This is a genomic window from Streptomyces sp. NPDC003042, from assembly GCF_053591315.1.
This window is the reverse complement of the sequence record NZ_JBSFTP010000066.1, coordinates 1-41888: the sequence shown is the minus strand read 5'-3', so window position 1 is coordinate 41888 and position 41888 is coordinate 1. Positions and strand designations below refer to the sequence as shown.

Sequence of the window (41888 nt, the reverse complement as noted above, 5' to 3'; positions counted from 1 at the left end):
CCCCGGACCCCCGCGCCTCAAGCGCCGGCGGGGCTGAAGGGTTCGCCTCAAGCGCCGGCGGGGCTGGAGGGTGCGCCTCAAACCCCCCCGGTCTCCGTCCGGGGGTACCCCCAGGCGGGGCTGGAAGGTGTGCCGTGGACGCCCGGGCGGTATTTGGGGAGGCGGGCCGTGATCTTCATGCCCGCGCCGATGCCCGTCTCGATGACGAGGCCGTAGTCGTCCCCGTACACCTGGCGCAGCCGCTCGTCGACGTTGGGCAGTCCGATGCCCGAGGAGGCGGATCCCGCCCGGTCCCCGGCCAGGATCCGCCGCAGCAGGGCCGGATCCATCCCGATGCCGTTGTCCTCGATGGTGAGCACCGCCTCCGAGCCCGCGTCCCGGGCCGCGATGGTGATCCGGCACTCCTCGGTGGAGTCCTCCAGCCCGTGTTTGACGGCGTTCTCCACCAGCGGCTGAAGACACAGGAACGGCAGCGCCACCGGCAGCACCTCCGGCGCCACCTGCAAGGTCACCTTCAGCCGGTCCCCGAACCGGGCCCCGGCCAGCGCCAAGTACTGCTCGATCGAGCGCAACTCCTCGGCCAGCGTGGTGAATTCACCGTGCCGCCGGAAGGAGTAGCGGGTGAAGTCCGCGAACTCCAGCAGCAGCTCCCGCGCCCGCTCCGGATCGGTGCGCACGAACGACGCGATCGCCGCCAGGGAGTTGAAGATGAAGTGCGGGGATATCTGCGCCCGCAGTGCCTTGATCTCCGCCTCCATCAGCCGGGTCCGCGCCCGGTCCAGCTCCGACAGTTCCAGCTGTACGGAGACCCAGCGCGCCACCTCCGTCGCGGCCCGCACCAGCACCGCCGACTCCCGCGAGCCGTACGCCACCAACGCTCCCAGCACCCCGTCCTCACCCGTGAGCGGCGCGAACACCGCCCACTTCAGCGGGCATTCGGGCCGCTCGCACTCCGTACGCACGCTCAGGCTGCGCCCCGACTCCAGCATCACCGCCACCCGGGCCATCGCCCGCCGCTCGTGGTGGTCGGCGCCCGGCCCGTCCCAGGCCAGCACCGCCTCCCGGTCGGTCAGGCACAGCGCCTCCGTGCCGAGCAGCGAGCGCAGCCGCCGGGCGGCCTTGCGGGCGGCGTCCTCGGTGAGCCCGGCGCGCAGCGGGGGCGCGGCCAGCGAAGCGGTGTGCAGGGTGTGGAAGGTGGCCCGCTCGACGGGCGTGCCCAGGTCCAGTCCGGCGGCCCGTTCCCCGCGCCGGGCGTGCCACCTGCCCAGGGCCCAGCCGAGCCCGAGCAGCAGGGCCGCGCCCGTCACCGCCAGCGCCGTGAGCGCCGCGCCGGTCACCGCGCGGCCCCCGCCGCGCGGTCCCCGGCGACGTCCTCGGGCAGGTGCAGCCGGGCCAGCGCCGCCGCCGTCCCGGCCGGGATCCGCGACGGGGTGGCGAGGGACACCAGCACCATCGTCAGGAAGCCCAGCGGCACCGACCACACCGCCGGCCAGGCCAGCAGCGCGTGCGTCCAGCCGGCCGGGGCCAGCCCGCCCCGCGTCGCCAGGACCGCGCCCAGCGCCGCTCCGCCGCCGGTGAGCAGTCCGGCCACCGCCCCGGGCGGGGTCAGGCCGCGCCACCAGATGCCCAGCACCAGCAGCGGGCAGAAGGAGGACGCCGACACCGCGAACGCCAGCCCCACCGCGTCGGCCACCGGCACATGGGTGGCCGCCACCCCGCCCGCCAGCGGCACCGCCATCGCCACGACCACCGCGAGGCGGAAACTCCCCACGCCGCGCCGGGGCAGCACGTCCTGGTGCAGCACCCCGGCCACCGCCATCGTCAGCCCCGAGGCCGTCGACAGGAACGCGGCGAAGGCGCCCCCGGCCAGGAGCGCCCCCAGCAGGTCGCCGAGCAGCCCGCCCAGCATCCGCTCGGGCAGCACCAGCACCGCCGCGTCCGCGTCGCCGGTCAGGGCCAGCTCGGGCGCGTAGATCCGGCCCAGTGCCCCGTACACCTGCGGCAGCAGGTAGAAGACCCCGAGCAGGCCGAGGACGACCAGGGTGGTGCGCCGGGCGGCCCGCCCGTTGGGACTGGTGTAGAAGCGCACCGCGACGTGCGGCAGGCCCATCGTGCCCAGGAAGGTGGCCAGGATCAGCCCGTACGTGGCGTACAGCCGGTGCTCGCGGCGCTCCCCGGACAGCGGCTGCGCCCAGCCGGGCACGTTCCGGTCGGTCCCCGCGCTGGCGGCCGGGACCACGCTCTTGGCGGCGAACTCCAGCCGCGTACGAGCCTGTACGGAGTGCTGCCCCTCGGACAGGGTCAGCGGGACGGCCTGGTACGCCTGCCCGTCCACCCGCCCCGTCACCGTCACGGTGAGCGGCGCGTCCAGCGACAGCCGGATGTCCTCGGCGAGGGTGACGGCGGTGTGCTCGCGGAAGACGGCCGGGGCGTCGAAGGAGGCGCGCGGCGCGCCGTCCCCGGCCCAGGCGGCGATCAGGAAGAAGGCGGGCACCAGCAGGGCGGTGAGCTTCAGCCAGTACTGGAAGGCCTGCACGAAGGTGATGCTGCGCATCCCGCCCGCCGCCACGGCCGCCGTGACCACGAAGGCGACGACCACCCCGCCGACCCAGTGCGGGGCCCCGGTCAGCACCTCCAGGGTCAGCCCCGCCCCCTGCAACTGCGGGAGCAGGTACAGCCAGCCGACCCCGAGGACGAACAGCACCGCGATCCGCCGCACGGCCCGCGACTGGAGCCGGCCCTCGGCGAAGTCGGGCAGCGTGTACGCCCCCGAGCGCCGCAGCGGCGCCGCGACCAGCGTCAGCAGCACCAGGTACCCGGCGGTGTAGCCGACGGGATACCAGAGCATCTCCGGCCCCTGGAGCAACACCAGCCCCGCGACACCGAGGAAGGAGGCGGCGGAGAGGTATTCGCCGCTGATGGCCGCCGCGTTCAGGCGCGGGCCGACGGTGCGCGAGGCGACGTAGAAGTCGGAGGTCGTCCGCGAGATGCGCAGGCCCAGCGCTCCCACCAGCACCGTGACCAGGACGACTACGGTGACCGCGGTCAGCGCGTACGTCTGGTTCACCGGGGGTCCTTCGGCAGGGGCAGGGGTGTCCGGAGTCTATGCACCGCCCGCCGCGCGGCAACAGGCGCGATCCGGCACGATCCCCGGCCCCCGGGTACGCCGAGCCCCACGGCTCCCCGGCGCGGGCGCGAGGCGCGGTCAGCGCGCGGGGTCGCGGTGCTCCGCGCAGTCGCGCAGGGCGATCTCCAGCTCCACGTACGACTCCTCCGCACGCCGGAAGGCCAGAGTCAGGGCCGCCTCCGCGCGCGGCGGCAGGTGGCAGCGGGTGCCCTGCTGGGCGTCGTACAGCACATCGGCCCAGCGGGCGGCGGCGCTGCGCAGCCGCGCGAGGAGCGCCTCGGCCTCGGCGGGTCCGGCGGTCCGGGTCCGCGGCAGTCCGGTCAGCGCGTCCAGCAACGCCTGGATCTCGGACATCTGGCTCCTCCCGGCCCGGAAGATCCACGATACGCGGGGGCCGACCGGGCGGGCGGTCCGACGGGCGGCCCCTGCGGCCGACGGGCCCGGCGGGGCGCCGTACGCCCGTCCCGGCGCGACGAACGGCGCCCTGGTACGCCGGACGGTCGTACCGGCAGGCGTACGGCTGTCCGCCGGGCCCGTCAGCCGGTCGCCTGCCGCATCAGCAGGTCACGCAGCTCGCGGGCGTGCCGACGGCTGACCTGGAGCTCCGCCGACCCGACCCGGACGGTCGTGGTGCCCGCGTCCAGGCGCAGTTCGTCGATCCGTCCCAGCGCCACCAGATGGCGCCGGTGGATGCGCACGAACCCCCGGGCCGCCCAGCGCTCCTCCAGCGTGGACAGCGGTATCCGCACGAGGTGGCTGCCGTCGTCGGTGTGCAGCCGGGCGTAGTCGCCCTGGGCCTCGACGTACGCGATGTCCGCTATCGCCACGAACCGGGTGACGCCGCCCAGTTCGACCGCGATCTGCTCGGGGGAGCGGTCGGCGACGCTCACCCCGGGAGCCGCCCGGCGGGCCTCCGGGCCAGCCGGTCCGGCCCGCGGGGGTACCGGCTCGGGGGGCGCCGCGGGCCGGCCGAGCTGCGCGCGGACCCGCCGGACGGCCTCGGCCAGCCGCTCCGGGCGCACGGGCTTGAGCACGTAGTCCACGGCCTTGAGGTCGAAGGCCTGTACGGCGAACCCCTCGTGCGCGGTGACGAACACGACGAGCGGCGGCCGGGCGAATCCGGCGAGCAGCCGGGCGATGTCCAGCCCGGTCAGCCCGGCCATCTGGATGTCCAGGAAGACCACGTCGATCCCGTCGGACCCGTCCGGGCCGCTCTCCAGGGCCCGCGTGATCCGGCGCAGCGCCTCGGTGGCGTCGGAGGCACCCTCGGCGCTGCTCACCCTGGGGTCGGAGCGCAGCAGGTAGAGGAGCTCCTCCAGGAGGGGCTTCTCGTCGTCGACGGCCAGTACGCGCAGCATGGGGCTGATTTTAAGACGTGATCCGCAATTCACCAGAGGGTGAGCTGTGGACCGCACGCGGTGCGGGGACCGGGCGTTCCGGCGTGGTCGCGCACGGGGCGCGTCTCATCCGGGTCGCTCGGTTCCGTTGTCCGGCGGTTCGGGGACCGGTCACGCCGGTATGCCTGCTTCGGCACCCCATCCGACCGTGCGTCGCGTGCCCGCCGGGCACCGTCACCGCCTTGGGCTCCTGTCCCTTGGCGGCGCGACGCTCGGCGCGCTTGGCCTGCTTCTTCGACAGCCCGTACTGCGCGGCGTTCGTCGCCCTCCGGGAGCGCTCCAGCGCCCTGGCACGGCCCCGCCGCTTCTTCGCTTCCTCCTCCAGCCGGGCGCGCTCGGCGCCGGTAGCCGCCCGGCGCGTCGGCCTTGCGGCGGCGGAGGGTGCGCGGCCCCCGCCCAGGGGGACGAAGGCGGGGACCGCGCGTTCGGGGTGGGGGTGTGGTGGGCTACTTCACGGTGATCAGCTTGCCGTCGGGGGAGACGGCGTACCAGGTGCCGCCGACGCCTTGGCCGTTGGTGTCGCCCGGCTTCTTGTCGCCCGTGAAGGTGTAGACCGGCCAGCAGTCGACCGTCTGCTGCTTCATGCCGTCCGGGCGGTCCAGGACCAGGTAGTTGCGGTCGGTGATCTCCTCGGCCTTGTCCGCCGGGGCGACGACCGGCCACTTGGCCAGGCAGTCGCCGGTGCACTTGGAGACCATGGGCCAGGCGGTGTCCGGCTTGAACCGGTAGACGGTCATGCCCTTGCCGTCGACGATGTGGTCACCGAGCTCGGGGTCCTTCGCGACGGTGAGGCCGCCCTGGGCCGTGCCGGGGGCGGGCGCGGCGGGCGCGGCCGCCTTCGCGGCCTTCTTGCCGTCCGGGGCGAGGGCGAACCAGGTGCCGCCGACGCCCTGCCCGTTCAGATCGCCCGCCTTGGTGTCCTTGGCGAAGCGGTACGCGGGCCAGCCCGCCACCGTCAGCTGTTTGCCGCCGTCCTTGCGGACCACCTCGCCCAGCACGGCCGGGTCCATGCCGGCCGCCGCCGTCACGTCGCCGGCCGCGACCACCGGCCAGGCCTTCGCGCAGTCCCCGTCGCAGGTGGAGGTGGGGGGCTTGGCGGTGTCCTTGTCGAAGCGGTAGAGCGTGAAACCGGCGCTGTCGGTGAGGACCGGGCCGAGCTGCCCGGTGTCGGCGATCGTCAGCTGCCCGGCGGGCCCGGCGCCGGTGGAGCCCGCGGCGCTCGCGTAGGGGTCCGCGGCGGGGTCCGCGGCGGGAGGCTGGACCGAGGCGGCACCGGCCGGCTTCGTGGTGTCGCCCGAGCCCGCCGTGGCGCCGCCGCCGCAGGCCGTTGCCGCGAGAGCGACGACGACCGCGACCGCGGCCAGGGAAGTTCCGCGCCTGATACCCATGTTGATCTCCCACGTGTGGTGTCTGCCGTGTCCGTCGCCGGAACCGCGGCAACGTGTGCAGAACACGGCGCCGTGGGAGCACCCTGTTCAGCTTCGCCGGTATGGCCTGTCTCACTCACCCGCCGTCGAACCCGGCCCGGCGCAGAGCCGTGGCCACAGCGAGGCCGAGAATCCGGTGTCCGGCGTCGTCTGGGTGCAGCCCGTCCGCGAGGTGCTCGGGTCCCAGCAGGTCCCGGCCGGGCAGCAGGGCGAGGTGGCCGTCCCCGGCCGCGATCCGGTCGCGGGTGGCGCGTTCCATCGCGTCGCGCAGGGCGCCCAGGGTGGCGCCGAGGCGGTTCGGGGTGCGTTCGGCGTCGGGGCGCAGCACGGGGGAGAGGAGCAGCAGGGGGGTGCGCGGATGGTCCTGCCGGATCAGGTCGAGGAACGCGCGGGTGGTCTCGTAGAGCAGCGGGACCGAATGGGGCACCCGCGTCCAGCAGTTCGTGCCGAAGGCGAGGGTGATGACGTCGGCGGGGAGCGCGGCGAGCTGTTCGGCGGTGGCGAGCTCGCCGCGCGCCGCTCCCGCGTAGCCGAGGTTGACCGTGTCCCAGCCCAGGGACCGGCCGGTGACCGCCGGCCAGCCGTGGGCGGGGCGGGTGGACCACCAGCCCTCGGTGATGGAGTCGCCGTGCACGACCCAGCGCGGGGCCGTCGGGGCGGGCGTGAGGGCGCCGCCGATGCCGCGCAGGGCCAGGATCAGCGGGGACTGCGCCTCGGGCGGGTACACGAGGAACGGGCCGCGCCGCCGGGGCAGCTCGAGGCGTACGACGGACTCCGCGGCCGGTTCGGTGAAGACCTCGGTGAGCGGCCCGTGCCGGTTCCACACGGCGAAGCCGTGCGCGAGGTCGCGCAGCGCGTCGGTGGGGCCGGGCACGGTCGCCCGGTAGCGGATCTCCACGGCGTGCGCCGACGCGGTGGTGAACTCCAACCGCACGCCGATGGGGAGCGTGGCCCGCTCGCCGGTGTCCCAGGGCAGCCGCACGGTGTCCGCCGGGTCGGCGCGCACGGGGCGGCCCCGGTCCAGCCAGGCGACGCCGCGCAGGAACGGTCCGGGATCCAGCCACCGCCCGTCGGAGCCGAGGTCCCCGGCTGTGGCGCGGGTCATGCCGGGCCACCCGGGTCGCGTGCTCTCACTCTTCGTCTCCGATCGTCGGGTACGGGCTCCCTCACGTAAGAGGACAGCGGCGGGGCCCGGAAGTACAGAGCGCCGGGCGGTCGCCCGGTACGCCGCCACCCGGCGGGCCGGATCCGGTCGGCCAGGACGGCGTGCCGCGGCGGACCTGACGGAGGATCAAAAAGGGTCCTCAACGTCGGTTGCGCAGCGATCGATCATCCGCGCGCAACAAAGGACCATCCAGGACAGATCCGCGCAACGATCGTTCGCCAATGTGCAAGGATGGTGCATTACGGGCGGTATCACTCAGCTCGTAGGCTCACTCGCTGTACGTGGAGTGGCGAGGACCGCCTGCTCGGCGGTCTTCCCCCATGCCAGGCTCTGCCTGCGCCTGCTCCGGACCGCTGCGGTCGACGCCTCAGTCCCCATCCGCAGCGAACAAGGAGTCCCCCCGTGCTCGACCAAGGCCAGGCGCCGCCCGTCGCCACCGAGGCCCGCAGGCCTGCCCACCCCCTGCTCCGCCGCAAGCCGGTCGAGCAGCTGGTCGCCGAGGGCGGCCAGGGTGAGGGCGGCTCGCTGCGCCGCTCGCTCACCATGTGGCAGCTGACCATGATCAGCATCGGCGCCACGCTGGGCACCGGCATCTTCGTCGTCCTCGGCACGGCGGCGCCCAAGGCCGGCCCGGCCGTGACGATCTCCTTCGTCATCGCGGGCCTGACCGCGCTCTTCTCCGCCCTGTCCTACGCGGAACTGGCCGGGTCCGTCCCGGTCTCCGGGTCCTCGTACTCGTACTCGTACGCCACCATGGGCGAGTTCGTCGCCTGGATCTGCGGCTGGTGCCTGGTCCTGGAGTATGGCGTGTCCGTCGCGGCGGTCGCCGTCGGCTGGGGCGAGTACCTCAACGAACTCCTCGACGGCACCCTGGGGATCACCATCCCCGACGCCGTCTCGGCACCCCCGGGCGACGGCAGCTTCATCAACCTGCCGGCGCTGGTCGTCGTCCTGCTCGCCATGGTCTTCCTGATGCGCGGTGCCAAGGAGAGCGCCCGGATCAACTCGATCATGGTCGGCGTGAAGATCGTCACGCTGCTGCTCTTCATCGGCATCGGCTTCCTGGGCATCAAGGCCGGCAACTACGCCCCGCTCGCCCCGCTCGGCATCGCCGGCATCAGCGCCGGCGCGGCCACCCTCTTCTTCTCGTACATCGGCTTCGACGCCGCCTCCACCGCCGGTGAAGAGGCCAAGAACCCCAAGCGGGACCTGCCGCGCGCGATCATGCTCTCGCTGGGAATCGTCACCGTCCTGTACGTCCTCGTCGCCTTCGTCGCCGTCGGCGCCATGCCGTGGCAGGACTTCGAGGGCACCGAGGCCGCGCTCGCGCAGATCATGACCGACGTCACCGGCCACACCTTCTGGGGCGTCGTCCTCGCCGCGGGCGCCGTGGTCGCCATCGCCTCGGTCGTCTTCGCCGTCCTCTACGGCCAGACCCGCATCCTCTTCGCGATGTCCCGCGACGGCCTCGTCCCGAAGGTCTTCGCCAAGGTCGACGCGAAGACCGGCGCCCCCCGCGCCAACGTCGTGATCGTCTCCCTCTTCTGCGGCGTGCTCGCCTCCTTCATCCCGCTCGGCAAGCTGGCGGACGCCACCAGCATCGGCACCCTCTTCGCCTTCGGCCTCGTCAACGTCGCCGTCGTGATCCTGCGCCGCACCCGCCCGGACATGCCGCGCACCTTCAAGGTGGCCCTCTTCCCCGTCACGCCGATCCTCGGCCTCCTCGCGTGCGGCTACATGATGTTCAGCCTGGACATGGACACGTGGAAGGTCTTCGGTGGCTGGATGGTCGCGGGCATCGTGTTCTACTTCCTGTACGGCATCCGCCGCTCCCGACTGGCCACAGCAGAGAAGTGATCCACCCGCAGTGCGACTGAACGATCTCGACGAACGCATCGTGCACGCCCTCGCCGAGGACGCCCGCCGCTCCTACGCGGACATCGGCTCCGAAGTCGGACTCTCCGCCCCCGCCGTCAAGCGGCGCGTGGACCGGCTCCGCGCGGAAGGCGCCATCACGGGCTTCACCGTCCGCGTCGACCCCGCCGCGATGGGCTGGGAGACCGAGGGCTTCATCGAGATGTACTGCCGCCACAACACCTCGCCGGACGACATCCGGCGAGGTCTGGCGCGCTACCCCGAGGTGGTGTCCGCGTCGACCGTCACCGGCGACGCGGACGCCCTCGTCCAGATCTTCGCCTCCGACATGCGGCACTTCGAGCGGGTGCTGGAGCGGATCGCGGGCGAGCCCTTCGTGGAGCGCACCAAGTCGGTCCTGGTCCTCTCCCCCCTGCTCCGCCGCTTCACCTCGGGCGCGCCGGCCTGAGCCGTGGCGTGGGCGGGGCGAGCAGGGCCCGGCGTTCCTCTTCCGTCAGGCCGCCCCACACGCCGAAGGGCTCCCGGGTCCGCAGCGCGTGCTCCAGGCAGGCCGCACGCACCGGGCAGGCCGCACAGATCCGCTTCGCGGCCTCGTCGCGGTGGTCCCGCTCGTCCCCCCGCTCACCGGCGGGGTGGAAGAAGCGGCCCGACCCGAGATCCCGGCAGGCCGCGCGGGACTGCCACTGCCAGTGGTGGTGCGCGGCGCCGGGCAGGTGGGTGACGTCGGTCATGGCAGTTCCTTTCCGTGGGTTTCCCCGCGTGTGACCGCTCGCCGCCCCCTGAAACCTGCCGCCGGGTCCCCTCCCCGCCGATGCCCGCCCGACATCCCTGGCCCGTACGGACGCCGGGTGCCACGGCCCGTACCCGCCGGCCCGCTGCGGGGCGTCGACGAGCTCCCCCGCCAAGCCTTCTCCGCCGCGGCCCCGACCGGTGCGCGCAGCCCGATGAAGACCGGCTCGCGGCGCAGCGTGTTGCGCGGCCCGGACGGGGTTGTCGAGTGCGGAGGCGTCGTGCTCGGTGGACATGGGGCGCCAGGATCCTTCCATCGGGTACGGGTACGGGACGGGTCTTCCATCGGGAGAACGGCCTTGATCATCCGCGTTCGCCACGGGCAGGTTGTGCCGAGGGCTCCCGGACCCCGCTCGACCCCTGGGAGGGCCCCGGCGCGGGCCGCGGAGGCTCCGCGCAACGAATCGCCGCCTCTCTCCCGGAACGCGCAACGAATCGATGCTCTCAGCGCAACGGTGACGGCTTGTCGCGGTCGAACGCGCGAACGTACCGTCTTAGGACCCCCTCCCCACCTGTCACAGAGGTACGCCCATGCCCCCGCTGCGCACCGCCCTCCTCCAGAGCTCCGGACGGCTCGGCGACACCGCCGAGAACCTCAAGGCACTCGACGAGGCCGCGGCGCGCGCCGCACAGGGCGGGGCCGGGCTCCTCGTGACCTCGGAGATGTTCCTGACCGGCTACGCGCTGGAGGTCGAGGAGATCGCCGACCGCGCCGAGCCGGCCGACGGCGCCTCCGCCCATGCCATCGGCATGATCGCCCGCCGCCACGGGATCGCCGTCCTGTACGGCTACCCGGAGCGGTCGGGCGACGCGGTCTTCAACTCCGCGCAGCTCATCGGCCCCGACGGGGCGGCGCTCGCGAACTACCGCAAGACGCACCTCTTCGGCTGCTTCGAGCAGGACGCCTTCACCCCCGGCGACACCCCCGTCGTCCAGGCGGACCTGGGCGGCCTCCGCATCGGCATCATGATCTGCTACGACGTGGAGTTCCCCGAGAACGTACGGGCCCACGGGCTCGCCGGGACGGACCTCCTCCTGGTCCCGACCGCGCAGATGCACCCGTTCCAGTTCGTCGCCGAGCAGCTCGTCCCGGTACGGGCCTTCGAGAACCAGATGTACATCGCGTACGTCAACCGCACCGGTCCCGAGGGCGCGTTCGAGTTCGTCGGCCTCAGCTGCCTCGCGAGCCCGGACGGCGTCACCCGCACCCGGGCCGGCCGCGGCGAGGAGCTGGTGTTCGGCGAGGCCGACCCCGAGCTGCTGGCCGCCTCGCGCGAGAACAACCCCTACCTGCGCGACCGCCGCCCCGGGCTCTACGCCTCCCTCGTCTAAGCCCTCTTCCTTCCCCCCTGCTCTGCCGCAAGGAGACGTACCCCCATGACGTCCACGGTGCCCACCACCGCCGTCCCGCACAGCGACGGACAGCCCCCGATCACCATGTTCGGCCCGGACTTCCCGTACGCGTACGACGACTTCCTCGCCCACCCGGCGGGCCTGGGCCAGATACCGGCGACCGAGCACGGCACCGAGGTCGCCGTCATCGGTGGCGGACTCTCCGGGATCATCTCCGCGTACGAGCTGATGAAGATGGGCCTCAAGCCCGTCGTCTACGAGGCCGACCAGATCGGCGGCCGGCTGCGCACCGTCGGCTTCGAGGGCGCCGGCACCGAAGGCCTGACCGCGGAGATGGGCGCCATGCGCTTCCCGCCGTCCTCCACCGCGCTCCAGCACTACATCGACCTCGTCGGCCTGGTCACGGAGCCCTTCCCGAACCCGCTGGCCGAGGCCACCCCCTCGACGGTCGTGGACCTCAAGGGCGAGACGCACTACGCCGAGACCATCGCCGACCTCCCGCAGGTCTACCGCGACGTCGCCGCCGCGTGGAACGCCTGCCTCGACGAGGGCGCCGACTTCTCCGACATGAACACCGCGATGCGCGAGCGGGACGTCCCGCGCATCCGCGAGATCTGGGCCAAGCTCGTCGAGAAGCTCGACGACGAGACCTTCTACGGGTTCCTCTGCAAGTCCGAGGCCTTCCAGTCCTTCCGCAAGCGCGAGATCTTCGGCCAGGTCGGCTTCGGCACCGGCGGCTGGGACACCGACTTCCCGAACTCCATCCTGGAGATCCTGCGCGTCGTCTACACCGAGGCGGACGACCACCACCGCGGCATCGTCGGCGGCTCGCAGCAGCTGCCGCTGCGCCTGTGGGAGCGCGAGCCCGAGAAGATCCTGCACTGGGCCCAGGGCACCTCGCTGTCCACCCTCCACGGCGGCACCCCGCGCCCGGCGGTGACCCGCCTGCACCGCACCGCGGGCAACCGCATCACGGTCACCGACGCGTCCGGCGACATCCGTACGTACCGCGCCGCGATCTTCACCGCCCAGTCCTGGATGCTGCTGTCGAAGATCGCGTGCGACGACACGCTCTTCCCGATCGACCACTGGACGGCGATCGAGCGCACCCACTACATGGAGTCCAGCAAGCTCTTCATCCCCGTCGACCGGCCGTTCTGGCTCGACAAGGACGAGGAGACGGGCCGCGACGTCATGTCGATGACGCTGACCGACCGGATGACCCGCGGCACCTACCTGCTGGACAACGGCCCGGACAAGCCGGCCGTCATCTGCCTCTCGTACACCTGGTGCGACGACAGCCTGAAGTGGCTGCCGCTGTCCGCGAACGAGCGGATGGAGGTCATGCTGAAGTCCCTCGGCGAGATCTACCCCAAGGTCGACATCCGCCGTCACATCATCGGCAACCCCGTGACCGTCTCGTGGGAGAACGAGCCCTACTTCATGGGCGCGTTCAAGGCCAACCTGCCGGGCCACTACCGCTACCAGCGCCGCCTGTTCACGCACTTCATGCAGGACCGCCTCCCCGAGGACAAGCGCGGCATCTTCCTCGCGGGCGACGACATCTCCTGGACGGCCGGCTGGGCCGAGGGCGCGGTCCAGACCGCCCTGAACGCGGTCTGGGGCGTCATGCACCACCTCGGCGGCTCCACGGACGCCACCAACCCGGGCCCGGGCGACGTCTACGACGAGATCGCCCCGGTCGAACTCCCCGAGGACTAGTCCTCCGGGATCCCCCGAACACGGGCCGCCCCCGCGCACGAACGCGGTGGCGGCCCGTATCCATGTCCGGCGGCGCCGTGGTCCGCCGGGTCCGGCACGCGTACCCGGCACGACACTAGTGAACGGCGGCCCAGCCGGTTTCCGAGCGCACCCGGACCGGCGTGAGCAGGCAGCGGCCGACCAGGCCGACGCCCGCGTCCAGGGATTCGCGGAACTCCTCGGCCAGTTCGGGCGAGCGGCGCAGCGTCCACAGGAGGCGGGCCGCCGCCCAGGCGCCCGCGCGGGCGCGCTCCAAGCTCCAGGAGCCGATCAGGTGGGTCAGCGGGTCGGCGATCTCCAGCAGGTCGGGGCCCGGCATCAGCTCCTCGCGGATGTGCTCCTCCAGCGAGACCAGGGTGTCGCCGACCCGGTCGAAGTCGGCTTCCAGGGCCGCCGGCGGGCAGTCCAGGGCGCGGCACGTCGAGACCACCGCCAGCGCGAGGTCATGGCCGATGTGGGCGTTGATCCCGGCCAGCGCGTGCTGGAGCGGGCGGATCCCCGGGTGCCGGCGGTACTGGAACAGCGGCCGCCAGCAGGCTGGGGCCTCCCGGTGCCCGTCGGCGCCCGCCTCCACCGCCGTCAGGTACCGCTCGGCGAAGCGGACGCTGAGGGTCCGTGCCGCCCCCGGCGCCGGGAACCCCCCGACCTCGATGCGCCGGTGCAGGGTCTCCGTGACCGTCAGGTAGACCCGGTTGAAGACGGCGACACCGTCCTGCGGCGGGAGCCGCTCGTCCAGGGCGCGCATCCGCGCCAGCACCGCTTCCATGGCTGCAGAGTCGCAGGCGCCGACGCGGATCCGGGGAACTTGGCCGTACGCTTCCCCGGTTCGGGCGAAACCCCGTCAACGCGGCGTGTCCGGGCCGTCCTGATCGCCGTAGGCGGAGGTGCCCGCGTCGAGCAGGGGCTCCTGCTCCTTCAGGTGCGGCGGGGCGAAGTACCGCAGCGCGTGGTAGCCGGTGATGACCACGATCGTGCCCAGCGCGATGCCCCCGAGTTCGAAGCTGTCGGTGATCCGGAGCTTCACCCCGCCGACGCCGATGATGATGCCCGCCGCGGCCGGCACCAGATTCAGCGGATTGCGCAGGTCCACCCGGCCGTTGATCCAGATCTGCGCGCCGAGCAGGCCGATCATGCCGTACAGGATCACCGTGATTCCGCCGAGGACCCCGCCCGGGATGGCGGCGACGATCGCCCCGAACTTGGGGCACAGCCCGAAGAGCAGCGCGAAGCCGGCCGCGGCCCAGTACGCGGCCGTGGAGTAGACCCGGGTGGCGGCCATGACGCCGATGTTCTCGGAGTACGTGGTGTTCGGCGGGCCGCCGACCGCCGTGGACAGCATGGACGCGGCGCCGTCGGCGGCGATGGCGGTGCCGAGCTTGTCGTCGAGCGGGTCGCCGGTCATCTCGCCCACGGCCTTGATGTGGCCGGCGTTCTCGGCGATGAGCGCGATCACCACGGGCAGGGCGATCAGGATGGCCGACCACTCGAAGGCCGGAGCGTGGAAGCTCGGCAGGCCGATCCAGTCGGCCTTGGCGACACCGGAGAGGTCGAGCCGCCAGTGGTCCACCGCCTCGGGCCCGCCCGCCGTGGAGTGGATCTTGCCGAAGAGCAGGTCGAACAGCCAGGAGATGCCGTAGCCGAAGAGCAGGCCCAGGAAGATCGCGATCCGCGACCAGAAGCCGCGCAGGCAGACCACCGCCAGCCCCGTGAACAGCATGACCAGCAGCGCCGTCCACTGGTCCTGCGGCCAGTACACGGAGGCCGTCACCGGCGCCAGGTTGAAGCCGATCAGCATCACGACCGCGCCCGTCACCACCGGCGGCATCGCCGTGTGGATGATCCGCGCGCCGAACCGCTGGACGGCGAGGCCCGAGAGGAACAGGGCGGCGCCGACCACGAAGACCGCGCCCGTGACCACCGCGCTGTCCCCGCCGCCCGCCCGGATCGCCGCCGCGACGCCGACGAAGGAGAGCGAGCAGCCCAGGTAGGAGGGGACCCGGCCGCGCGTGGCGAGGAGGAAGATCACCGTCGCGACACCGGACATCATGATGGCCAGGTTCGGGTCCAGGCCCATCAGGACCGGTGCGACGAAACTCGCGCCGAACATCGCGACCACGTGCTGGGCGCCGAGCCCGGCGGTGCGCGGCCACGACAGCCGCTCCTCGGGCCGTACCACCGCTCCGGGGGCGGGGGTCCGCCCGTCTCCGTGCAGGGTCCAGCGCACGCCGAGGCCCATGTTCGCTCCGTTTCTGACGACTGACGACTGGCGACATACAGAGGCCGCAGCGCCTGAGGTGCCGCTGCGGCCGGTCGTCCATGTTACGGCTGGAGTCTGACCGGTTCGTCCCGATCGGCCGGAGCGGTCCCCGCCGCCGACGGCTTCCGCCGCAGTACGGCGGCCCCCACGACCAGCGCGAACGCCAGCAGCGTGACCAGCCCGAAGGACACCACGAGCGAGGTCGCGTCGGCAACCGCCCCGATCGCCGACGGCGCGATGAGCCCCGAGGTGTACGTGATCGTCGCGACACCGGCGATCGCCTGCGCGGGAGCCGGTCCGCTGCGCGCCGCGGCCGCGAAGGCCAGCGGTACCACCACCGCGATGCCGAGCCCGATCAGCCCGAAGCCGGCCATGGCCGTCGCGGGGTGCCCGGCCGTGACCACGAGCACCCCGCCCGCGGTGGCCAGCAGACCACCCACCCGGACGGTGGCCACCGCCCCGAAGCGGTCCACCACCCGGTCCCCGGCGAGCCGGGCGACGGCCATGGTGAGTGCGAAGGCGGTGGTGGAGGCCGCCGCCGGACCGGCGTCGGTGTGCAGCACGTCCCGCAGGTAGACCGCCGACCAGTCCAGGCTCGCGCCCTCCGCGAAGACCGCGCAGAATCCGATGGCGCCGATGAGCAGCGCCGACTGCGGGGGCAGCGCGAAGTGCGCGGGCGCCTGCGCGTCCGCGCCGGCCTTCAGGTCGAGCACCCCGCGTACGGCGACCAGCCCGGCCGCGGTCAGCGCGAGCGCGGCGATCAGGTGGTGCACCCGGGCGCCCGCTCCGGCGTGCGCGGCGACCGTACCGGCGGCCGAGCCGAGGAGCGCGCCCACGCTCCACATGCCGTGCAGCGAGGACATGATCGAGCGGCCGAGCCGGTTCTCGGTCTCGACGCCGAGCGCGTTCATCGCCACGTCGGACATGCCGGAGGTGGCCCCGTAGACGAAGAGCGCGAAGCAGAGGGTGGGCAGGTTCGGGGCGAGGCTCGGGAGGATCAGGGACAGGGTCCACATCGCCAGCAGGGCCCGCAGCGCGGTGCGGGCGCCGAAGCGGTGGTTGATCCGTCCCGCGAGCGGCATCGCGAGCGCCGCGCCCAGGGCGGGGAAGGCGAGGGCGAGTCCGAGGGTGCCGGCGCTCAGCTGGGCGTGGTCCTGGATCCAGGGGATGCGGGTGGCGAAGGAGCCGGTGACGGCGCCGTGGGCGCAGAAGACGGCGGCGATGGCGAGGCGGGCATGGCGCAGGCGCGCCGGGCTGAGGTCGGTTTCCCCGGTCATGGCAGCTAAACTATCAGGGACCCTGCCTGATAGATACCGGACGCGAACTCCCTAGGATGGGCGCCGTGACTCCCGCCAAGGCTCAGGCCCTCTCCACCCAGGCCACCCCGGCCGCCCCCTCGCCGGCATCGCCGAGCACGGCCCGCGCCATCAACGACCGCCTCGCCCTCGGACTCCTCCAGGAGACCGGCCCCCTGACGGCCGCTCAGCTCAAGACCATGACGGGCCTCTCCCGTCCCTCCGTCGCCGACCTCGTCGACCGGCTCTCCGCGGCCGGCCTGATCGAGGTCGTGGGAGAGTCCGGCGCACAGCGGCGCGGCCCCAACGCCAAGCTGTACGGAATCGTCGCCCGCCGCGCCCACCTGGCCGCGCTCGACGTCCGCGTCGACAGCGTCACGGCCGTGGTCACCGACCTCCTCGGCCACCCCCTCGCCGAGGCCGCCCTGCCCGTCGGCGCCCCCGAGGACGCCGTCGCCGCCCTGCTGCGCACCGCCCACGAGGCCGGAGCCGGCACGCTGCACACCGTCGTCATCGGCGCGCCCGGACTGGTCGCCCCGGCCACCGGCGAACTCCGTGACACCACCGGCCTGCCGGCCTGGCACCGGGACCTGGTCGCGGCCCTCCAGCGGAGCCTGCCCGCCGTCGTGATCGTCGAGAACGAGACCAACCTGGCCGCCCTCGCCGAGCAACGCCTGGGCGCGGCCCGCGACCTCGACTCCTTCGTCCTGCTGTGGCTCGGCGCCGGGGTCGGCGCGGCGGTGGTCCTGGACGGCCGGCTGCGGCGGGGCGCCTCAGGCGGGGCGGGCGAGATCGGCTTCCTCCCGGTACCGGGCACGGACGCTCTGCCCTCGGCCACCGACTGCGGAGGCGGATTCCACGCCCTGGCCGGCCGGGACGCCGTGACCGCCCTGGCCCGGCGGCACGGCTTCGACGGCCCGGCGGAGGAGGCCGTCGCCGGGGCCGCCGGGGAGCCGTTCCTCGACGCGCTGGCCGAGCGCCTGGCGCTGGGCGCGGCGGCCGTCGCGGCCGTCCTGGACCCGGGATGCGTGGTCCTCGGTGGCGAGCTCGGCCGCGCGGGCGGCCCCGCGCTCGCGGCCCGCGTCGCCAGGCGCCTGACCACGCTGACCCCCGTCCCGACGGAGGTCCGCGCCACGTCCCTGGGCGGCCCGGCGGTCCTCGCGGGCGCCCGCCTCGCCGCCCGCGAGGCGGCCCAGGACGTACTGTTCGGGCCCTGAACCGGGGGCTCAGCGACCCCGCGCCGCCAGGAACTGCGCGAAGGTGGTCCGGCCCACCGCGTGGGACGGCGCCAGGTTCCCGCCCCGCTTGAAGCCCGCGTACGCCTTGCCCGCCAGCGGCAGCGCGACCACCCGGCGCCGCCGCCCGCTCGCCGCCAGGTACGCGCGGCCCAGCTCCCGCAGGGTGTGGATCTCCGGGCCGCCCATGTCCGGGACCCGGCCCGCCGGGGCGGGGACCGCCAGCTCCACCAGCCGGTCCGCGACCTCCCGGGCGGCGATCGGCTGCACGCGCACCCCGCTCGGCAGCGGCACCACCGGCAGCTTCGCCGCCATGCCCACCACCTGCGCCACCAGATCGTGGAACTGCGTCGTGCGCAGGATCGTCACGCCCAGCCCGGACTCCTCCAGCAGCCGCTCCACCGTCCGCTTCGTCTCGTAGTAGCCGAAGGGCACCACGTCCACCCCGACGATCGAGATGTAGACGATGTTCGTGACCGTCCCGGCCCGGCGGGCCGCCTCGATCAGGTGCCCGGCGGCCACGTCGTCACCCCCGCGCGGCGAGGACGCGCAGTGCACGACCACCTGCGCGCCCGCCATCGCCGCGTCCAGCCCGCTGCCGTCCCGCAGGTCGACCGGGTACTCGGCCGCGTGACGGCTGAGGACCCGGACCTCGTGGCCCCTGTCCCGCAGCCGGTCGACGACCAGCGCGCCGAGGTTCCCGGTGCCTCCGGTGACGAGGATCGTGCTCATGGTGTCCGTCCTTACTGTGGGTCCGGTGAGGTGCGTTCACCAGACCAGACCGGACAGCGCTCAGGAATGTGACAACTGCCGCCGAAGGAATTCCAGCTTCTCCGGATTGACCACCGTGCGCATGCCGCTGACCAGCCCGTCCTCGAATTCCACGAACAGGACGCCGGCCTCCCCGAAGACCAGCGCGGGCGCTCCGTTGACCTCGGCCACGGTGACCGGCACATCCGCCACGTACTTCTGCAGCACGCCGATCGTGAACCGGGCCACTTTGTCCCGCCCGAGGACCGGCCGCCGCGCCGCCGTGACCACCCCGCCGCCGTCCGACACGAAGCGGGCGTCGGCCGTCAGCATGCTCTCCAGCCGGGCCACGTCCCCGCTCCGGGCCGCCGACAGGAAGGTCTCCACCAGCCCCTGCCACTGCGCGGGATCCGGCGCGAAGCGCGCCTGGGCCGAGGCCGTACGCCCCTCGGCCACCCGCCCCGCCGCCCGCCGGTAGAGCTGGCGGCAGTTGGCCTCCGTGAGGTCCAGGAGCCCGGCGATCTCGCGGTGGCCGTACGCGAAGGCCTCGCGCAGTACGTACACCGCCCGCTCCACCGGCGTCAGCCGCTCCAGCAGCACCAGCAGGGCCATGGACACGCTGTCCCGCTGCTCCGCCGACTCCAGCGGGCCCAGTGCCCCGCCGCCGGTGAGGACCGGCTCCGGGAGCCAGGGGCCGACGTACTCCTCGCGCCGGGCCCGGGCCGAGGTGAGGGTGTTGAGGCACAGGTGGGTGACGACCTTGGCGAGCCAGGCCCCCGGGTGCTCGATGGCGTCCCGGTCGGCGGAGTTCCAGCGGAGCCAGGCGTCCTGCACGGCGTCCTCGGCCTCGGAGGCGGAGCCGAGCATCCGGTAGGCGATGGCGAACAGCCGGGGCCGGTGTGCCTCGAAGTCCGCGACGGGTGCGGTGACATGGGTGCTCACACGAGAAGCGTACGAGAAGCGTACGAGGAGCACGCGAGCACCCGGTGGCCGCCGGGCCACCGGGTCCTCACAACGGGTCGCCCGTGGGTGTCAGCAGGCGCCCTGGTCCTTCCAGACGCCCCACTCACCGGTGGTGCCGGGTGCTTCGTTCTGCGTCCACCACTGGGCCTTCCACTCGTGGCCCTGGTGCGAGACGAGGCTGCCGCTGGTGTAGACCTGGCCGGCGACGTACGCCGGGCTCGTGCAGGCGCCGGCCGGCGGGGTCGTCGGGGTCGTCGTCGGGGGAGTGGTGGGCGGCGTGGTCGGGGGAGTGGTCGGCGGCTGGCTGCCGCCCGGCTCGCCCACCGTGGTGCCGCGCGCCAGGTCCCCGGCGAGCGCGTACGTCGTCCCGGAGATGTTCACCGTCCAGTTGGAGGGCGTGGAGACCGGCAGGTAGTAGTTGAACGCCAGGTCGACGGAGGCGCCCGGGGCCAGCGACTGCCAGGCCGGGAGCTTCAGGGAGACCCGGTGGAAGTCACCCTTCAGGCCGCCGACGTTGCCGCCGGTGTGGTCGCTGCTGATGACCTTCGTGCCGAAGCCGGACTGGTCCGAGGCGTTGGCCGGAGCCGAGGTCGCGTAGTCGAACTGGAACTCGGTGCCGCCGGGCAGCGCCGTCTTCGTGTTGTTGGTGATCTTGATCTTCGGCGTGATCGGGTAGTTGGAGTCACCCAGCTTGAACTCGGTGAACTCCGTCTTCACGTCCACGGCCCGGGCCGGCAGCGCGGTGTTGGACTTCTTCGCCCCGTACGGGGTGGCCGCCTTGAACTTGTCGTACATCAGCGAGGTGAGCGTGTCGCCCATCTCGTACTGGCCCTTGGCGGCGTTCCAGTCGTAGTCGCCCGCCATCTCCCAGACCATGGTGCCGCCGATGCCCCGGTCCACCACGTAGTCGGCCTTGGCGGCCACGGACTGTTCGTCCTCGGTGGACAGGAAGACCTTCTTCTGCGCGTTCCACAGCCACGGGGCCACCAGCGTCGCGTCGTACTTGCGGGCGTAGGTGCCGGTCAGCGTGGTGTTCGCGGGGAAGCCGTACGTCGTGACGTAGTCGCCGACGATCCCCTTCTCGAGGTTCTTGGCGTGCCACATCGGGTTGGAACCGGCCGGCGACTCGGCGCCGTTGGTGTCCTTGTCGTGCCACAGGTTGTCGATGCCGACGGCGCCGTCACCGCACTTGGTCAGGCCCGCGCCGGCCGGGCAGGTGGTCGCGGGGGCCTTGCCCCACAGGCCGTCGGTGCCGCCCTGCACGTTCTTGTGGCCGCGGGTGTAGTACGGCAGGCCGATGTTGATGCGGCCGGCCGGCATGGAGCCGCGGAAGTAGTGGTAGGCCCAGTCGGTGTTGAGGTAGCCGACGCCGCCGTACTGGGAGCTGCCGTAGACGTTCGCGGCGGCCAGCTCGGCGTCCTTGCCGTCGTCGAAGAGCGAGGCGTTGGGGCCGACGTACTCGTTCCAGGCGCCGTGCAGGTCGTAGGACATGATGTTGACGTAGTCCAGGTACTTCTGCATCTGGAAGGTCTCCATGCCCCGCAGCAGGTAGCCGGAGGAGGGTGCGGCGACGGTGAGCAGGTAGTGCTTGCCGTCGGTGGCGCCGGCCCGGTCGAGCTTCTCGCGCAGGCTCTTCATCAGGGCGTCGTAGCCCTTGACGAGGCCCGCGCGGCGGGCGTTGGACAGCTGCCAGTCGAGCGGGTTGCCCGCGTCCTTCATGGTCGTCGGGTACTCGTAGTCGATGTCGACGCCGTTGAAGCCGTACGTGCGGATGAACTCGACCGAGGAGTCCGCGAAGGTGTCGATGCCGGCCTGGTTGACCGAGCCGTCGGCGTTGGTGGCCATCGAGTAGAAGCCGCCGGAGGCCACGCGGTTGCCGTCGTCGCCGAAGTAGCCGCCGGTCTCGGCCCAGCCGCCGACCGAGATGAGCGTCTTGACGTTCGGGTACTGCTTCTTGAACTTGGTCAGCTGGTTGAAGTGGCCCTTGTAGGGGAGGGCCGGGTCCATCTCGGCTCCCGCGACGCCCGGCCAGGTCATTCCGGTGGCCGCGTTGTTCACGTTGTCCGAGCCGACCGAGATCTTGTTGTCGGCGCCGACGTGGGCGAAGGCGTAGTTCAGGTGGGTGACCTTGGACCACGGGATGTTGTGGGCGAGGTAGGCGGGCGTGCCGTCCTTGCCGGTGCGCCAGCCGGTGAAGTAGCCGATGACACGGCGCTGGTGGTCCGCGCCCATCTTCTCGCGGCCTTCGGAGTCGTAGACCGAGCAGTACGGGACGTCGACCCCGGCGGTCCTGTACAGACCGTCGGGCCGACAGCTCTCGTTGTCGGCCGCATGGGAGACGCCTGACGAGAGCCCGCCGACCAGGAGTCCGGCGATCGTGGCGCCGGATGCCAGGAGCATCGCTCTCGTACGTGTGGGGGACAGCATGGTGCCTCCTGGGGAGGGGAGGATGGCAGGACGCGACGTGCAGCAACAAGCTGAGGGACAAGGCTGGTTGGCCTGTGACGTGCGCACGTCGGCAGGGCCGGCTCCCCGGGAGGATGAAGGGAACGTTAAGAGGACTAGACCACCACGTCAATAGGTCTGGACCAAAGCGTGAGTGGTGTTCCGGGCGGCGCGGCGGGCGTGCTCGAGAACGGCTGGTCTGTGATCCAGGCCACAGCGATTCACCCACATGGCCGACGATCGCCCATGGCACACTGGCTGCAGTACCAGTAGCAGCGCACTCCGGGGTCGGTGTAATTCCGAACCGGCGGTATAGTCCGCGACCCGTCCGCATCCAGCGGCCGGTTGACCAGGTGAAATTCCTGGACCGACGGTTAAAGTCCGGATGGGAGGCAGTGCGCGGCGGGCCAGTCACCGGTACGCCGCCGTCGGCGGTCCATCGGCGTATCCCTGCGGATACGTGTCGGACGGACCGTGCGTTTTCGGCCTCGGCGTCCCCGTGTGTGCTACCCGCTTCATCTGTCGTATCCCGACAGGCCCCGGAGTCCGTGCCCGATGAGGCAGGAGGACCCGGTGGCGACCCACGCCGCGCACGCAGCACCCGACGCAGGCACCCGCACCATGCGCCGAGCCATCGAGCTCGCCGCCCGCGGACTCGGATCCACCAGCCCCAACCCCGTCGTCGGCTGCGTCATCACCGACCCGTCGGGCGTCATCGTCGGCGAGGGCTGGCACGAGCGGGCCGGCGGCCCGCACGCCGAGGTCCACGCCCTGCGCTCCGCGGGCCCCGCCGCCCACGGCGGCACGGCCTACGTCACCCTCGAACCCTGCAACCACACCGGTCGTACGGGCCCCTGCGCCCGCGCCCTCCTCGACGCCGGCATCACCCGCGTCGTCTACGCCGTCCCCGACCCGAACCCCCAGGCCAGCGGCGGCGCCGCCACCCTGCGCGCCGCCGGGGTCGCCACCGAGTCCGGGCTCCTGCGCGACGAGGCCGAGGCGGGCAACATCGCCTGGCTGACCTCCGTACGCCTGGGCCGCCCGTTCATCCTGTGGAAGTACGCCGCCACCCTCGACGGGCGCACGGCGGCCGCCGACGGCACCAGCCGCTGGATCACCGGCCCGGAGTCCCGCGCCGACGTCCACCGGCTGCGTGCCGAGGCCGACGCCGTCGTCGTCGGCTCCGGCACCCTGCGCGCCGACGACCCCCACCTCGCGGTGCGCGGACTCGCCGGCCACACCGCCGTCACCCAGCCCCTGCGGGTGGTCCTCGACACCCACGCCACCATCCGGCCCACCGCCCGCGTCCTGGACGAGGCCGCCCCGACCCTGATCGTCGTGGCCGACAGTCTCGAAGACGCGGCCACCCGCCACCTGGCCGGGGTGGAGATCGCCCGGCTCCCGCACGACAAGTACGGGATCTCCGTCGACGCCCTCCTCGCCGAGCTGCACCGGCGCGGGGTCCGCTCCGTCCTCCTCGAAGGCGGCTCCACGGTGGCCGGCGCCTTCATCGCGGCCGGCGCGGTCGACAAGGTCGTCGGCTACCTCGCCCCCGTCCTGCTCGGCGCGGGACCCGCCGCCCTCGCCGACGCCGGCATCGGCACCATCACCGACGCCCTGCGGCTCACGATCACCGACACCGCGCGTCTCGGCACGGACATCCGTATCACCGCCGTCCCCACGGACCCCTCCCTTCCCACCGCCCTCAAGGAGCACTGAGTGTTCACCGGAATCGTCGAAGAACTGGGCGAGGTCACCGCCGTCGAGCAGCTCGCCGAAGCCTCCCGCTTCCGCCTGCGCGGCCCGGTGGTGACCGAAGGCGCCAAGCACGGTGACTCGATCGCCGTCAACGGCGTCTGCCTCACCGTCGTGGAGAGCGCCGACGGCGAGTTCACCGCCGACGTCATGCAGGAGACCCTCAACCGCTCCAGCCTCGGCGCCCTGGCCCAGGGCTCCCGGGTCAACCTGGAACGCCCGATGGCCCTCGGCGGACGCCTCGGCGGTCACCTGGTCCAGGGGCACGTGGACGGCACCGGCTCGATCGTCTCCCGCACCCCCTCCGAGCACTGGGAGCTGGTCAAGGTCGCGCTTCCGGCGAACCTGGCGCGGTACGTCGTGGAGAAGGGGTCCATCACCGTCGACGGCGTCAGCCTCACCGTCGTCGAGGCCGCCGCCGACTGGTTCACCATCAGCCTCATCCCCACCACCCTCGCGCTGACCACCCTCGGCATCAAGCAGCCCGGCGACCCGGTCAACCTCGAGGTCGACGTCCTGGCCAAGTACGTCGAGCGCCTGCTGGCCGCCGGCGTGAACCCCCTCCACGCCGAAGGAGCCGACCAGTGAGCGCCCTGACCTGGCTCAACGCCGAGGCCTTCCAGGTCTTCGGCCAGAAGGTCATCTGGTCCGACATGATCGGCAACCTGATGGGCCTGGCGGCCCTCGCCCTCGGCTGGCGCCGTTCCATATGGACCTGGCCCGCCCAGCTCCTCTCCGGCCTGATCCTCGTCGCCGCCTACGCCTCCGCCCACCTCGCGGGCGGCGTCGGCAAGCAGCTCCTCGTCATCACCGTCGCGATCTGGGGCTGGCGCGCCTGGCAGCTCGGCCGGCAGAAGGCCCAGGACGGCTCCATCGCCGTACGCACCGCCACCTGGAAGGAACGCGGACTGCTCCTGGGCGGAGCGGTGGCCGGGACCCTCGCCGTCGGCGGCCTGTTCACGGCCTACCCGAACCTGTCCTGGAGCCCGTGGGCCGACGCCTACATCTTCGTCGGCACGATCGTGGCGATGGTGGCCCAGGCCCGCGGCCTGGTCGAGTTCTGGCTCGCCTGGCTCCTCGTCGACCTCGTCGGCGTCCCCCTCGCCTTCAACAGCGGCCTCGCCTTCTCCGGCCTCGTCTACGTCGTCTACTTCGCGCTCGTCCTGTGGGGCGCGTACGACTGGTACCAGCGCTCCCGCACCACCCCCGCCCCGGCCCTCGAAGGAGCAACGGCATGACCGTCCTCAAGCCCGTGCCGGACGTGCCCGACGCCGGCCCGCAGGAGTCCTTCCGGCTCGACCCCGTCGAGCAGGCCATCCGCGACATCGCGGCCGGCCGCCCGATCGTCGTCGTCGACGACGAGGACCGTGAGAACGAGGGCGACCTCGTCATCGCGGCCGAGAAGGCCACCCCCGAGATCATCGCCTTCATGATGAGCGAGTGCCGCGGCCTGATCTGCGCTCCCATGGAGGGCTCCGAGCTCGACCGGCTCGAACTTCCCCAGATGGTGCGGAACAACACCGAGTCGATGAAGACCGCCTTCACCGTCTCCGTCGACGCAGGCGGCGCCCACGGCGTCACCACCGGCATCTCCGCCGCCGATCGCGCCACCACCCTGCGGCTCCTCGCGAACGGAGCGTCCGAGCCCGGCGACTTCGTCCGCCCCGGCCACATCTTCCCGCTGCGCGCCAAGACTGGGGGGGTGCTCGTCCGCAACGGCCACACCGAAGCCGCCGTCGACCTCGCCCGCCTCGCGGGCCTGCGTCCGGCCGGCGCCATCGTGGAGATCGCCGGCGAGGACGGCGTCATGCTGCGCCTGCCCGAGCTGGTCCCGTTCGCCCGCAAGCACGGTCTGACGATCATCTCCATCGAGGACCTGATCGCCTACCGCCGCTCCGCCGAGCCGACCGTGCGCCGCGAGGCCGAGGTCAGCCTGCCGACCGCCTTCGGCGCCTTCACGGCGTACGGATTCCGCTCCACCGTCGACGGCGTCGAACACGTCGCCCTGGTCCACGGCGAGATCGGCGACGGCGAGGACCTCCTGGTCCGGATGCACTCCGAATGCCTGACCGGCGACATCTTCCAGTCCCAGCGCTGCGACTGCGGCCCCCAGCTGCACGCCTCCATGGCCCGCATCCAGGCCGAGGGCCGCGGCGTCGTCGTCTACCTGCGCGGCCACGAGGGCCGCGGCATCGGACTGCTGTCCAAGCTGCGCGCGTACGAACTCCAGGAGCGCGGGCGCGACACCCTCGACGCCAACCTGGAGCTCGGCCTGCCCGCCGACGCCCGCGACTACGGGGCCGGCGCACAGATCCTCGCCGACCTCGGCGTCCACAGCGTCCGGCTGCTGACCAACAACCCCGAGAAGTCCGCGGCGCTGATCCGCCACGGCCTGACCGTCAACGGCCGCGAGCCGATGCCCGTGGAGGCCGGCGAGCACAACATGCGGTACCTGCGCACCAAGCGGGACCGGATGGGCCACGACCTGCCCTGGCTGGACGGGGCCGTGCCCACGTCCGCCTGCGGCAACCAGTAGGACGTACTCCTTCCCACCTCTTCCCACCCCGTACTTCCATCGTCACCCACGAACCACCGAGGAGCAGAGCTGTGAGCGGCAAGGGCGCACCCGAACTGAGCGTGAAGAACTGCGGCGACCTGCGCGTCGCCGTGATCGCGGCCCAGTGGCACGAGAAGGTCATGGACGGGCTGGTCGACGGCGCCCTGCGGGCCCTGCACGAACTGGGCATCGACGAGCCCACCCTGCTCCGCGTCCCCGGCAGCTTCGAGCTCCCGGTCGTGGCGAAGGTACTGGCCGGTCGCGGTTACGATGCCGTCGTCGCCCTCGGCGTGGTCATCCGCGGCGGCACCCCGCACTTCGACTACGTGTGCCAGGGCGTCACCCAGGGTCTGGTACAGGTGTCGATCGACACCGGAGTCCCCGTCGGCTTCGGCGTACTGACCTGCGACAACGACGAGCAGGCGCTGGACCGCGCCGGACTCGAGGGGTCGAACGAGGACAAGGGGCACGAAGCGGTCACCGCCGCCGTCTCCACCGCCATGACGCTGCGGACCGTCAGCGAACCCTGGCGCTGAGCGGCAGCGGCGGACCCCTTATTCTGAGGAGCATCATGGCGAACAAACCCCCCAAGAGCTTCGAAGAGCTCTTCACCGAGCTCCAGCTCAAGGCCGCCAACGGCGACCCCAGCTCCTCCCGTACCGCCGAGCTCGTCGGCAAGGGCGTCCATGCCATCGGCAAGAAGGTCGTCGAGGAGGCCGCCGAGGTCTGGATGGCCGCCGAGTACGAGGGCAAGGAAGCCGCCGCCGAGGAGATCTCCCAGCTGCTCTACCACGTCCAGGTGATGATGGTGGCGCGCGGGATCTCCCTCGAGGACGTCTACGCGCACCTCTGAGCCCCGGCACCCGCACCGCTCACGCATTCACGCATCTACGCACCAAAGGAAGCCCCATGCTGCGCATCGCCGTCCCCAACAAGGGTTCACTCTCCGGACCGGCGTCGGCGATGCTCCATGAGGCCGGCTACCGCCAGCGCAAGGAGTCCAAGGAACTCGTCACGGTCGACCCCGACAACGAGGTCGAGTTCTTCTACCTCCGCCCCAAGGACATCGCGATCTACGTCGCGTCGGGCAAGCTCGACATCGGCATCACCGGCCGCGACCTCCTGCTCGACTCCGGGGCCAACGCCGAGGAGATCCTCCCGCTGAACTTCGGCCGCTCCACCTTCCGCTACGCCACCAAGCCCGGCACCGCGAAGGGCCCCGAGGACTTCGGCGGGATGACGATCGCGACCTCCTACGAGGGGATCGTCGGCAAGCACCTCGCCGACCTGGGCATCGACGCCTCCGTCGTCCACCTGGACGGCGCGGTCGAGACCGCCATCGAGCTCGGCGTCGCGCAGGTCATCGCGGACGTCGTCGAGACCGGCACCAGCCTGCGCAACGCCGGCCTGGAGGTCATCGGCGAGCCGATCCTCAAGTCCGAGGCGACCGTCATCCGCCGCACCGGCGCCGGCACGGACGACCCCAAGGTCTCGCAGTTCCTGCGCCGCCTCCAGGGCGTCCTGGTGGCCCGCAGCTACGTGATGATGGACTACGACTGCCGCGCCGAGCACCTGGAGCGCGCGGTCGCCCTCACCCCGGGCCTGGAGTCGCCGACCATCTCCCCGCTGCACAACGAGGGCTGGGTCGCGGTCCGCGCGATGGTCCCCGCCAAGGAATCGCAGCGGATCATGGACGACCTGTACGAACTCGGCGCGCGCGCGATCCTCACCACCTCGATCCACGCCTGCCGTCTCTGACGCCACCGGCACCGACCCTCTCGAAGAACCGAGCGCACCCCATGGCAGAGCCCGCCGCCCACCCCTCACCGCCCGCCCTGCCGGTCACCTTCCGGCCGACCCGCACCCGGGTGGTGCTGCTGAGCGTCGGGCTCGCCATGTTCGCCACCATCACGACGGTCGCCCTGCTCCTGGAGAACCTCAGCCCCGGCGAGCGGATCAGCTTCATCTTCACGGCCGTCCTGCTGACCTCCGTCCTCGTCCTGCTCAGCCGCCCCAAGGTGGTCGCCGACGAGGCCGGGGTCACCGTGGTCAACCTCACCACCACCCGCCGCCTGGAATGGGCGCAGATCCTGCGCGTCAATCTCCGCCCCGGAGACCCGTGGGTGTTCCTGGACCTCAGCGACGGCACCAGCCTTCCCGTCCTCGGCATCCAGCCCGGCGTCGCCAAGGCCCAGGCGATCGGCGACGCCCGCGCCCTGCGCGCCCTCGCCGAAACCCGCGGAACCGGCACAATCGACCACTGAGCGCGCCGAGGCTCGTCGCTGCGTCCCATTGCGGCGACGATCTCAGTGACTACCCTGGTGGCGGGGCGCCGCCGTGCGCCCTCCCACACGCCCCGGGACCCCGTGGCCCGTGGGCACCTGCGACCAGAGGAGTGACTCCCTCCAGCAATGGACGGATCGTCCGGTAGTACCCGCGCCGCCCTCCCCCCGGAGGCGGCGGCATCATGACCACCCCGCTACTCCTGCTCGGGGCGGCCTTCGCCCTGATCCTCGCCAACGGTTTCTTCGTGGCCGCCGAATTCGGCCTGGTCACCGTAGAGAGACCCGAGGCCGAACGCGCCGCAGCCGAAGGCGACCGCCGTGCCCGTACGGTGGTCAAGGCCCTGCGGGAGCTGTCCTTCCAGCTCTCCGGCACCCAGCTCGGCATCACCATCACCTCCCTCGTGGTCGGCATGCTCGCCGAACCGGCGCTCGCCGCCCTGCTCTCCGGGCCGCTCGCCGCGACCGGCCTGCCGGCGGGAGTCGTCCCCGGCGTCGCCGTCGTCATCGGCATGCTGCTCGCCTCCGCCGTCCAGATGGTCGTCGGTGAACTCGTCCCGAAGAACTGGGCGGTCTCCCGGCCGCTCCAGGTGGCCCGGTTCGTCGCCGGCCCGCAGCAGGTCTTCTCCCAAGCCTTCCGGCCCGTCATCGCCGGACTCAACGCCGTCGCGAACCGCCTCGTGCGGGCGCTGGGCGTGGAGCCGGCCGAGGAGATGGCCTCCGCCCGCACCCCCGGCGAACTGGTCTCCCTGGTCCGCCACTCGGCCCGGGCCGGCGCCCTCGAACAGGACACCGCCGACCTCTTCGTACGGACCCTCTCGCTGGGCGGGCTCACCGCCCAGCACGTCATGACCCCCCGCGTGAAGGTCAGCGCCCTCCAGCACACGGCCACCGCCGCCGACGTGCTGAACCTGACCCGCGCCACCGGCCTGTCCCGCTTCCCGGTGTACCGCGAGCGCATCGACGAGATCACCGGCGTGGTCCACCTCAAGGACGCCCTCGCCGTACCCGAGTCCGAGCGCGCCCGCACCACCGTCAGCGGGATCTGCGTGGCCCCCCTGCTGGTCCCCGGCTCCCTGCCCGTGCAGCCCCTGCTGGAACGGCTGCGCAGCGAACAGCCGATGGCCGTCGTCGTCGACGAGTACGGCGGCACCGCCGGCGTGGTCACCCTGGAGGACATCGTGGAGGAACTCGTCGGCGAGGTCCGCGACGAGCACGACCTCGCCGAGGACGGCAGCCAGGAACTGGCCGCCGTACCCGCCGAGGACGGGCGCCCCTGCTGGGAGGCCGACGGCAGCTGCCGCGTGCACACCCTGCGCCGGATAGGCTTGGAGGTGCCCGAAGGCCCGTACGAGACCGTCGCCGGCCTCGTCGCCGACCTGCTGGGCCGGATCCCCGCCCCCGGGGACCGCGCCGAGCTGCCCGGCTGGAAGCTGTCCGTCCGCCAGGTCCGCCGCTACCGGGCCGAACGGGTCCGGCTCGTGCGGACGGCCCCCGCCGACGCGACCGTCGGCGCCGCGGCCGTGCCCGCTCCCGCCCAGCTGGAAGCGGTGGGCCGGTGAACGCCCTCCAACTCCTCTTCGCCCTCCTCCTCGTCCTGGCCAACGGCTTCTTCGTCGGCGCCGAGTTCGCGCTCGTCTCCGTACGCCGCAGCCAGATCGAACCCCTGGCGGCCGGCTCCAAGCGGGCCCGCCAGGTGCTGTACGGCCTGGAGAACCTGCCGCGCATGATGGCCGCGGCCCAGTTCGGCATCACCCTGTGCTCGATCACCCTCGGCGCCGTCGCCGAGCCCACCGTGGCCCGGCTGCTGGAGCCCCTCTTCCACGCCGCCCACGTCCCCGAGGGCCTGATCCACCCCCTCGGCTACGCCGTCGCGCTCGCCGCCGTGATCTTCCTGCACCTGGTCATCGGCGAGATGGTCCCCAAGAACCTCGCCATGGCCGCCCCCGAGCGGACCGCCCTGTGGTTCAGCCCCGGGCTCGTCGCCTTCGCCCGCGTGTGCGGGCCGGTCACGACCGCGCTCGGCGCCTGCGCCACGCTCGTCCTGCGGCTCTTCAAGGTCGAGCCCAAGGACGAGGTCGAGGCCGTCTACACCAGCGCCCAGCTCGGCCGCCTCCTCCAGGACTCCCGTCGCGCCGGACTCCTGGAACCGGACGAGCAGGAGCGCCTGGAGGACGCGCTGGAGCTGGGCAGCCGCCCCGTCACCGACGTCCTGCTGGCCCCCGGCCGGCTCGTCACCGTCGGACCCGCCGTCACCCCCCGCCAGATCGAGCAGCTCACGGTGCGCACCGGCTACTCCCGTTTCCCGGTCCGCTCCGACAGCGGTGCCTTCATGGGCTACCTCCACGTCAAGGACGTCCTCGACCTGGAGGAGCGCGAGCGGGCGGTGCCCCAGCGGGTCTGGCGCCGGATGACCACCCTGTCCTCCACGCTGCCCCTGGACGACGCCCTCAGCGTCATGCGCCGCGACGCCACCCACCTGGCGCAGGTCGCCGACCCGGCCGGGCGGGTCCTGGGCCTGGTCGCGCTGGAGGACGTCCTGGAGACGCTGGTGGGCGAAGTCCGCGACCCCGCGCACCGCACGTACGCCCGCAGCGCGTAAGCCCTGGCCGGGCGGGGTGCGGGTGGGCCGGTGCCGGGGTCCCGGACCACCCCGGCCCGTCCGCCGCAGGACGGGGCCGGCCGACCTCGTACGCGCCCGTCGCCGCGTACCGGCCGCGCCGGCGCCTCTGGCGTGGCGGTTCCGCACGGGCCCTGGTGGGGCGAGGGCGCGGGCCGGTGCTGGCTCTTGACCCCGTGCCGACCGCGCCGGGTGCCCCCGGTGTGGCGGTCCCGCACCGTCACGGTGCGGGACCGACCCCCGGCGGCGGTGGGTCCCGGATACCGGCCGGCCAGGCCACCGGCCGGCTACGGCTCCGGCCGCTCCTGCGGGCCGCGGCCCGACAGGACCTCCCCGTACGCCTGCATCAGGTCCGCCAGCCGCAGCGTGGCCAGGTCGTCGCGCGACGGCTCCCCGGAGAAGCCGGCCAGCCGCAGATCCCGGTACGCGCAGCTCTTCTCGTACAGCGTCCGCAGGAACCGGCCGTTGCCCAGCTCGTCGATCCAGCCCTGTTCGACGACGTGTCCGCTAATGCTGCGCAGCTCCTCCAGGGCTTCCTCGTCCCAGCGGTCCCCGTTCGCGTCCGCGAGCACCCCGCCGATCGCGGTCAGCTCCAGCGGGCGGTAGCTCGGGAAGTCCACCCGGGAGGTGAACCGCGAGGACAGCCCCGGATTGGCGGCCAGCAGCCGGTCCATGCCCGCCGGATAGCCCGCCAGGATCACCACCAGGTGGTCGCGGTTGTCCTCGGCCCGCTTCAGCAGCACCTGGAGGGCCTCGTCGCCGTACGCGTCACCCTTGCTGTAGCCGGAGTTGGACAGGCTGTACGCCTCGTCCACGAACAGCACCCCGCCGATCGCCGAGTCGATCAGCTCGTTCGCCTTCACGGCGGTCTGGCCGAGGAACTCGCCGACCAGGTCCGCCCGTTGCGCCTCGACCAGGTGGTCGCCGCCCAGCAGCCCGAGCGCGTAGAACACCCGGCCCAGGATCCGGGCCACCGTGGTCTTGCCCGTGCCCGAGGGGCCGGAGAAGACGAAGTGGCGTTTCGGCGGCTGCACCGGCAGCCCCTGGGCCGCCCGCAGCCGGGCCATGTGCAGCTGCGCCGACAGGGCCTTCACCTGCCGCTTGACCGGATCCAGGCCCACCATCCGCTCCAGCTCCGCGAGCGCCTCGGCCAGCGCCCGCGGATCGGCCGGCCCGGTCGGCAGCACCGGCGGGGCGCCCTGCGGAGGGACGGACACCTTGTGCCGTACGCCCTCCAGCCGGCCCGCGCCCGGCGGCGGCCCGAACCGCTCGTCCGGCGGATCCGCCGGCGTCGGCGGATCCGCGTCCACCGAGCCGTCCGCCGCGATGTCCTGGACGGGACCGCCGCCCAGCGCCACCGCCGCGAAGTCCCCGCCGGCCGGGGACAGGCCGTGCCCCGCGAACCCCTCCGCCAGGTGCCCGGCGGACCCGGCGTACCCGGCCAGGTCGGCCATCCCGTCGCCGTCGTCGCCGTCTTCGATGGCCGTCAGCCGGGCCGCGGTGTCCATGAACGCCGGATCCACCCGGTGCACCGCCCGGTACAGCGGCAGCGCCGCCGCGGTGCGCCCGGTGCCCTCGTGCGCCCGCGCCAGCCAGTACCGCAGCTCCTTGCGCTGCGGCTGCTCGCTGCGGCAGCGCATCAGGGCCGCCGACAGCATCGGCTCCGCCTGCCCGTACATCTCCAGCCGGACCCGCGCCATCCCGCCGAACAGGCCCGCCTCGATGCCCAGCAGCGGATCGTTCACCAGCGGCTCGGTATGGCGTACCAACTGGTCCCAGTCCTTGACCAGGTACGCCCGGCAGGCGTGCAGGAACCGCACCTGCGGATCGGTGTCGACCGGCGGCAGTGCGGCCAGGGCCTGGTCCAGCTCGGGCACGTGGCGCCCGTCCAGCCAGTGCGAGGCGTGGGCCAGCAGCAGGTCGCGGCGGCTCTCCAGTACCGGTTGCACCCACCAGCCGAGCCAGTACCAGGAGTTGAGCGTCCGCCGGTGGCGGGCCCGCTGCTCGCCGAAGCGGTCCCGGTGCGCGTACATGCGCAGTAAGGCGTTGGTGGTGTCCACCCGCAGCGCGTGCAGGCCCAGCCAGGCGTCGGCCATGGCGGGATCGAGCCGTACGGCCGTCCGGAACTGCTCCTCGGCCTGCGGATAGGCGCCCATGGTGCAGGCGTCGACCCCGCGCAGCCAGGCGAGTTCGGCCGGGGCGTGTGCGCTGCCCGGCATGCCGAAGTCCATCACATCCCCCACAAGCCCGCCTCGTGGTGCGCGGCAACCGCCGTGCCGCGCACGCGAGTTGTCCACCCCGCCGATGAAACCAGGGCTGCATCGTACCTGCGGGGACGCACCTTACCCAGGGTGCGGCGGGGGCGGTTCGCGGGTGCGCCGTGGGTGTGCGTGGTGACGCTGGGTGAAGGGTGGTGGGGTGCCGGGCCCGCGCCGCACCGGACCGAGCCGGTTCGAGGGCAGAACGAAGCCCCCGATCACGGGGGAACAACCGGGGGCTTCGTGTCCGCGACGGCCTTTGCGGACCGCGCATTCAGAACGTAAGGCCGCCGCCGGGGCCAGGTCAAGCAGGTCATGGAAGGCCGGTGCGCGCGCGTTCGCGGCGACCGCTCAGGCCCGGGGGAGTCCGTCACGTTCGGTGACGGAAGGGGTCGTTCCCGACGTCGCATCCGCCCCTGAAGTCCACTCGTATCCCGTACCGCTCTGGCGCACCAGGGTGTCGGCGAAGGGGCGTGAAGGGTCGTCCGAGAAGTGCGCGAGCTCCGCGCGCTCCCATCCGTCCCAGAAGTCGGAAAGTTCGCGCCCGTCCCGGTTTCGCCCACGCCCCCAGGACCGCGTACGGGGCGTTTCCATCCACAGCAGCCGCGCCAGATGGGGGCGCAGCGCCCGCCGGCCCGCCCCCACCCCCTCGATGAGCAGCACCGGCGCCGGCTCCAGCACCCGCTCCGGTCCGAACCGGCGCTCCACCCAGTCGTACGGAGCCCAGTGCGCGGCCCGTCCGGCGGCGAGCGGCTCCAGCACCTGGGCGCGCAACCGCCCCCACCAGCCGAACAGCTCCTCGTGCGTGGCCACATCGTCCAGATGCAGCACCGGTGCCCCGCCCAGGGCATCGGCCAGCCGCCCCGCGAAGGTGCTCTTCCCGGAGCCCGCGTGCCCGTCGATGCCGATCACCCGGACGGGACCGAGCGAGGGCGGCAGGGCGGAGAGCTCCCGTGCGAGTGACTCCAGTGACTGCTGTGACGGCTGCTTCACCTGGTCAGGGTACGACCGGACCGGTGGTCACCCCCGACACGGCCTGCCGGCTTTGCCGTCCGGCGGCGGGGAACTGGAAGGGTGGACGAGCCGATCCACCCGCCGCGACCGACCGACCCCTGGGGGCCACCGCCGATGACCGCACCCACGCCACGCCGGGCCCTGCTGGCCGTCGCCCTCGCCGCCGCCACCACGGCCACCCTGCCCGCGGGGGGCGCCTCGGCGACGCCCGTCCAGGCCCCCGCCGCGGCCGAGGGCGGCCCGGCCGCCGCCAAGACCGTCGACAACCGGTTCTGGTACGCGTACGCCCACTGGCAGGCCGGCACCCACCACGGCACCACCGCCGTCGACGGCGCCCGCCCCGGCCTGGAGATCCGCACCCCGGCCGGCCGCACCGCGTACACCGACCCCCACACGGCGAAGAAGTCCACCTGGGAGTACGCCACCTGGACCTCCCCGGTCCACCGCTCCACCGTCCCCGCCACCGAGGCCATCGCCTCCTGGAACGCCCGCACCCCGACCGGCACCTGGATCCAGACCGAGCTGCGCGGCACCTGCACCGACGGCAAGGCCACCCCCTGGTACGTGATGGGCCGCTGGGCCTCCGGCGACGGCGACATCCGCCGCACCTCGGTCGACGGCCAGAGCGACGGCAGGACCACCGTGTGGACCGACACCCTGGCCGTCGACCAGTCGGCCGCGGCCCACGGACTGCGGATCACGGGCTGGCAGCTGCGCCTGACCCTCTACCGCAAACCGGGTGCCCGGCGCGGCCCGACGGTCTGGCTGGCCGGAGCGATGGCCTCCGACGTCCCGGACCGGTTCACCGTCCCCGCCTCGGCACTCTCCGGCACGCCCCGTGAGCTGAAGGTCCCGCGCTACTCCCAGGAGATCCACACCGGCCAGTACCCGGAGTACGACAACGGCGGCGAGGCCTGGTGCAGCCCCACCTCCTCCCAGATGATCGTGGAGTTCTGGGGCGGCAGGGCCAGCGCCAAGGCCCTGGCCTGGGTCGATCCCGCCCACGCCGACCCCCAGGTCTGCCACGCCGCCCGCTCCACCTACGACGCCGCCTACAAGGGTTGCGGCAACTGGCCCTTCAACGCCGCCTACGCCGCGACGTACCGGGGACTCGCCGGCGTCGTCACCCGGCTCACCCGCCTCGCCGACCTGGAGACCCTGGTGGCGGCCGGGATCCCCGCCATCACCTCCCAGTCCTTCCTCCCCGAGGAACTCACCGGTGCGGGATACGGCACTGCGGGCCACCTGATGACCGTCATCGGTTTCACCGCGGCCGGGGACGTGATCGCCAACGACCCCCACTCGCCCGACAACCCCTCCGTGCGCCGCGTCTACAAGCGCCGCGAGTGGGAGACGATCTGGCTGCGCACCAAGCGCCGCAACGCGGCCGGGAAGGTCGTCTCCGGCACCGGCGGCATCTGCTACCTGTACGCCCCGGCCCGTCCGGGAGTGGCCCAGATCGAGGCACTGCGGGCCGTCGGCGTGCTGTGAAAAACCCTGCTCGCCCGGGTGGCTTAACGGCCGAAATACGGGCATAAAGGACCTGTAAAGCTTTCTCCTAGGAGGCAGCCCACCATGACCACCCATTCGAGCATCGAACATCACCCGGACCTTGCCGAAATGCGGACTCGGTTCGAGCGGGTGACCAGCACTCCCGCAGCGCAGACCGTCGAGGCGCTGGCCCTGATCACGGGCCTCTACCTGGCGGCTTCGCCGTGGATCGCCGGATTCAGCGGACTCGGCCCGTTGGCCGTCAACAACCTCATCGCCGGCATCGCCTTCTGCCTGTGCATGGGCGGCCTGGGGACGGCGTACGAGCGCACCCACGCGATGGCCTGGACGGCGGTCGCGATCGGCGCCTGGACGATCATCGCCCCCTGGGTCATCGCCGGTGAGATGGACATCGCCCGCAGTGTCGTCAGCAACGTCATCACCGGTGCCGTCGCCCTGTGCCTCGGCGTGGCCATGGCGGCCATGGCGGGGCGGGACAGGCGGCGCGCCACCACCACCTGACCGAGCTGCCGCAGCTATCACCGGGCCCGGCCACCCCTTGACCCAAGGGGTGGCCGGGCCCGGTGGCGTGAGGTGCGCCACCAGTGACGACCGTCTCTACCGCGAAGGCCTCGACCGCTGGCACATTGGACGGCATGACCGGAGACAGCCCCGCCCTCAACGTCCCTGTCCGCAGCCTCGCCGGGACCGGCGGCCCCGAGGAAGAAGGCTCCTCCTGGCTGGAGCACGTCCTCGGCTGGACCCTGGTGGTCGTCGTCGCCATGTTCGTCACCCAGGTCGGCTGGCTCTAGGGTCCACGTCCACGTCCAGGTCCGGGTCAGGCTCGGGCTCCGCCCGCCAGTGCCGGTCCGGGATGCCCACCAGCGTGTACAGCCTCCGTACGGGAGACCGCGCGGGCAGCAGCGCCGCCCCGGCCAAGGCCGCGAACAGGGCGAGCCCCGCCCACCACCCCAGCAGCCGTACGAGCACGCTCGCGCCCAGCGCCCCGGCGAACGGCAACGCGTACACCCCGGCCCCCGCGATGAGCACCGCGACCACGCGCGGCACCCGGAGATCCGCCGCCGCCCCGGGCAGCCGCCAGCCCTCCACGAGCCAGCCGATCCCGGTGAGCAGCATCGTGCCGACCACCGCCGATCCGAGGACCAGCACGGCGAGGAAGGTCCCCGAGGTGACGAAGGCCAGCACCGCATTGACCGCACCGTCCGCGGACCAGTCGGCGTAGGCCCGCGGATCGGCGCTCAGCAGCCGCCGGTACCCCGTGCCGTCCCACCCGTGGATCAGGGTGAAGAACAGCAGGAAGTACCCGGCCACCGCCTGCAGGTACCCCCAGTACCCGGCGCCCCCCAGCACGAAGAGCCGCGCCGCCAGGAAGCCCAGCAGCGCCCCCACCACCACGGACCCGGTGTGGAAGAGCGCGACGCCGGCCCACACGCCGTTGTGGTCGTGGGCGACCTGCATCGTCGCCCACGCGGGGTTCTGCCACAGCAGGTACATCCCGGCCGGGGCGAGCAGCAGCGCGGCGTAGAGCACGGTGAGGGCCAGATACGGATGGGCCGCGCGGCTCCTCGTACGGACGCCTTCGCCCCGCACCGACCGCTCCCACCACTGGAGCTGGCGCCCGGCCGCCACCGCGAAGGTCGCGCCGATGCCGTAGGCCCACAGCGGCGCCGCCTGCACGGGGATCACGAGGCCTCCAGCCGCAGTCCGTCGGTGACGATCACGTCCGCGGTGACCAGCGCCTGCTCCGCGCTGACCTGGGTCATGAAGACGAAGGGCGGGATGACCGGGGGAACCGGGAGTCCGTCGGGGCTGAAGGTGACGCACAGCAGGCCCTCGATGCACCCGCTGAACTTCGTGAGGTACAAGGTCACATGGCCGCGTAGATCGAGGGACGTGGCGGCCAGTCCGTACTCGTCCCGCCCGTCACGCGTGCGCAGCCGGTAGTCGCGCAGCGAGGCCGCCGCCATCCGCAGGACCAGCACCTTGCGCGGCCCGTCGACCGTGGACACCTGCGTGATGCCCGCGAAGGCGAAACCCTGCGGCGCGAAGAGCGAGGTGGTGACGGTCGGGGGAGTACGCGCCGCCATCGGCGGTCCCTGCCCCGCCGAAAGCTCGGCCGTCCCCGCCGCCCGCGCGGCCGGGGCGCCCGCCACCAGCGCCGCCAGCAGCACCACCGGCAGCGCGGCCGCCAGCGTGCGCGGGCCACTGCCGTCCAGGCTCGGGACATACGGTCCCTCCTCGCCCGCCTCCTCGTCGGGCAGCGGCGTCCAGCCGAAGGCGAGCGCGCTGCCCGCGATGCCGAGCAGCATGCCGACGAGGAACCCGCCCAGGTTGGTCGCCACGAACGACAGCACCGACAGCAGCAGCGCGTGGATCGAGACATAGGCCCGCGCCTGCGGCAGGAACCACAGGAACAGCCCCGCCGCGACCAGCGCGGCGCCGATCCCGATGGCCGCGATCCCGCCCAGACCCAGGCTGACCAGCACGGTCAGCGGGGAGAGCGGGACCAGCAGCAGCTCCGTCCCGCCCAGCACCAGCAGCAGCCCGCCCCAGAACGGCCGGGTGCGGCGCCAGGCGCGCAGCCGCCGCCGGGGACCGGGCAGCGGCAGTAGCCGCTCCAGCCACCCGCGCCCCGGCCACCCGCGCTCCAGCCACCCGCGCCCCGGCCGCGGGGCTCCCCGTAGGCCTAGAAGCACTTCTTGCCGTCCAGGCTGACGTTCAGCTTCATGCCCTTGAGCTTGAAGTTGCCGCCGGTCGCCGACCAGGCGTGCGACTTCACGCCGAGTACCTCGATGTTCCCCGCCTGGAGGCCGAACTTGCCCGGCTCGCCCCTGACCCCGTCCACCTGGTCGAGGGTCGAGGCGTCCCGGCCGATCTGGGCCGTGCCGAAGGTGGCGTCGCCGTCGAGGTCCTCGCCGTCGATGACCAGGTTGCTGGCGGTCACCTCCCCGGCCGGACCGCCGGCCGTCAGTTTGAACACCACCGTGCCCAGCGGGGTGCCCACCTCCGCTGCCTGGCAGATATCGGTGAGCGTGGCCTCCCCGATGCCCAGCAGCGCGACGGGATGCCCCTTGCCGTCGACGGAGCGGTCCGTCTGCACGTAGGAGGCGAGCCCCTTGCTGCTCAGCTTGGAGGAGGACACCTGGAAGCTGGTCCCCGAGACGGCGAAGGAAGCGGCGAGCGCCCCCTGGGCCATGACCATGGCCATCGCCCCGACCGCGACCACGGCGGGCATCGCGACGACGGCCGACTTCTTCCAGTCGACCCGGCCCTCGGCGGGCGCTCTGTCGTCCCCGCCCCCGCTCCCGCCCTTGCCCTTGCGCTCGACCTTGCCCATGGTGGTGCCTCCCGTACGTCGTCCGGTGGAGGAGTAGCGCGAAGCGAGCTCGGCACGCAGGTCTGCCATACTGCGGGCATCCTGTGGCAGTTCGAGGCTAGGGCCGAATTTGAATAATAGTCAACAGCGCGGTACGACCGGGCGTTCGCAGGTTCGAAGGGCCGAACTCATAGCGACCGGACGCAAGTTGTTCGCCGACACCTCGTACGACGCCCTCTCCGTGGACGACATCGCCCAGCAGGCCGGCGTCGCCAAGGGACTGATCTACTACTACTTCAAGAGCAAACGCGGCTACTACCTCGCCATCGTCGAGGACTCCGTCGCCGAACTCGTCGCCCGAGCCGGCGGGGACACGGAGCTCCCCGACGCCGAGCGGGTCCGCCGCACGATCGACGGCTACCTCCATTACGCCGAGCACCACCAGGCCGCCTACCGCACCATCGTCACCGGCGGCGTCGGCTCCGACGCGGAGGTCCTCGCGATCCGGGACGCGGTCCGCGAGGAACTGGTCGCCACCATCGCCGAAGGCGCCTACGGCACCCGCGCGATCCCGCCCCTCGCCCGGCTCGCGCTCGTCGGCTGGCTCTCCGGGGTCGAGGGCAGCACCCTGGACTGGATCGGCTCCCACGCGGCCGAGGGGCAGCCCGACCGGGCGGCGCTCGCCGCGCTGCTCGTGCGACAGCTGCGCGCGACACTGACCGTGATCGGGGAACTCGTCCCGCAGTGTCCCGCTCCGCCCGCCCTCGAGGAGCCCACGACGACCCTGGACGATCTTGACGATCAGGTACCGGTGACGGAAAGCGCCTGATCGGGCATACTCAACCCGCCGCAGCCGCTCGCCGAGCCCTTCCGTGATCCGGAAGGGCCGCGTCGGCTGTGATAGCACCGAGACCCGGTGGCGCGTCCCACACCTCACGCGTCGCCGCCGTGCCCGACGAGGGAGGAGAGCGCTGCCATGACAGACCGCGCCCCACAACCGGTGGACCGTCAGCTGCCCACCGAGGAGTCCCGGGACCTCCTCGCGCTCGTACGCGAGATCGCCCAGCGGGAGATCCGGCCCCGGGCCGCCGACGAGGAGGAGGCCGGACGGTTCCCCCGCGAGATCTTCACCCTGCTGTCCGAGGCCGGCCTGCTCGGACTCCCGTACGCCGGAGAGTTCGGCGGCGGTGAGCAGCCGTACGAGGTCTACCTCCAGGTCCTGGAGGAACTCGCGGCCGCCCGCCTGACCGTCGGGCTCGGCGTCAGCGTCCACTCGCTGGCCTGCCACGGCCTGGCCGGATACGGCTCCAAGGAGCAGCAGGGCGCACACCTCCCCGACATGCTCGGCGGCGGGCTGCTGGGCGCGTACTGCCTGTCCGAACCGGCCGCCGGTTCCGATGCGGCCTCGCTCACCACCAAGGCGGTCCGCGACGGCGACGACTGGGTGATCACCGGCACCAAGGCCTGGATCACCCACGGCGGGATCGCCGACTTCTACACCGTCCTGGCGCGCACGGGGGTCCAAGGCCCCAAGGGCATCACGGCCTTCCTCGTCCCCGGCGACGCCCCCGGCCTGACCGCGGCGATCCCCGAGAAGAAGATGGGCATGAAGGGCTCGCCCACGGCCCAGCTCCACTTCGACGGCGTACGGGTACCCGACACGCGCCGCATCGGCGAGGAGGGCCAGGGCTTCACCATCGCCCTCGCCGCGCTGGACGCAGGCCGGCTCGGCATCGCCGCCTGCGCCATCGGCGTGGCCCAGTCCGCCCTCGACGAGGCCCTGGTGTACGCACTGGACCGCAAGCAGTTCGGGCACCCCATCGCGGACTTCCAGGGGCTGCGCTTCATGCTGGCCGACATGGCCACCAAGATCGAGGCGGGCCGGGCGCTCTACCTCGCGGCGGCGCGGCTGCGCGACGCGGGCAAGCCGTTCTCCCGGCAGGCGGCGATGGCCAAGCTGTTCTGCACGGACGCGGCGATGGCCGTCACCACGGACGCGGTGCAGGTGCTCGGCGGCTACGGGTACACCGCGGACTTCCCGGTGGAGCGGCTGATGCGCGAGGCGAAGGTGCTCCAGATCGTGGAGGGCACCAACCAGATCCAGCGCATGGTCATCGCCCGCCACCTGGCGGGACCGGAGACGCGCTAGCTGTATTGATCACGAGCCGCCCGAGGCTCCGCCCCCCCACGCCTCGTCCTGGGCGCCACCGTGCGCCGGGGGGCGGGCGGTGGGCGGTGGGGTGCTGCCGCTGTGAGTCGGCTCAGCTCCGGAACAGCGGGCCGCTCGGCCAGATCGGCGACGAGGTGATCCGGGACCACTCGGGATCCCGCAGGCCCGGGAGCGTCCGGCCGTCCTCGGTCCACCGGGCGATGAGGGCGCTGTAGATGGGCGGATCGGGATGCCGCTGAAGCGGGCCGCGCTGAACCGATTCTTCGCAACCGGGCGGCGTCGGCCGCCGACGGCGTCCCGTCCTTGGGGTGGAAGTCTCAACCGTGGTCATGCCGGGGCAACGCGGCATCGCGACCACGGGTAATCCCCTCCCCACCCCGGCCATCCGTTCGAGGCGTACCCGGGGGCGGGGGCGGCCGGGGGTGTGGGGTCGGTATCCAGTGATCCGGGATCAGGGAGGGTATGGGGGTTTCCCGTCAGTCTCATCGTCTCTCCGTGTCGGGCCGGCCCCTCAAGGGCGCTCCTCCTCGTTCCTCGTCGTCGCGTCGCTTCGCGATGGCCTTCG

General features: G+C 72.7%; 38 protein-coding genes and 1 riboswitch. Of the genes, 20 read left to right on the top strand and 18 right to left on the bottom strand.

Annotated features, from left to right (window positions below; genetic code table 11):
* Window positions 1–77 precede the first annotated feature (77 nt).
* The 6 genes from ACWDYJ_RS27140 to ACWDYJ_RS27115 all read right to left on the bottom strand — a co-directional run bounded on the left by ACWDYJ_RS27140 (window position 78) and on the right by ACWDYJ_RS27115 (window position 7056).
* Window positions 78–1337, bottom strand: coding sequence for a histidine kinase (locus ACWDYJ_RS27140; RefSeq protein WP_451568207.1), 1260 nt, complete (start codon window positions 1335–1337; stop codon window positions 78–80).
* On the bottom strand, window positions 1334–3067 hold the full coding sequence (locus ACWDYJ_RS27135) for a sodium/solute symporter (protein WP_451568206.1): 1734 nt from the start codon (window positions 3065–3067) through the stop codon (window positions 1334–1336). The genes ACWDYJ_RS27140 and ACWDYJ_RS27135 overlap by 4 nt, the downstream gene beginning before the upstream one ends.
* Window positions 3068–3205: 138 nt before the next feature.
* Entirely contained in the window at window positions 3206–3481 is a 276-nt protein-coding gene (locus ACWDYJ_RS27130; protein WP_451568205.1) for a hypothetical protein, read from the bottom strand.
* A gap of 182 nt (window positions 3482–3663) precedes the next feature.
* Window positions 3664–4485: a LytR/AlgR family response regulator transcription factor gene (locus tag ACWDYJ_RS27125; RefSeq protein ID WP_451568204.1), complete on the bottom strand. Its 822-nt coding sequence runs from the start codon at window positions 4483–4485 to the stop codon at window positions 3664–3666.
* Window positions 4486–4970: 485 nt separating this feature from the next.
* Window positions 4971–5912, bottom strand: a complete 942-nt coding sequence (locus tag ACWDYJ_RS27120; protein ID WP_451568203.1) for an SCO0930 family lipoprotein — start codon at window positions 5910–5912, stop codon at window positions 4971–4973.
* A gap of 115 nt (window positions 5913–6027) precedes the next feature.
* The gene (locus ACWDYJ_RS27115) at window positions 6028–7056 is read right to left on the bottom strand and encodes a GDSL-type esterase/lipase family protein (protein WP_451568202.1); all 1029 of its coding nucleotides are present in this window, start codon (window positions 7054–7056) and stop codon (window positions 6028–6030) included.
* A 462-nt stretch (window positions 7057–7518) separates the two neighbouring features.
* Between ACWDYJ_RS27115 and ACWDYJ_RS27110 the strand changes: the two genes are divergently transcribed.
* Together ACWDYJ_RS27110 and ACWDYJ_RS27105 are read left to right on the top strand one after the other, a co-directional pair.
* Window positions 7519–8973 (top strand): amino acid transporter, encoded by a 1455-nt coding sequence (locus ACWDYJ_RS27110; protein ID WP_451568201.1) that lies wholly within the window; start codon window positions 7519–7521, stop codon window positions 8971–8973.
* Window positions 8974–8983: 10 nt separating this feature from the next.
* Window positions 8984–9439: an Lrp/AsnC family transcriptional regulator gene (locus ACWDYJ_RS27105; protein WP_451568200.1), complete on the top strand. Its 456-nt coding sequence runs from the start codon at window positions 8984–8986 to the stop codon at window positions 9437–9439.
* Here ACWDYJ_RS27105 and ACWDYJ_RS27100 read toward each other — a convergent pair.
* The gene (locus ACWDYJ_RS27100) at window positions 9417–9722 is read right to left on the bottom strand and encodes a WhiB family transcriptional regulator (RefSeq protein WP_451568199.1); all 306 of its coding nucleotides are present in this window, start codon (window positions 9720–9722) and stop codon (window positions 9417–9419) included. The genes ACWDYJ_RS27105 and ACWDYJ_RS27100 overlap by 23 nt on opposite strands.
* Window positions 9723–10311: 589 nt before the next feature.
* On the opposite strand from ACWDYJ_RS27100, the gene ACWDYJ_RS27095 reads away from it, so the two are divergent.
* Together ACWDYJ_RS27095 and ACWDYJ_RS27090 are read left to right on the top strand one after the other, a co-directional pair.
* Window positions 10312–11112: a carbon-nitrogen hydrolase family protein gene (locus ACWDYJ_RS27095; RefSeq protein WP_451568198.1), complete on the top strand. Its 801-nt coding sequence runs from the start codon at window positions 10312–10314 to the stop codon at window positions 11110–11112.
* A gap of 45 nt (window positions 11113–11157) precedes the next feature.
* Window positions 11158–12855, top strand: coding sequence for a flavin monoamine oxidase family protein (locus ACWDYJ_RS27090; protein WP_451568197.1), 1698 nt, complete (start codon window positions 11158–11160; stop codon window positions 12853–12855).
* 115 nt (window positions 12856–12970) lie between these two features.
* Here the strand turns inward: ACWDYJ_RS27090 and ACWDYJ_RS27085 are convergent, their stop codons facing one another.
* From ACWDYJ_RS27085 to ACWDYJ_RS27075, 3 genes are all read right to left on the bottom strand, one after another.
* Window positions 12971–13660, bottom strand: a complete 690-nt coding sequence (locus ACWDYJ_RS27085; protein ID WP_451568196.1) for a DUF5995 family protein — start codon at window positions 13658–13660, stop codon at window positions 12971–12973.
* Between the two features lie 75 nt (window positions 13661–13735).
* Window positions 13736–15130 carry a uracil-xanthine permease family protein gene (locus ACWDYJ_RS27080; RefSeq protein ID WP_451568195.1) on the bottom strand — a complete coding sequence of 465 codons (1395 nt, stop codon included), beginning with the start codon at window positions 15128–15130 and terminating at the stop codon, window positions 13736–13738.
* An 83-nt stretch (window positions 15131–15213) separates the two neighbouring features.
* Window positions 15214–16428 (bottom strand): MFS transporter, encoded by a 1215-nt coding sequence (locus tag ACWDYJ_RS27075; protein WP_451568194.1) that lies wholly within the window; start codon window positions 16426–16428, stop codon window positions 15214–15216.
* A gap of 56 nt (window positions 16429–16484) precedes the next feature.
* Between ACWDYJ_RS27075 and ACWDYJ_RS27070 the strand changes: the two genes are divergently transcribed.
* The gene (locus ACWDYJ_RS27070; RefSeq protein WP_451568193.1) at window positions 16485–17663 is read left to right on the top strand and encodes an ROK family transcriptional regulator; all 1179 of its coding nucleotides are present in this window, start codon (window positions 16485–16487) and stop codon (window positions 17661–17663) included.
* A gap of 9 nt (window positions 17664–17672) precedes the next feature.
* Here the strand turns inward: ACWDYJ_RS27070 and ACWDYJ_RS27065 are convergent, their stop codons facing one another.
* The 3 genes from ACWDYJ_RS27065 to ACWDYJ_RS27055 all read right to left on the bottom strand — a co-directional run bounded on the left by ACWDYJ_RS27065 (window position 17673) and on the right by ACWDYJ_RS27055 (window position 21821).
* A complete protein-coding gene (locus tag ACWDYJ_RS27065) occupies window positions 17673–18413 on the bottom strand; it encodes an SDR family oxidoreductase (protein ID WP_451568192.1) in 741 nt (246 codons plus the stop codon).
* Between the two features lie 60 nt (window positions 18414–18473).
* Window positions 18474–19373 carry an RNA polymerase sigma-70 factor gene (locus ACWDYJ_RS27060; RefSeq protein ID WP_451568191.1) on the bottom strand — a complete coding sequence of 300 codons (900 nt, stop codon included), beginning with the start codon at window positions 19371–19373 and terminating at the stop codon, window positions 18474–18476.
* Window positions 19374–19463: 90 nt separating this feature from the next.
* Window positions 19464–21821, bottom strand: a complete 2358-nt coding sequence (locus ACWDYJ_RS27055) for a chitinase C-terminal domain-containing protein (RefSeq protein ID WP_451568190.1) — start codon at window positions 21819–21821, stop codon at window positions 19464–19466.
* 291 nt (window positions 21822–22112) lie between these two features.
* A riboswitch (FMN riboswitch) is annotated at window positions 22113–22242 on the top strand.
* Window positions 22243–22394: 152 nt separating this feature from the next.
* Here ACWDYJ_RS27055 and ribD point away from each other — a divergent pair.
* The 10 genes from ribD to ACWDYJ_RS27005 all read left to right on the top strand — a co-directional run bounded on the left by ribD (window position 22395) and on the right by ACWDYJ_RS27005 (window position 31035).
* Window positions 22395–23558 (top strand): bifunctional diaminohydroxyphosphoribosylaminopyrimidine deaminase/5-amino-6-(5-phosphoribosylamino)uracil reductase RibD, encoded by a 1164-nt coding sequence (gene ribD / locus ACWDYJ_RS27050; protein ID WP_451568189.1) that lies wholly within the window; start codon window positions 22395–22397, stop codon window positions 23556–23558.
* On the top strand, window positions 23559–24182 hold the full coding sequence (locus tag ACWDYJ_RS27045) for a riboflavin synthase (protein WP_451568188.1): 624 nt from the start codon (window positions 23559–23561) through the stop codon (window positions 24180–24182). It abuts the gene before it with no gap.
* Window positions 24179–24832 (top strand): nicotinamide mononucleotide transporter family protein, encoded by a 654-nt coding sequence (locus ACWDYJ_RS27040; RefSeq protein ID WP_451568187.1) that lies wholly within the window; start codon window positions 24179–24181, stop codon window positions 24830–24832. Before ACWDYJ_RS27045 ends, ACWDYJ_RS27040 begins: the two co-directional genes overlap by 4 nt.
* A complete protein-coding gene (locus ACWDYJ_RS27035) occupies window positions 24829–26130 on the top strand; it encodes a bifunctional 3,4-dihydroxy-2-butanone-4-phosphate synthase/GTP cyclohydrolase II (protein ID WP_451568186.1) in 1302 nt (433 codons plus the stop codon). Before ACWDYJ_RS27040 ends, ACWDYJ_RS27035 begins: the two co-directional genes overlap by 4 nt.
* 71 nt (window positions 26131–26201) lie before the next feature.
* On the top strand, window positions 26202–26687 hold the full coding sequence (gene ribH, locus ACWDYJ_RS27030; protein WP_327734494.1) for a 6,7-dimethyl-8-ribityllumazine synthase: 486 nt from the start codon (window positions 26202–26204) through the stop codon (window positions 26685–26687).
* A 35-nt stretch (window positions 26688–26722) separates the two neighbouring features.
* On the top strand, window positions 26723–27004 hold the full coding sequence (locus tag ACWDYJ_RS27025; protein WP_451568185.1) for a phosphoribosyl-ATP diphosphatase: 282 nt from the start codon (window positions 26723–26725) through the stop codon (window positions 27002–27004).
* A 56-nt stretch (window positions 27005–27060) separates the two neighbouring features.
* On the top strand, window positions 27061–27909 hold the full coding sequence (gene hisG, locus ACWDYJ_RS27020; RefSeq protein WP_451568184.1) for an ATP phosphoribosyltransferase: 849 nt from the start codon (window positions 27061–27063) through the stop codon (window positions 27907–27909).
* Window positions 27910–27950: 41 nt separating this feature from the next.
* On the top strand, window positions 27951–28415 hold the full coding sequence (locus ACWDYJ_RS27015; RefSeq protein ID WP_451568183.1) for a PH domain-containing protein: 465 nt from the start codon (window positions 27951–27953) through the stop codon (window positions 28413–28415).
* 203 nt (window positions 28416–28618) lie between these two features.
* Entirely contained in the window at window positions 28619–29995 is a 1377-nt protein-coding gene (locus ACWDYJ_RS27010) for a hemolysin family protein (RefSeq protein WP_451568182.1), read from the top strand.
* On the top strand, window positions 29992–31035 hold the full coding sequence (locus ACWDYJ_RS27005) for a hemolysin family protein (protein WP_451568181.1): 1044 nt from the start codon (window positions 29992–29994) through the stop codon (window positions 31033–31035). Before ACWDYJ_RS27010 ends, ACWDYJ_RS27005 begins: the two co-directional genes overlap by 4 nt.
* A gap of 305 nt (window positions 31036–31340) precedes the next feature.
* Here ACWDYJ_RS27005 and ACWDYJ_RS27000 read toward each other — a convergent pair whose 3' ends face one another.
* Both ACWDYJ_RS27000 and ACWDYJ_RS26995 read right to left on the bottom strand, forming a co-directional pair.
* Window positions 31341–33284 carry an AAA family ATPase gene (locus tag ACWDYJ_RS27000; protein WP_451568180.1) on the bottom strand — a complete coding sequence of 648 codons (1944 nt, stop codon included), beginning with the start codon at window positions 33282–33284 and terminating at the stop codon, window positions 31341–31343.
* A gap of 378 nt (window positions 33285–33662) precedes the next feature.
* On the bottom strand, window positions 33663–34280 hold the full coding sequence (locus tag ACWDYJ_RS26995) for a uridine kinase family protein (RefSeq protein WP_451568209.1): 618 nt from the start codon (window positions 34278–34280) through the stop codon (window positions 33663–33665).
* A 159-nt stretch (window positions 34281–34439) separates the two neighbouring features.
* Here ACWDYJ_RS26995 and ACWDYJ_RS26990 point away from each other — a divergent pair, with 159 nt between their 5' ends.
* The 3 genes from ACWDYJ_RS26990 to ACWDYJ_RS26980 all read left to right on the top strand — a co-directional run bounded on the left by ACWDYJ_RS26990 (window position 34440) and on the right by ACWDYJ_RS26980 (window position 36628).
* Window positions 34440–35816, top strand: coding sequence for a peptidase C39 family protein (locus tag ACWDYJ_RS26990; RefSeq protein WP_451568179.1), 1377 nt, complete (start codon window positions 34440–34442; stop codon window positions 35814–35816).
* 84 nt (window positions 35817–35900) lie between these two features.
* On the top strand, window positions 35901–36338 hold the full coding sequence (locus tag ACWDYJ_RS26985; RefSeq protein WP_451568178.1) for an SPW repeat protein: 438 nt from the start codon (window positions 35901–35903) through the stop codon (window positions 36336–36338).
* 134 nt (window positions 36339–36472) lie between these two features.
* A complete protein-coding gene (locus ACWDYJ_RS26980) occupies window positions 36473–36628 on the top strand; it encodes an SCO1431 family membrane protein (RefSeq protein ID WP_451568177.1) in 156 nt (51 codons plus the stop codon).
* Here ACWDYJ_RS26980 and ACWDYJ_RS26975 read toward each other — a convergent pair.
* From ACWDYJ_RS26975 to ACWDYJ_RS26965, 3 genes are read right to left on the bottom strand one after another with little or no spacing between them, the layout of a single operon-like run.
* The gene (locus ACWDYJ_RS26975) at window positions 36606–37523 is read right to left on the bottom strand and encodes a hypothetical protein (protein WP_451568176.1); all 918 of its coding nucleotides are present in this window, start codon (window positions 37521–37523) and stop codon (window positions 36606–36608) included. The two genes, ACWDYJ_RS26980 and ACWDYJ_RS26975, sit on opposite strands and share 23 nt — an antisense overlap.
* Window positions 37520–38533 (bottom strand): DUF6114 domain-containing protein, encoded by a 1014-nt coding sequence (locus ACWDYJ_RS26970; protein WP_451568175.1) that lies wholly within the window; start codon window positions 38531–38533, stop codon window positions 37520–37522. The genes ACWDYJ_RS26975 and ACWDYJ_RS26970 overlap by 4 nt, the downstream gene beginning before the upstream one ends.
* Complete coding sequence (locus tag ACWDYJ_RS26965) at window positions 38524–39072, bottom strand: DUF6230 family protein (RefSeq protein WP_451568208.1); 549 nt, start codon at window positions 39070–39072, stop codon at window positions 38524–38526. The genes ACWDYJ_RS26970 and ACWDYJ_RS26965 overlap by 10 nt, the downstream gene beginning before the upstream one ends.
* A gap of 211 nt (window positions 39073–39283) precedes the next feature.
* On the opposite strand from ACWDYJ_RS26965, the gene ACWDYJ_RS26960 reads away from it, so the two are divergent.
* Together ACWDYJ_RS26960 and ACWDYJ_RS26955 are read left to right on the top strand one after the other, a co-directional pair.
* On the top strand, window positions 39284–39982 hold the full coding sequence (locus tag ACWDYJ_RS26960; protein ID WP_451568174.1) for a TetR/AcrR family transcriptional regulator: 699 nt from the start codon (window positions 39284–39286) through the stop codon (window positions 39980–39982).
* A gap of 147 nt (window positions 39983–40129) precedes the next feature.
* Entirely contained in the window at window positions 40130–41302 is a 1173-nt protein-coding gene (locus ACWDYJ_RS26955; RefSeq protein WP_451568173.1) for an acyl-CoA dehydrogenase family protein, read from the top strand.
* Window positions 41303–41888 lie beyond the last annotated feature (586 nt).

Excerpts from the sequence above, each read along its gene's own strand:
- ACWDYJ_RS27130 (WP_451568205.1), bottom strand. The coding sequence starts at position 3,481 with ATGTCCGAGATCCAGGCGTTGCTGGACGCGCTGACCGGACTGCCGCGG.
- ACWDYJ_RS27125 (WP_451568204.1), bottom strand. The coding sequence starts at position 4,485 with ATGCTGCGCGTACTGGCCGTCGACGACGAGAAGCCCCTCCTGGAGGAG.
- ACWDYJ_RS27120 (WP_451568203.1), bottom strand. The coding sequence starts at position 5,912 with ATGGGTATCAGGCGCGGAACTTCCCTGGCCGCGGTCGCGGTCGTCGTC.
- ACWDYJ_RS27115 (WP_451568202.1), bottom strand. The coding sequence starts at position 7,056 with ATGACCCGCGCCACAGCCGGGGACCTCGGCTCCGACGGGCGGTGGCTG.
- ACWDYJ_RS27100 (WP_451568199.1), bottom strand. The coding sequence starts at position 9,722 with ATGACCGACGTCACCCACCTGCCCGGCGCCGCGCACCACCACTGGCAG.
- ACWDYJ_RS27095 (WP_451568198.1), top strand. The coding sequence starts at position 10,312 with ATGCCCCCGCTGCGCACCGCCCTCCTCCAGAGCTCCGGACGGCTCGGC.
- ACWDYJ_RS27090 (WP_451568197.1), top strand. The coding sequence starts at position 11,158 with ATGACGTCCACGGTGCCCACCACCGCCGTCCCGCACAGCGACGGACAG.
- ACWDYJ_RS27085 (WP_451568196.1), bottom strand. The coding sequence starts at position 13,660 with ATGGAAGCGGTGCTGGCGCGGATGCGCGCCCTGGACGAGCGGCTCCCG.
- ACWDYJ_RS27080 (WP_451568195.1), bottom strand. The coding sequence starts at position 15,130 with ATGGGCCTCGGCGTGCGCTGGACCCTGCACGGAGACGGGCGGACCCCC.
- ACWDYJ_RS27075 (WP_451568194.1), bottom strand. The coding sequence starts at position 16,428 with ATGACCGGGGAAACCGACCTCAGCCCGGCGCGCCTGCGCCATGCCCGC.
- ACWDYJ_RS27070 (WP_451568193.1), top strand. The coding sequence starts at position 16,485 with ATGGGCGCCGTGACTCCCGCCAAGGCTCAGGCCCTCTCCACCCAGGCC.
- ACWDYJ_RS27065 (WP_451568192.1), bottom strand. The coding sequence starts at position 18,413 with ATGAGCACGATCCTCGTCACCGGAGGCACCGGGAACCTCGGCGCGCTG.
- ACWDYJ_RS27055 (WP_451568190.1), bottom strand. The coding sequence starts at position 21,821 with ATGCTGTCCCCCACACGTACGAGAGCGATGCTCCTGGCATCCGGCGCC.
- ribD (WP_451568189.1), top strand. The coding sequence starts at position 22,395 with ATGAGGCAGGAGGACCCGGTGGCGACCCACGCCGCGCACGCAGCACCC.
- ACWDYJ_RS27035 (WP_451568186.1), top strand. The coding sequence starts at position 24,829 with ATGACCGTCCTCAAGCCCGTGCCGGACGTGCCCGACGCCGGCCCGCAG.
- ACWDYJ_RS27025 (WP_451568185.1), top strand. The coding sequence starts at position 26,723 with ATGGCGAACAAACCCCCCAAGAGCTTCGAAGAGCTCTTCACCGAGCTC.
- hisG (WP_451568184.1), top strand. The coding sequence starts at position 27,061 with ATGCTGCGCATCGCCGTCCCCAACAAGGGTTCACTCTCCGGACCGGCG.
- ACWDYJ_RS27015 (WP_451568183.1), top strand. The coding sequence starts at position 27,951 with ATGGCAGAGCCCGCCGCCCACCCCTCACCGCCCGCCCTGCCGGTCACC.
- ACWDYJ_RS27010 (WP_451568182.1), top strand. The coding sequence starts at position 28,619 with ATGACCACCCCGCTACTCCTGCTCGGGGCGGCCTTCGCCCTGATCCTC.
- ACWDYJ_RS27000 (WP_451568180.1), bottom strand. The coding sequence starts at position 33,284 with ATGGACTTCGGCATGCCGGGCAGCGCACACGCCCCGGCCGAACTCGCC.
- ACWDYJ_RS26990 (WP_451568179.1), top strand. The coding sequence starts at position 34,440 with ATGACCGCACCCACGCCACGCCGGGCCCTGCTGGCCGTCGCCCTCGCC.
- ACWDYJ_RS26985 (WP_451568178.1), top strand. The coding sequence starts at position 35,901 with ATGACCACCCATTCGAGCATCGAACATCACCCGGACCTTGCCGAAATG.
- ACWDYJ_RS26980 (WP_451568177.1), top strand. The coding sequence starts at position 36,473 with ATGACCGGAGACAGCCCCGCCCTCAACGTCCCTGTCCGCAGCCTCGCC.
- ACWDYJ_RS26965 (WP_451568208.1), bottom strand. The coding sequence starts at position 39,072 with ATGCCCGCCGTGGTCGCGGTCGGGGCGATGGCCATGGTCATGGCCCAG.
- ACWDYJ_RS26955 (WP_451568173.1), top strand. The coding sequence starts at position 40,130 with ATGACAGACCGCGCCCCACAACCGGTGGACCGTCAGCTGCCCACCGAG.